The organism is Parabacteroides sp. PFB2-10 (assembly GCF_029893085.1).
Taxonomy (GTDB): Bacteria; Bacteroidota; Bacteroidia; order Bacteroidales; family Tannerellaceae; genus QVMG01.
This window is the reverse complement of record NZ_JARXWI010000007.1, coordinates 115344-173014: the sequence shown is the minus strand read 5'-3', so window position 1 is coordinate 173014 and position 57671 is coordinate 115344. Positions and strand designations below refer to the sequence as shown.

Below are 57671 nucleotides of genomic sequence, written 5' to 3'. Positions count from 1 at the left end.
GGTAGGAGAGGCGCATGCGGAGGTCAATGCCATTGGCTCGGTGCGCGACCAGTCCTTGTTGCAGGAGTCGACCCTTTATGTGAATCTGGAGCCATGTTCCCACTATGGGCGAACCCCGCCTTGTGCCGAGTTGATCATCCAGAAGCGTATACCCCGTGTGGTGATCGGCTGCCTGGATCCCTATCCGGAGGTGTCGGGTAGGGGAGTCCGTATGTTATTGAAGGCCGGTGTTGAGGTAAAAACAGGTGTGTTGGAGAACGAATCCCGCGCACTCAACCATACTTTTATCACTTTCCAAGAGAAGAAACGTCCCTATATCTATTTGAAATGGGCGCAGAGTGCCGATGGTTTTCTGGATCGAAGCCGGGAAGATTATAGCGTGCCGGCCACTGTTTTCTCGCTGCCGTCCACGCGGAGGTTGGTGCATCAGCTGCGTGCGGAGGTCGATGCCATCTTAGTTGGAACGCGCACCGCCCTGTTGGATAACCCTTCGCTTACCTTGCGCCACTGGACAGGGCGTGCTCCGGTACGGGTTGTGATCGACCGTCATTTGAATATTCCATCCCATTATCATCTATTCGACGATTCGGTGCCGACCATCGTCTTTACGGCTCGAACGGCTGCCGCTATGAAAAACACCGAGTTTGTCCTGCTTGATTGGACTCTCCCCCTGCTTCCTCAACTATTATACACCCTGTATGAGCGCCGCTTACACAGCCTGTTGGTAGAAGGCGGAAGCCAACTGTTGACCTCCTTCCTGGAAGCAGGTTTATGGGACGAGGCACGCATCGAAACCGCTCCGTTTTGCCTGGGCACGGGAGTGAAAGCGCCGCTCATCACCTCTTCCTCCTCCCCTTATTATCAACAAGCGCTTCAGTCAATAGAAACAAACACAATCTGCCGGTATATTAAAAAGTAGTCTTGTTTGGTTTCTTAACGAATGTTAAATCATCCGTTTTCGTCAGAATCCCCAATTTACGATTTGTAATTTCGGCGGGACTTTGCGCGCAAAAAGGCGGGAGTATTTTTGCAAACTCCCGGGAGAAACACTTTTTAACGTATGGATTTGTAAGTAAAATGGTCGTTTTGCTTACAATCGCCATTTTAACATTTCGGAATGTGTAGTGCGAAAATGAACATTGTCCATAGGAGCAACAGGCGGTATTGGTTTTTTGTGTATGTTTGTCTGGTAGTATATAGAGAAAGAAGTAGAACACCAAAAATAGAAAGCAATGGAAAAATCGTATGGAAATTTAGTGGCAGGATTGTTTGTGGCTATTGGTATTATCGCCTTGGGCCTCTCGTTGAAGTCTGGTATTAAAGGCTTTATTCAGAAAGAACGGGTTGTGTCTGTGAAGGGACTTGCTGAAAAGGAGGTGCCGGCCGACAGGGTTATCTGGCCTTTGACTTATAAGGAGATAGGCGATAACCTCTCTGTATTGTATAATAATATGGAGAAGAAAAACAATACGATTATCAGCTTCCTGAAGGCAAACGGTATCGAGGAGGGTGAGATCACAGTTGCTGCTCCGGAAATTATCGATATGCAGGCAGAAAGGTATGGCAACAATCAGGTACCCTATCGCTATAATGTGACTTCGGTATTGACTGTTACCTCTTCCAAAGTTGACTTGGTGCGCAAGTTGATGACCTCTCAAAGTGATCTGTTGAAGGAGGGGATCGCTATTAGCGGAGGTGATTATCGCTATACGACCCAGTTCCTTTTCACAAAACTGAATGAGGTCAAACCGGGTATGATAGAGGAGGCGACGAAGAACGCGCGGGCAACGGCGCAAAAATTTGCGGAAGACTCGGATAGTAAATTAGGTAAGATACGGTCGGCTTCGCAGGGGCAGTTCTCGATCAGCGACCGCGATGCCAATACCCCTTACATCAAAAACATACGGGTAGTCACTACTATCGACTATTATCTGAATGACTGATCGACCGGTTATCTGATAACTTATACATAAAAGGCTGCCTCAATATATGATTTGAGGCAGCCTTTTTTATGATTTTCAAAATATCATTTTAACTACAGACTCAGCGCTTTGCGGATTGCATCCACATAGTCTAATTTCTCCCAGGTAAAGAGTTCCACGCGGCGGATAATGGGTTCCGGTAGATAACGGGAGGTGAATACCTTCGTTCTGGTTACCGGTTGGCGTCCCATATGCCCGTAGGCGGCTGTTTCTAAGTAGATCGGATTGCGCAGTTGCAGGCGTTCTTCGATGGCTTTCGGGCGCATATCGAATATCTCCTGAATCAACGAGGCGATCTCGCCGTCGGTCATATTCACCTTCGCACGTCCGTAGGTGTTGACAAAGATATTCATCGGCTGCGCTACGCCAATAGCATAAGATACCTGTACCAGCATCTCATCGGCCACACCGGCGGCCACCATATTCTTGGCAATGTGACGGGCAGCATAAGCAGCCGAACGGTCGACCTTCGAAGGGTCTTTGCCCGAGAAAGCGCCGCCGCCGTGAGAGGCTTTTCCGCCATAGGTGTCGACAATGATCTTACGGCCGGTCAGTCCGGTATCACCATGCGGGCCACCGATCACAAACTTGCCGGTCGGGTTCACATAATACTTGATTGAATCGTTGAACAACGCCTGTACATGTTCCGGATATAATGCCTTTACACGCGGTACGAGAATGGCTTTCACATCTTCTTCGATCTGCTGTTGCATCGCTTTGTCGGCCTCTTCCTGCGACATATCGAGGGCTTCCACAAACTCATCATGCTGCGTAGACACCACGATGGTATCGATGCGAAGCGGCGTGCCGTTGTCGCTGTACTCGATTGTCACCTGTGCCTTGGCGTCGGGACGCAGATAGGGCATCAGTTCCGGTGTTTTCTTACGGATATCAGCCAGCTCTTTCAATAGGCTGTGTGAGAGGTCTAATGCCAGAGGCATATAGTTTTCCGTTTCAACAGTTGCGTATCCAAACATCATTCCCTGGTCGCCCGCACCCTGATCCATTGGATCTTCGCGCTCGACACCCCGGTTGATGTCACCGCTTTGTTCGTGAATGGCCGACAATACACCGCATGACTTAGCTTCAAACTGGTACTCACTTTTGGTGTAACCAATTTGTTCGATTACCGAACGTACTACATCTTGCACATCCACATATGCGCTTGATTTTACTTCTCCTGCCACTACAACCTGTCCGGTCGTTACAAGTGTTTCGCAAGCTACTTTCGAGTTCTCGTCATATGCCAGGAACTCATCAAGCAAAGCATCCGATATCTGATCGGCTACTTTATCGGGGTGTCCTTCAGACACCGATTCGGAGGTAAATAAATAACTCATTACTCTATAAATTATTAGTTTAGTAATGAATTGACCAAAGGAGGGAAACGATTGCCGAACGGCAGAAACAGTGAGGGGCTTGTTTTAGCATTTTTTCCTGTGGTTGCAAGCAATACAAATCTATCCACGTCAATTCTGAGCGCAAAGATACAAAAAAAAGGGATCATTCAAGTGATCCCTTTTGGAAAGATATAATTTTGACTGCGTAATCCGTAGCTCAATTCATCCGTTAATTCGTTTTCTCTACTATTTCCTCGATAGCTAAACGCCGGTATTCGGAGGGTGAGAGCTTGTAGTGCTCCCGGAAGTTGCGGTAGAAGGTGACTTTAGAACCGAAACCCGAGAGGAAGGCTATTTCGTCGATTGTCAGGTTCTCTTCGCTTGTCAATAACTGGCGGGCATACCTGATTCGGAGCCGGTTGATATATTCATTAAAAGAACAATCGGTATTCTCCCTCACAGCATCATAGAGGTATTTCTCGTTGGTGCCCAAGAGGGTGGCGATCTTTTTGCGGTTGATATCCGTCTGTTTGAAAAGCTGTTCGCTTTCCATCAACTCTTTCAGGGAAAGATAGAGTTTAGCGCTTTTAGAACTTTCAGTATCGGGCTGCGATGCCAGGATAGTCAGTTCCTTTTCTTCTACCTTGGAGACGAGGAAATCCTGATTCTTTATTTGCAGGTAGAGTTCGCGGTTCTTCATTTTGAGCTTGCGCGAATAGAGGTATATCAGCGTACCGATGATGATCAGTAAAATGCAGGCTGTGATCAATCCGACAAGGGTGATGCGCAGGTTCGTGATGGAGGCCTTTTTGCGTTCCAATTCGAGGTTTTGCTCGTTTAATTTGTCTTGCCGGTAGCTTTCGTATTTATAGCGTTGTTCTATTTTGTTTATCTCCGTCTGCCGATTGCGCTTTTGCAATGAGTCGTTGACCGCGCTCCATTTCTGCAATGAATTGTATGCCGCCCGGTAGTTCCCCTCAGCCTCATAGACCTTGCCCAAAACCTTCAATGCAACATCAAACGTATGGTTCGGCCCAATGTGTTTGTCGATCAATGCGACCGTTTGCAGAGACAATTGCTTTGCCCGGTTGAGGTCTCCTCGTTTCAGGTAGTTCTCAGCCAGGTGGCTATACAGGAAGATCTCTATTCGCGGATTGCCGGTAGCTTGTGCCATCTCGATGGACTTTTGAAAATAGCGATTTGCCTCTTGGTAGTCTCCCTGGTTTTCATACCAGTCGCCTATATTTGCATAGATGTGATACAGACGTTCCTGCTTTTTCTTGTCGACAGGTGGTACTTCTAACAGGTGGGCTGCCGCCTGGAAAGAGGCCAGTTTCTTTGGTGAATCGATGCCGTAGAGGCTGGCTTTGTTGTTGAAAACCGTAGCCATCTGCATGGTGTCGCCTATCTGTTGAAAGAGGGTGTAGGCATGGGCATAGGCTGTTTCAGCGGCCAGGCTGTCTTTTGCATTTTTGCTGGCGTCGGCTACATGGAGAGAGAAGCCGGCCTCCGGCATAATCATATTCGTCTCTTGCGCATACTCAACCGCTTCCGAAGCATATTGCTTCATCATCAGATAGTCGTTTATATAGAAATAGGCGTTGCAGATATCCTCGTAGAGCCTGAACATGGCGCCGGTGTTGTTTAAATCTTTTTGCAGGGAGAGTGCCAACAGGTAGTTGTCGAGTGCCTGGTAGTAAACCCCCGATTTATAAAAAGCAAGCCCCGTCTTGTGAGCGTTTACGGCTATGCTGTCGATCCGCAGGGAGTCTTGTCGCGAGGTGTTGTTTTGCGCAGAGGCTTTTGACGCCAATAAGAGGGCAAATAGCGTCATAAGAAGTGTAAGTTTGTTAGATGTGTTCATTATTTGAATTAGTCTGTTTTCATGAATGATCCGTGGAGAAAGAGTTAGCTTAATGGAAGAGTAAACCAGGCAACAGATCCTTTCTTCTCTTGTGATTCGATTCCGATGGAGCCGCCTAAGTCTTCCATAATGTTTTTACTGATGCTCAACCCCAAGCCAACTCCCTGCTCAAAATTATCTACTTTATAGAAGTTGTGGAATACTTTTTCAATATGTTCTTCCGCAATGCCGATGCCGGTATCGACCACTTCAAAGCGCAATCTGTTATCGCCGGTCACCTCGTATTGCATACGGACGCTTCCTTTTTCTGTGAATTTGAAGGCGTTGTTCAATAGGTTGTAAATAACCTGTTTGACATGTCCCCGGTCGGAATGAATCAATAGAGGAGGAGCGTCCGAAGGAAAGATCAGTTCTACATCCGAAGGTATAACGTGTGACTTCTCCTTATAAATATCTTTGCACAGCTCTTTCAGGTCGAACACCTGCTTCGTATACGGCAGTTCTTTGGTCTCTAAGTAGGAGAAATCCAGCAAATCGCTTACCAGTTGCAGCAACACCTCGTTGTTTTTATTGATATGCTGTACCAATTCGCCTGTTTCCGGGTTGTCGTACATCTCGCCCAGGATATTCGAAAAACCGACAATAGCATTCAAGGGCGTGCGTATTTCGTGGCTCATATTGGCCAGGAAGGCTGCTTTCAATCGGTCGGCCTCTTTGACCTGCAATAATTCCATCTCTTTTTCCTGCTGTTCGGTCACATTCACCATATAGCAAACAATGCGTGCCGGTTTGCCTTCCGCATTGTATTTATAGGTTCGGATATTGCAATTATACCATAATATCTCCCCTTTATGTATGCGCCGGAAGATGGTGGTAAAGCTGTCGATCTCGCCCTCTATCAGGCGTTGGAAACCATCGATGGCGACCTTCTCGTAGTCGTCGGGGTGGATGGAATCTATAAACGGATTCTTCAAGCCGCCTTCGCTATTGTTAAAAGCGTCGATCTGTTCTAAATAGTCGGGGTTGTCATCTATTCCGAAATCCACACGCAGGCTTCCGCTTTCCAGATCAAACTCCCAGAGGAAAGCGTTGCCTGTATCGACTGCAATCTGTAGTTTTGCCAGGTTCGACTGTATCTGTTCGTTCTTCAGGTGATTTTCCGTAACGTCGGTTACCAGAAACAGGTAGCCCTGCAATTCGCCTTCACCATCTTTGAGCGGGGTACATTTCGCATTGATGTATTTCGTGGTTCGCTTTTCTTCCCACTGATAAAAACCTTTCTCCTGTGCCACATCGAAACGATAGATCATGGTCATATCGGCCTCTTCGCCCCGGCGTGCCTTCTCTTTAGCCTCCTGCGGGATATTGGGGTTTTCGAACATATTTGTGCCCAGTGCCTTTTCCTTCGTGATTCCGAATATATCCATATCGGCCGGGTTGATATCGAGTAGCAATCCCTCTTTGTCGTACACCTCGATACCCATCGGCATCTTCTCGAAAATAAGTTGAAATTTGGCTTCACTCTTAAGCGCTTCAAAAGAGGATTTCCGGAGCTCTTCCTTCGAACGGATCTGTTCGATAACAAAAGAGAACAAACCGGAGAAGAGGCGCAGGTTTTCGATATCCAGATCACTCCATTCCCGTTTCCTGTTTACACAGTCCATGCCAACAAAGCCATTGATGTTTTTATCATAGTAGGTGGGAATGGCCAATTGCGATCCGATATGCAGCTCTTCCATCAGTTTTCGTTCCGCTTCCGCTTCCGCAGGCAATACCGACGAGTCATATACACAGATAGGTCGGTCTTCTTTTATCTTTTCCAGCCACCAGGGAAGCTCATTTTTCGATAAACGATTGTAAAACATCTCCGGCATTTTTCCGGTCTCTTCGGTATGTACCTCCTGAATAAAACTCATTAATTTTGCCTCACCCGTAAAGAAACCGATAAAAACCCGGTCGACTGAGAAAAAGTCTTTTATGATCGACAGGGAATTGTGAATCGAATCCGCGTGGTTTGATTGTAATAAGGTCAGTACAGACGACAACGCTTTGCGTAAAGCGATCGTATTCGCCAAAATAACATCATTGTAATATTCAGGCATTTTTTCACTGTTTAAGGGCTCGTTTGGGGTCATAATTGTATGCAGGTTAATAAACTCATATTCGCAAAGATAATAAGAGCCATTGAATATTAAGAATACTTTACCGATAAAATCATAGGATAAGCGCATTTAAAATCATGAAACAGGAAACGAACCCAAAATAGCAAAATGATATTTCGGCAGGAGTTTTTTTGCAAAAAGGCAGGGGTTTGCGAACAAACTCCCGGGAGTTAGTATTTGTTAACAATTGAAGTGTAAGCAATCCACCCCTATTTTAACTAAAAACAACCCCCTTCTGCTTACACTTCGGTTTTTGAAAAGAAGTCATTTGCTGCCAAAAAAAATGGATGAAGCTTATATGCGTTTACGCTGGATAAACAAATATCACTATATTTGTAAGGGCTGTTAAAGCCTTATTACTCATCATTAAAATTTATTTATTATGAAAAAGAATCTGTTATTCATGTTGTTACTTATCGCTTTGCCGATTTCTTTGTTTGCGCAGAATAATGATCCGCAGCGCAGGATCGGAGTGCATGATCCGGTTATGATCAAAGAGGGAGGCACCTATTATCTGTTTACGACCGGGAATGGGGTGAGTGTGTTTTCCTCCCCGGATATGAAAGAGTGGAAACGGGAAAAACCGGTATTCGAAAAGGCACCCGACTGGACGCTGGAGGCGGTGAAGGGATTCCGCGGGCACTTCTGGGCGCCGGACATCAGCTATCACAACGGCCTGTTTCATCTCTATTATTCCATCTCGGCTTTTGGCAAGAATACCTCCTGCCTGGGCTTGGTGACCAATAAAACGCTTGATCCGCAAAGCCCCGACTTTAAATGGGTCGATCAGGGGCCGGTGATTTGTTCGACACCGGGTGTTGACAACTGGAATGCCATCGATGCCAATCTTATTTATGGCGAAGACGGGAAGCCCTATCTGTTTTGGGGCTCTTTCTGGGACGGACTTCAGATTATTCGCTTGACCGACGACCTGAAAAAACCCTATCCGGGCGAAAAACCCCGTACAATCGCCTCTCGCAAGAGCGACCGCCGGTCGGAAAACCCACCCTCCATCGACAATAATCCGGTTGATGCGGGCGGCAATGCGATTGAAGCGCCTTTTGTGTATAAAAAAGGAGATTATTATTATTTCTTTGCCTCCATCGACTATTGCTGCAAGGGGGTTGAGAGTACCTATAAAATGATTTACGGTCGCTCTAAGAATGTGAGCGGTCCTTATTACGATAAGGAGGGGAAAGATATGCTGCTTGGCGGCGGCACCATCATTATGGCAGGCGATAAAGACTGGCATGGTGTGGGACATAACGCGGTTGTAGGTTGGAATAATGAAGATTTCCTGGTGTTCCATGGCTATGATGCCAATGATAATGGGCATTCTAAACTGCGGATATTCCGTCTGTTGTGGGACGATGCCCAATGGCCTGTTGTAGGAGAGGCGGTCTATTGATTATTTAGGAACAGATAGATCCTGTTTCAATAAATTTCCGTAAGTTTGTCTGCTCTTTTTAGAAAGAACTGTTTGTTTAAATATTACAATATGGAAAAGAACGATTTGCTTGAAATGGTGAGAACCAAGGCCCAGGGATGGCTCAGTAAAAGTTACGACGAGGAAACACGTACACAGGTTCAGGCCATGCTTGATAATGAAGACTCTACGGAATTAATCGAAAGTTTTTATAAGGATCTGGAATTTGGAACCGGTGGGCTCCGCGGCATTATGGGCGTGGGGTCGAACCGGATGAATATCTATACCGTAGGCGCTGCAACGCAAGGATTATCCAACTATCTGAAGAGTGAATTCGCTCATCTGGAACAGATAAAGGTGGTAATCGGACACGATTGCCGTAACAACAGCCGCTTGTTCGCGGAGATCTCTGCCGATATCTTCTCGGCCAACGGCATCAAGGTTTATCTTTTCGAAGACCTGCGCCCGACACCGGAGATGTCGTATGCGATCCGCAAATTGGGATGCCAGAGTGGTATTATCCTGACTGCATCGCATAATCCGAAGGAATACAACGGATACAAAGCCTATTGGGACGATGGGGCACAGATGATTGCTCCGCACGACCGCAATACGATTGCTGAGGTGAATAAGATTCGCAATGCTTCGGAGATTAAATTCAAAGGGAACAAGGAATTGATCGAGGTGCTCGGTGAAGAGATCGATGAGCAATATGTGCATGCATTGACCTCTATCTCTCTTTCGCCCGAAGCGATTGCCCGTCATAAGGATATGAAGATCGTCTACACGCCGATCCATGGAACAGGTGTGAAACTGGTGCCGGCAGTGATGAAAGCGTTTGGTTTTACCAATATCATTCATGTGCCTGAGCAGGATGTGGTGAGTGGTGATTTCCCGACGGTGATCTCTCCGAATCCGGAGGAACCGGCAGCTCTCTCCATGGCGGTAGAGAAGGCGAAAGAGACCGATGCCGACCTGGTATTGGCGACCGACCCGGATGGCGACCGTGTAGGCGCTGCGATCAAAAACGATGAGGGCGAATGGGTATTGGTTAATGGTAACCAGACCTGTATGATCTACCTCTATTACCTGATCACCCGCTGGAAAGAGCTGGGCAAGGTAGAAGGAAAGGAATACATTGTTAAAACCATCGTAACGACGGAGACGATCCGCACGATTGCCGAAAAGAATGGCGTGGAGATGTATGATGTCTATACCGGATTCAAATGGATCGCTGATGTGATGCGTAAAAATGAAGGCAAGAAAACGTATATCGGCGGTGGCGAAGAGAGCTACGGCTTCCTGGCGGAAGACTTTGTGCGCGATAAGGATGCCATTTCGGCCTGTGCCCTGTTGGCAGAGATCGCTGCCTGGGCCAAAGACCAGGGCGTTACGCTTTACCAATTATTGCAGAACATCTATGCCGAGTATGGCTATTCCAAAGAGCTGGGTATCTCTGTCGTGAAAAAAGGGAAGAGCGGTGCGGAAGAGATCGAAGCCATGATGAAACGTTTCCGGGAAAACCCGTTGACGGAGATCGCCGGCTCGAAAGTCAGCCTCTTTAATGATTTCGGTACGTTGAAAAGCTATAGCTACGCGGATAACGAAACGTTGACATTGGATATGCCGACGACCTCGAATGTGTTGCAGTATTTCACCGAAGACGGAACGAAAGTATCTATCCGTCCTTCCGGAACCGAACCGAAGATTAAGTTCTATTGCGAAGTGCATGCAAAAATCAATAGTATAGAAGATATCCCGCAAGCAGAAAAAGATGCCAACGAAAAGATCGAACAGATCAAGGCTTCACTGGGGATCTGATAAATAAAAAAAGGACTTTAAGGGTTGACCTTAAAGTCCTTTTAGTTTCTTGACAGTTTCAACTTAAGAGACGGTCTTGTCCCTTAAGAACTTTAAAGACCACCAACCACTACTCAAAAGACTGCTTTCGCCACCTGGTAGACACTTTCGGTGGCTAAGAAAGAATAAAAATGCAGGCAGGGCACGCCATGGGCGATCAGGTCTCTGCATTGTTCGATGCACCATTCCACACCAACGGCTTTGGCTTCCTCGTCTGTTTTGCATTTGCGCAATTCCGTCGCGAAAGGTTCGGGGATATCTGCCCGGAACACTTTGGGCAGTATGGTCAGCTGATTGCGTAACACTACCGGTTTGATGCCGGGAATGATTGGTACGTTGACGCCTTCTGCCCGGCAACGATCAACAAACTCATAATATTTGGCATTGTCGAAAAACATCTGGGTAACCAGATACTCCGCACCATTCTTCACCTTCTCTTTCAGGTAATGGATATCGGAATCCATATTGGGCGCCTCTTCATGTTTCTCGGGATAGCAGGCCATGCCGTAGGAATAGGGCGTTTCGTTGGCTTCAAAGAGGGTGCCGTCGACCGCTATGCCCCGGTTGAAGTCGTTTACCTGTTTCTGAAGATCGGTCGCGTAGTCGTGATACTCCGCCGGATTCAGGTTGGGATCCAATGTTTTCGTGTCGCCCCGCAGCAACAACAGGTTGTAGACACCCAGGAAGTTGAGGTCGATCAAGGCGTATTCTGTTTCATCTTTGCTGAATCCTTTGCAGATTATATGCGGCACAGCCGGAATACCATAGCGGTTCTGAATGGCAGAGGCAATAGCTACCGAACCGGGACGTTTGCGGATATTCGCGCGTTCGAAGCGTCCGTCGGGCAGGGTTTTGTAGATTGGCTCGCTGTGGTGCGACGTGATATTGATATATTGCGGGTCGAATTCCCAAAGCTTGTCGATCACACTATATACTTTCTTGATACTGTTTCCTTTCAACGGAGGAAGCAGCTCAAAGGAGAAAGCTGTTCCTTTATGATTGTTGATTAAATCAATGACTTTGGATTCTGCCCTGTTCTCTTTCATGATGGTAATAATTTGCCAGCAAAAGTAACCAATTTACCCCGAAATAGCTTACTTTTGCCTTGACAATCTAATTTACGATGATTATGGAAAATATTAATTGGTCAGACCTTTCATTCGGTTATATGAAAACCGATTACAATGTGAGATGTTATTACCGGGATGGGAAATGGGGCGAGTTGGAAGTTTCTTCTTCCGAGATCATTAACATCCACATGGCAGCTACCTGCCTTCACTATGGACAAGAGGCTTTTGAAGGCTTGAAAGCTTTTAAGGGTAAAGACGGAAAGACGCGTGTTTTCCGCATGGATGAAAACGGGAAACGCATGCAGTCTTCCAGCCAGGGCATTAAGATGGCTGAGCTTCCGTTGGATAAATTCCAAGAGGCAGTCCGTAAAGTAATTAAATTGAATGAGCGGTTTGTGCCCCCTTACGGGAGCGGCGCTTCGCTGTATATCCGTCCGCTGTTGATCGGATTGGGTGCGCAGGTGGGTGTGAAACCGGCAAACGAGTATATGTTTCTTGTTTTTGTTACGCCGGTGGGTCCATACTTCAAGACAGGTTTCCAGCCTTCCAAGGTGTGCATGATGCGCGGATACGACCGGGCAGCGCCATACGGAACAGGAACCATCAAGGTAGGTGGTAACTATGCCGCCAGCCTGGCAGCCGGTGAACTGGCCAAAGAAAAGGGCTATGCCGCGGTGCTTTACCTGGATCCGAAAGAAAAGAAATACCTCGACGAGTGTGGTCCTGCTAACTTCTTTGCTATTAAAGGCAATAGTTATATCACGCCGAAGTCGAATTCCATCCTTCCTTCGATCACCAATAAGAGCCTGATGCAACTGGCGGAAGACATGGGTATGACCATCGAGCGCCGTCCGGTAGCGTTTGAAGAACTGGCTACTTTTGAAGAGGCAGCGGAATGTGGCACGGCAGCGGTTATTACGCCGCTTTCACAAGTCGACGACCTGGATGAAGGTAAGTCATATATATTCACGACTGACAACAAACCGGGGCCGGTATGTACGAAACTGTATAAGAAACTGACGGGAATTCAATGCGGTGACGAACCGGATCCATACGGATGGGTAGAGATTATCGAATAAAGATTCCAATCACTACAAATAGAAGACGCGGAGAACAGATGAGCCTAACCAACTCACTTTCTCCGCGTTTGTTTTATCTATCCATTATCAATTATCCATTATCAATTATTCCAAAGTATTCCAACGCCTTCTGTATGCCGTCGTTCTCGACCGTATCTGTCACGTAGTCGGCCATGGCTTTCACCTCTTCTTCGGCATTTCCCATAGCGATACCTAACGGCACATGTTGCAACATCTCCACATCGTTGCCGCCATCGCCAAAAGCCATCGAGTCTTCCAATGCAATTCCGAAGTGTTCGAGCATCTTGTCGATACCTACTGCCTTGCTATTTCCGCGTGGAACAACATCCGAAAACATGGGATTCCAACGGGTCGCTTCCGCATGAGGCATGACCGACATAATACGTTCCTGCTGTTCTTTCTGAAAAAAGGCAATCACCTGATAAACGGTTTCGTCGGCTACTTCCCGCAAAGGGCGCAACGGAACGTCTGAAAACTTCAATAGCTCGAAGATCTCCTCCACTGTTTGGTTTGCATAATTCATCCAGATGGCGTTCTCCTGTACCAGGGCAGAAGGGAAATTCTCCACTTTTTCCTGATAATCGAGCAGGGCTTCAATATCTTCCTTCGGGATTCCTCGACGGTAGATCACCTCATCCTTACCTTTCAGGCAATAACTTCCGTTCATGGTGATATAGCCGTCGAACTCCATATCGCCCAAGTTGTTGATCGCCCGCATGTGGCGTCCTGTCGCAATGAATACTTTGATGCCTTTCGCGCGCAACGCACTGATGGCTTCCCGCGCCGAGGCGGGTACTTTATGTGTTTGAAAACTGACGAGTGTCCCGTCAATATCAAAAAAAATCGCTTGAACCATGGCGCATTGATCAGAACTTATATCCTACCGTCAGCGAAAGTTGTGTGCGGTTGGTTTTCAGCGTAAGCGGCTGTGCTTTGATCAATTTAGTCGGATTATCCCTCTCGTCGTAGAGAATGATATTGGAGAAAGCGTATGCATCTTCTTTGTAAGTCGTAGCTACGCAGGCCATATCCATATAAAACTGCGGCGTAAAGCGATAACCGAACCCGACAGAGAAGCTGTCTCTTCCTTTATCGATTGTATAATGAGGCAACGTTCCTACCGTAAAGATCTCTACATCGCCGTCTTTCAGTTTGTCTTTCATCGGCGAATTGGTGAAAGTTCCACCGGCGCGCACATAGAACTGCGGGGTGATACGGGCTTCTGCACCGATGCGCAGCGTACCGCCTGCCTTGAAATTGTCACGAATATCTTGGTTCTCGTAACGGTAATCAGCCGATTCGCCGTATGAGTTGTACAATTTCATATTCCGGTAGTTGGTCATTTCGTAGTCTACACTCAATAAACCATACCTGCCCAGAATGAAGGCCGCGCTAAACAGCCATTTGTCCGGCGTGCGCAGTTGGTAATCGGTATAAGCCCCTTTGGGGGAATTGTCGGAGATAACATCGCCATTCGGAAAGTCATTGTTAGTCAAAGCCGATCCGGCTTCTCCATAATAGACATCGGTCATTTTATACCAGATAGGCGAGTTATAAGCAACTCCCAAGCGCAAAAAGTCCCAGGGTCTCAGGATAGCACCCAGATTGATGCCGTATCCGCTTCCGTCGGTGTTCAGTCCGTTGTCTAAGTAGAAGTCGTTGCCAGCGGCTGTAAAGTATTCATCGTAGAATGCCTTCAGTTGGTAGTTGATATCTGTTACGTTCAATGTGGCACCAAACAGGAATGTTTCGGCGAAATTCAATCCGAAAGAGATATTGTATTGGTCGATCGAACCGGATTCCCTCACGTTATAGCGTGCCTGATTAATACCGAAGGGATACCATCCATTTCCGTTGTCTTCGCCAAACATGCTTCCGTAGGTCTGATTGCCGGCGCCATCTTTGCCTGTATCGATGATAAGTCCTCCCTGAAAACCTAATACCGACAACCAGTCGTTCAGGTCGTCGTATGCATAGTCCCCGCTGATCGCATCAAAGGGCAGTCCATACGCCCGTTCGCCAATGTAGTCGGAGAGTGAGGTGTCGAGGCCTTTTCCGCTTCGCGCATAATAGTGGCGGTTGAAATTCTTAAGCCGGTTGTAGGAAAATCCTGCATTCCAGCTCACCAGCCCTTCGTCTCTTCCTGTCGGGAAGTAGGCCACATAGGCGATATTGTTGAAATTGACTTTCGTCCGGTTCTTGCTATCGGTCTCTCCGAGCCAGTCGGTTTTCGCATTGGTCATGGAGAGGTTAAGGGTTGTAACCACCTCCGAACTCTTGTAGACTGCCAGCCCGGCCGGGTTGCTGCTCATAGCGGAGATGTCTCCACCCAGCGCCCCGAAGGCGCCACCCATGCTCATATAGCGGGCTGTTCCCTGCATATCTGTTTGCCCGAACTTATAAGCATCCAACATACTTTGTGAAAAAGCAACGCTGCCACAAAGGGTCAGCGCTGCTATTAGTAGACTTATTTTTTTCATCCTTTTGTTTTTTTATTCAACTTCCATCTTCACTTATCAACACAGAACGACTGATTTACCGACGTCCGCCACCGGAACGTCCACCACCGCCGCTGCTGCTTGCACCGCTTGAGCGACTGCTTCCGCCACCACTGCTTCCCGAATTGAATGATCCGCTGGATGAACTACGGGAGGTAGAGGGTGCTGTATAGGTACTTCTTTGTTGAGAAGAATTCGAGTTGGTGTTCGAACGGTTGTATGTGCTGCTGCTTCTGCCGGTTGACGGAGCTGTTGTCGACTGCCGGGTGGTCGTCGAGCTTGAACGGCTTGTCGATACCCGTGTGCGGCTGTCGCTCGATGAAGCGGCGGCATTGCTTTGTCTGCTTACAGATGTGTTGCTCTGGCGTGTTGCCTGGCTACTGCTCTGACGTGTTGTTGTACCGGTATTGCTGGTGCCTACCCGTGTACTTTCGGTGGCTCTGTTGCCGGCACCTGTTACGCCTTCGCGGGTGGTCCGTCCGGTTGTGCCAACACTTTCCCGTGTCGCTGTCGTTGCCCGGTTGTTATCACCACGCAATGAGGTCGCATTCTGACGTCCTGTGCGGGATGCCGACGAACTGGCTGTTCCTGTCCGGTCGGTGGAGCGAGAGGCTGTTCCTCTTGAATAAGAGGCGCGTCCGTTGCTGTAATGGTTGCGATTGGATGTGTAGTAGTTAGTGTAATAATGGTTGTGTCCCCAACCACCATAGTAACCACCGTAATAGCTACCGTAGTAACCGCCATAATATCCTCCATACCAGGGGCTATACCAGGGATCATACCATCCGGCATAATAGCCTCCCCAGCCCCAACTCAATCCCCAATGCCAATGAGGTCTGTGATACCAGGATGAATAATACCAGGGGTTTCCAAACCCACCATAATACCAGGGATCCCAATAGTTGTATCCCCAGCCTCCCCAGCTATTGCCAACATTGATGTTGAAGCTTACATTCGCTCCTCCGTCGGAATAGTCGGTGTCGTAGCCATAGCCATAGTAGCCGTCGCTCAGGTAAAGGTCTACCTGATCGGCTCCGACAATGGATATCTTACTGGGTGAATGATAGCGGATGATCCGTTCGGTATATTCCGTATCGGAACGACGTTCCTGCGGCGTAACCACCGGGTCGTCTTCGTAAGGAAGCTCATCTTCATAATAATAATCTTCCTCCATATCCGCATTGGAATAGCGGCGGTTGTATTCATCTACATCACGCTCCCCGCTTTTGCTTTCAGGAGCTGCTGTGGTGGCTGCTACATATACAATTTCTTCTTTCGGCTGCACAATCTCCTTCGCTTCAACTTCAGCTTTTTTAGTCTTTTTGTTTTTGGAAGAGAAATATACATCGTCGAAGAATTCTCCCTGAGCCGACGCACTGAAGGCCATCAGGAGCATTACTAATAATGACGTTAATTTCATGGGTTTCATATTCTTTTCTCCTCTATTAATAAGTTAATCTTTTTAGTTAATCCTTTGACTTGTGAATCCTCTATTGGTTTAATAATTTCCAAAGAGTGCGTTCCTCTCTTTTCTCTATTATACAAATATAGTGAAAATTCATGGGATCTCTTCTATATTATATATACTTTAACCAAATCGGGCTAATACGCATCTCTTTTTATATGTGATGCAAAAAATGGGGCAAAAGCTGCATATGTATCCGCTGTCTGCCATTTTGCCGGTTCCCGTTTGTGTCGGAAAATTGGGGAAAACTGAAAAGCAAGGTGTAAGCAATAGGGGCGTTTTTTGACATTAATAGGGTGGTTGTCGTGACTATTCGGTTTGTTAAAAAATGTTTCTCCCGGGAGTTTGTAAAAATACTCCTTGCATTTCGGCGAAATTCTCCTGCCGAAATATCAAAATGCTATTTCGAACTTCTTCTCAAAAAAGGGGCTTTCGGTGTTTCGGAAGGAGACGGTAGGTGACAAAGTGGCAGTAGGAACGGTTTTGGATGGGTGGTCATTCCGTATGGGATCCTATAAAAAACATACGGAAAGATATTCACATATCTTTCCGTACGGAAAATGAATTGGCTGCCTGAAACCAGGCAGCAAACAACTTATTTTATTAACTCTAAAATCACTGCAAATCTAAAACAAATATATTTAGCATCCAACGAATCCTTTCCGTTTAACAAATAAAGCGCATTGCGAAACCGTTACCCGTTAATTTGTTATCTTTGTCCCTTCATTGGTTTATTATTTAAGGTAAAAAGAACATGAATAAAGCATTACACCAATTGGGCGAGTATGCGCTGTTGATGCGGAAGAGTATCACGATTCCGGACAGATGGAGTATGTTTTTCAAGCAATTAATCAAAGAGATTTATAAGCTCGGAGTCGATTCGCTCTGGATTGTGATTATCATCTCCGTGTTTATCGGTAGTGTTATTGCCATCCAGATATCCCTGAATATCGACTCGCCATTGATTCCGCGATTCACCATCGGTTATATGACCCGTGAGATTATCCTGTTGGAGTTTTCCTCTTCCATTATGTGTCTGATACTCGCCGGGAAGGTGGGTAGTAATATTGCTTCGGAGATCGGCACGATGCGGGTGACCGAACAGGTGGATGCCATGGAGATTATGGGCGTCAATTCGGCGAACTATATGATACTGCCCAAGATTGTTGGATTGATGATGTTTATTCCGGTGCTTGTGATTTTCAGTATGTTTACCGGTATTCTGGGGGGAGTGGCGGCCAGTAGTCTGATCGATGGGATGTCGCTTACCGACTTCGAGTATGGATTGCAATACTGGTATGTGCCGTTCTACGTCTGGTACTCCATTATCAAATCTGTTATCTATGCCTTTATCATTGCTTCGATCTCCTCCTATTTCGGCTATTATGTGAAAGGAGGCGCGTTGGAAGTAGGGAAGGCAAGTACCAATGCGGTGGTGACAAGTAGTGTGATGATTCTGTTGGCCGACGTTATATTAACCCAATTATTGTTGACATAGTATGGTTGAAGTAAAACATTTGGTGAAATCATTCGAGGGACGCACGGTATTGAACGATATCAATGCTCTGTTTGAAAACGGAAAGACAAACCTGATCATCGGCCGAAGCGGATCGGGAAAAACGGTGTTGATGAAGAATATCATCGGGTTGATGCGTCCTGATGCGGGTGAAATCCTTTACGACGGACGCGATCTGACTACCATGTCAAAGAAAGAACTCAACCATTTGCGTCGTGAAATGGGTATGCTTTTCCAGGGATCCGCCCTGTTCGACAGTATGTCGGTACTCGAAAATGTGATGTTCCCACTCAATATGTTCTCCAATGATTCATTGAAAGAGCGGCGCAACCGGGCGATGTTTTGCCTCGAACGGGTGAACCTGCGTGACGCGGAGGATCTGTATCCTTCGGAGATCAGCGGAGGCATGATGAAACGTGTGGCGATTGCCCGCGCCATTGCCCTGCAGCCGGAGTATCTTTTCTGCGACGAACCCAACTCGGGACTCGACCCGAAAACCTCGCTGTTGATTGATGAACTCATCCATGATATTACGATCGAATACAATATGACCACCATTATCAATACGCATGATATGAATTCGGTGATCAATATCGGCGACAATATCATCTTTATCCAGGAGGGCGAAAAAGAGTGGCAGGGCACAAAAGATGATGTAATGACCTCCCGGAACAAAGCGCTCAATGACTTTATCTTTGCTTCCGACCTCTTCCGTAAGGTAAAAGAGGTGGAGATGAACATCGAGGAAGGTTGATATTTCTTTTTGTAACTATAACGATCGTATGATGAAAACACCATTTCTCCTATTATTCTTATCAGTAATAGGCGCGTTAAACGCGCAGGTAAACTACAAAATCGACAGGGATATCTCCTATATAACAGAGGCGGAAACCGACAGTTATCGTCGGGAACGTTGTGTGTTGGATGTCTATTATCCGGAAGGGATAACCGATTTTCCGACAATTGTATGGTTTCATGGGGGCGGACTGACCGGCGGATCGAAAGATATTCCGCGGGAGCTGAAGGAACAGAGGTGTGCTGTGGTTACGGTGAACTACCGGCTTAGCCCTCGGGCGACTGCGCCGGCTTATATCCTGGATGCTGCCGAAGCATTGGCATGGGCATTCAAACATATCGAAAAATATGGTGGGACAGCGGAGAAAATCTATGTCTCCGGTCATTCGGCGGGTGGCTATCTGGCTCTGATGCTTGCCCTAGATAAAAGTTATCTGGCTGCTCACGAGGTGGATGCCGATAGGGTGGCCGCCTGGATTCCCCTGAGCGGGCAAACGGTGACGCATTATACGATCCGCAAGGAGATGGGATTAAAAGACGGTATACCGGTTATCGAGCAATATGCTCCCCTTTCTCATGCGCGTCCGGATACGCCTCCCATTATTCTTATCACTGGCGGAAGATACCTGGAAATGTCGGCACGTTACGAAGAAAATGCGCTATTGGACGCGGTGCTTCGCGGGGTAGGGAATAAGAATGTCTCCCTGTATGAGTTGGAAGGGTGTGATCATGGCACGATGTGTGGCCCCGGTTGTCTTATGATGGTCGATTATATCCGAAAGAAAGAGCGGCGGTAATTGTTGCTTAATAGATAAAAAAGAAGCGGGGCTCTCTGTTGATTCAGAGAGCCCCGCTTTATTTTTGCCTCACCGGGAGGGTGAGTCCTATCGGTTTATTTGTTGTAAACGCTCCAGTCTACGTTGTGCATATCGCCGCTCTTGGCCAGTTCTTCGTGGAAAGCGAAGCAGCAGTGGAGGTTCTGAGGCGTATGTCCCTTGATACCCATCTCTAAGTATTCGCGCAACAAGGGTTTGTAGTCGGGGTGCACACAGTTGTCGATGATGGCATTCGCACGTTGGATTGGCGATTTGCCACGCAGGTCGGCTACGCCATACTCGGTAATAATGATCTTTACGGAGTGTTCGCTGTGGTCCATGTGGGATACCATTGGCACAAAAGCGCTGATCTTGCCCTCTTTCGCGGTGGAAGGAGTGGTGAAGATCGACAGCATACCGGCGCGGGTAAAGTCGCCTGAACCACCGATACCGTTCATCATACGGGTACCCGATACGTGAGTTGAGTTGATGTTTCCGAAGATATCAGCTTCCAAGGCGGTATTGATTGTTACCAATCCCAGGCGGCGAGCCACTTCCGGGTTGTTGGATATCTCTTGCGGACGAAGCAACAGTTTGTCTTTAAAGAAGTCGAGATTGCCGTAAATATCTTCTATCACTTCGTTGCTAACGCTCAGTGAACAACCGCTGGCAAACTTAACACGGCCCTCTTTCATCAATTTGATCACCGCGTCCTGGATTACCTCTGTATATACATTGAAGGCAGGAATATCTTTGTTTTCGCCCATACAACCCAACACGGCGTTGGCTACGTTGCCCACACCGCTCTGCAATGGAACGAATCCCTCGGGCAGACGGCCGGCTTTCATCTCTTCCACTAAGAAGTTAGCTACGTTGCGTCCGATAGCCATCGTTACGTCATCGATCGGAGCAAACGGGCTGCCTTCGTTCGGTTGGTTGGTTTCAACCACCACGATCTTCGAAGGATCTACTTTGATATAGGGAGTTCCCACGCGGTCTGAAGGCGTGTAAACAGGAATTTCTTTACGGTAAGGAGGATCGGCCGGCTCATAGATGTCGTGCATGCCGCGGATTTCCTTCGGATGTTGTTTGTTTAGCTCCACAATAACCACTTTGGCCATGTTACAAACTGTCGGGGCAATACCTACACCACAGGTAGGAATGATTTCGCCCTCTTCGGTTACATCGGCTGCTTCCACAATGGCAACGTCTACTTTTCCCAGGAAGCCATAACGAAGCATCTGTGCCAATTCCGACAAATGCAAGTCGTAATATTGCGTGTCACGGGCATTCAATAGTGCGCGTAAGTCTTTGTTTGATTGATAAGGAGTGCGGAATTTGATCGCTTTAGCACGTGCTAACGTGCCGTCTAAGGAATCCCCTGTAGATGCGCCGGTGAACATGCCGATCTGAAAAGGATTGCCTTTCGCGTGTTCCTCTTCCGCTCTTTTGGCAATAGCCGCAGGTACTACTTTCGGACATCCGGCCGGAGTAAAACCGCCAAATCCCACATTGTCATCGTGTTTAACGAGTAAGGCAGCCTCTTCCGCTGTCATAAATTTTAACGCCATGATATATAGTTATTTAATAGGTAATAATTTCCTTACGCTTTTAAGGCGCAAAGGTAAGAAAAAACTACTGCTTATGTGTGCAAAAGATAGGTTAAAAAAAGCAACTCTAATACTTACGGTTCAATATTTCGGAGTAAAGAACGGCTTTTCGCAGGGCTTCCGGTTCATGAAACTCTTCGGAAGTAACCAAAGGGGTATAAATCTCTTCTGCGAAAATGGGTGAATCGTTCTCTCCTTGCAGGCGGATCATCCGTTCGATTTCGGTTTCTCCTGTCAGGAATGGTTGCTCGGTTCGGGTGGAAGTTGTTTTTGTTTTGGGCGATGGCTGAGCGGTTTTCTTTGTCCTTGCCGGCTGAGGTTTGGGTTGCGCCTCTTCTTCAGGGTTTAAAATAATCTCCCAGAAGCTACGGTCGGAGGCTGTCTCCGGCGTAACAATATCACGGGGAGGCTGCATTTTCTTCGCCTCTTCTTCCGCTTTTTTCTTCTTGCCGGAATTGATAACGCTGATCACACCGGCCACGCCGATAAGGATTATGTAAAGCCAATCGCCAATATTCTCCATAACTTTGATTATTTTTGCAGTCTGAAAACAGATGCGCAATTACAAAATGGTCACTACTAAGTCCTCCAAAGATACATATAAAAATGAAACGGAACCAAGTGAACCGGCAGAAAAGAAAATAAGGGTAACTTCACAGCCACCCTTATTCGATTTAACCAAAACCTTAACTATGAAAAAATTTACGTTTTTCGTATGCAAATATATCTAAATGTTTTAGGATTTGCAAATTTTTGTGTGCGAAAAGGCTGGAAAAGTGAAAGTTTTATAATTTATTAATAAATTCAGATGAGAAATCAAGACGCCGGGACTGACTTAAAATCAGTTGCCGGAAACCAAGAACGAAAATTGTTCATTGAAACCTACGGGTGTCAGATGAATGTGGCCGACAGTGAAGTAGTTGCTTCCGTCATGTCAATGGACGGATATCAGTTGACTGAAAAGCTGGAAGAGGCCGATGCTATTTTTGTCAATACCTGTTCTGTTCGCGACAACGCGGAACAACGGGTGTATGGCCGCCTTCAATACTTCCAATCGTTGAAGCGCAAGAAGAAAAACCTGATCGTAGGTGTTCTGGGCTGTATGGCCGAACGGGTCAGGGAGCAGCTGATCGACGAATGCGGAGTCGACCTTGTAGTGGGTCCCGACTCCTACCTGGATCTACCCAACCTGATCGGGGCTGTGGAGAAGGGCGAGAAAGCGATCAATGTCGAATTGTCGACCCAGGAAACTTACCGGGATGTTATTCCATTGAAGGTAAGCGGAGTGCGCATATCCGGTTTTATCTCCATTATGCGCGGATGTAATAATTTCTGTACCTATTGCATTGTGCCTTATACCCGTGGGCGGGAACGTAGCCGCGACGTGGAGAGTATTCTCAACGAGGTGCGCGATATGCGCGATAAGAACTTCAAGGAGGTGACCCTTTTGGGGCAGAATGTAAATTCCTATCTCTTCGAAAGGGATGGCGAAGAGATCACCTTTCCGAAACTGCTCGAACTGGTGGCTCGCGAAGCACCCGGCATGCGGATACGCTTCACCACGTCCCACCCCAAGGATATGAGCGATGAAACCCTATATGTGATTGCCCGTAATCCGAATATATGTAAACATATCCACCTGCCTGCCCAATCGGGTAGCTCGCGCATCCTGCAGGTGATGAACCGCAAATACACCCGCGAATGGTACCTGGAGCGTATTGCTGCTATCAAACGCATACTGCCCGACTGCGCCATCTCTACCGACCTTTTTTGCGGATTCCATTCCGAAACGGAAGAAGACTACGAACAGACGCTTTCGCTTATGCGCGAAGTAGGCTACGACAGCGCCTTTCTGTTTAAATACTCCGAACGCCCCGGCACCTATGCCGCCAAGCACTTGGAAGATGATATCCCGGAAGAGGTGAAGATACGCCGCCTGCAGGGCATGATCGACCTGCAAAACCAGCTCTCCGACGAAAGCAATCAACGCGATATCGGCAAAACGTTCGACGTATTGATCGAAGGCTTTTCCAAACGTTCGCGCGAGCAACTTTTCGGCCGCACGGAACAAAACAAAGTGGTTATTTTCGATAAAAGAAACTATCGTGTGGGGCAGCTGGTTCCCGTTCGCATCACCCACGCCTCGTCGGCTACACTTTTCGGTGAGCCGGTAGAGGACTAAAAATGCAAAAACGAATTTGACATTTTGTCAAAACCGCGGGAGAATTTTGTCAAAAACCCGGGACTTTGAAGACAAACTCCCGGGAGTTAGTATTTGTTAACATTTGAAGTGTAAGCAAAAGAGGGGCAAATCGTCCAAAATCGACCCTTTTTGCTTACACTTCGTTTTTTTATTTTTGGACGGAAAATGGGTGTTTTTGTTGCCAAGGAGATACCAATGGCATACAATATACGCCGCCCTTCCCCGTTCCTATTAATATTATATATGTATATAAACGAATGAACACATCATTATGAAACTCAGAATATTGCTATCGGGATGTTTTTTTCTGGCATTAGCCGGTTGTACGTTTGCCTCTTCTTCCTCTCGTTACGCTTCGGCCGATCCTGTTGTGATCCATCGCTTCGATAAGGCTTTGTATCGCTTATTGGAAGAGGAGAATGCCGCCGCCGGGGAAGCAGCCTTGAAAGAGGCCTATCCGCAGATGTTGGAGATTACGGGAAAAGCCGTTCTGAATATGAAAAGTGCAGATATGCCCGGTTTTTTCGATCGTCTACTCAATTATTATTCGGAACCGACCCTGAAGAGCCTGTATCGCCAGGCGCTGCAAACGTATGAAAACACGACGGAGATCGAAGAGCAACTGGGTAGCGGTTTTGCCTGTTTGCAAGAACTCTTGCCGACACTTCCTGTTCCGGAGGTCTATATGCATGTTTCGGGCTTTGGACAGAATGTCGTGGTGGGTGAAAACCTTTTGTCTATTTCCATCGATAAGTATATGGGAGAATATTTTGCCTTGTATGAGGACTTCTTCTATGACTATCAACGGCGGAAGATGACCCCCGACTATATTGTGCCGGATTATCTGGCGGGATGGCTGATGAGTGAGTTCCCTTTCAAAGGAAATGAAAATGTGCTATTGGAACGGATGATCTATGAGGGGAAGATAAAATATTTAGTGAGCTTAGCCGTTCCGTCGATGGATCAGGCTCAGCTACTGGGCTATACGGAGGAAGATCATCACTGGATCAAACAACATGAGGGAACGGTTTGGCGTACGATTATCGAACGAAAGCACCTGTACACGCCGGATCATATCACCACCGGTCAATATTTTGAATCCCGCCCTTCTACGTTTATCTCCGACAATGCCCCGGGCAGCTTAGGGTCGTTCTTAGGTTGGCAGATTGTTGCCCGATATATGAAAGAGACCAAAGCGACCCCCGCAGCGCTGATGCAAACCACAGATGCTCAGGCTATTCTGTCGGGTGCGAAATACAAGCCCTGAAGCAAAACGGCGTCTCAGAAAAGATTTCCACCCTCGTTTTTGCAGATAAAAATAAATTCCCTACCTTTGCACCGCAAAATAAGGCCGGTCGGGTAGCTCAGCTGGATAGAGCAACAGCCTTCTAAGCTGTGGGTCATGGGTTCGAATCCCATCCTGATCACCATTTTCAATTAAGCAGTTATCTTTCGGGGTAGCTGCTTTTTTTGTTTTTATCTGTAATCTTTTATTGACTTTTACGTAGTACTTACCTTCATTTTTTCTTAAGATGATGAGCACTTGCCATGTAAGAAAAAAAAGAACAGTTATATTTGTAGTAAATCATAACCTATGGAATTAATACTCATACAAAGTAAGATATATGAAATCAGAGGTCAGCGGGTAATGCTGGATTATGATCTGGCAGAAATGTATCGGGTGGAAACGAGAATATTGAATCAAGCGGTTAAACGTAATATGAGGCGATTCCCGTCAGATTTCATGTTTCGGTTGTCTATGGAAGAATGGGAAGATATGTTGTCACAATTTGTGATGACATACCCAAGTAAGAGGCCTAAAAAAGCTATGCCTTATGCCTTCACGGAACAGGGGGTGGCTATGTTGTCAGGGCTTCTTAATAGTGAAATAGCTATAGATATGAACATCAGAATTATGCGTGCTTTTGTCGCGATGCGCAATGTGCTCACTTTCGCCAAAGAAGAAAATGTATTACCAGCTCTAATCGATCGCATCAAAGCCTTGGAAGAAGTCAGCGAAGAAACATTAGCTGCCATAAACGACCTATCGGAAGATACACAAAAAGAGTTTGATGATATTTATATTGCATTGACCGAACTGGCTGCAAAACATAAGCAAGTGAATAAGCCACGCAATCCGATCGGGTTCAGAAAGCCGGAGAACTAACCATTCACAGTTTAAATTACAGCCTCACAAAAAGAGCAGTTAAACACAAGGTTTGACTGCTCTTTTTATATAGAACCTTTTGGGATTACCCGTATTCTTGCGAAGTAATCCTCTTTAACGACTTTTATCAATATTCATAACCGGAGTGAGTCCTTCGGAAGGAACATAGATGATTTGTGGCAGGCTGCCTTTGTCGGCCAGTTTTTCAAGTGTGCGAATGAAGAGGTATTGGTTGTAGGTGCTGGTCAGGGTGCCGTTCTCAATTTTCATAGCTTCGGCCATACCTCTTGCTCTTTCGACTTCCGCTTCCGCGTTTAGCTTTTCGGCCTCCAATTTGGCTTTTGCTTCTTCAATCAGAATCTTCCTGTTTTGTTCCGCTCTTGCCATCTCTGCCTTACCGCTCATTTCCTGTTGCCATACGTTGTATTGGGGTATTCCCCACATTAAGCCGCCAATGACGATACATACAAATAGGGAAACTGCTACTGAAATGCCAAATGTTTTCATATTGTTTCTTTTTATGGATTTGTTTCACTACAAAGAAAAGAAATTTTCTTAGAAGTTGTTTTGATTTTTATTGGAGCTTATTTAGTCTTGTTTTTATCTTTGTTTGCCCATAAAGTGGGAAAGTGTAAAGACAACTTATATAGAAAACATAATGACAATCATGAAACAATTCTTGTTTATAGGAATTTTCCTATTGCTATTATCGGCCTGCGGTGGAAACAAACCGGCTGTGGAAGAGGAAGTCTATCTGTTCTCGTATTTCAAAGGAAATGGGGAAGACGGGCTTCATCTGGCTTACAGTGAGGATGGGCTGATATGGCGTACGTTGAAAAATGATGCCTCTTTTCTGACACCTATGGTTGGAAAGGATAAATTGATGCGTGATCCGAGTATTGTGCAGGATGACGAAGGGGTGTTCCATATGGTATGGACCTCCGGTTGGTGGGATCAGGGCATTGGGTATGCTTCGTCCGAAGATCTGGTGAATTGGTCTGAGCAGCGTAATATTCCTGTAATGGAGTCGTTTGAAGGGACACGCAATAGCTGGGCACCAGAATTGTACTACGATAAAGCAGATAAGACTTTCTATATCTTCTGGTCATCCACTGTGCCGGGTATGTTTCCCGAGATCGCGACATCGGATAGTGAGAAGGGGTTGAATCACCGTCAGTTTTATGTGATGACCAAAGATTTTCAAACATTTAGCGAGACAAAGGTCTTCTTCAATCCGGATTTCAGCGTCATAGACGGAGCCATTTTAGAAAAGGGCGGAACCTATTACCTGTTTGTTAAGAATGAGAATTCCAATCCTCCGGAAAAGAATATCCGGGTGACGACAAACCGAAAACCCTATGATTTCCCGACTGCCGTTTCTGATCCGATCACAGGTGACTACTGGGCAGAAGGGGCTTCGCCGCTGCAGGTGGGCGATTATATCTATGTCTATTTCGACAAATATACCCAGCGTAAGTATGGAGCCGTCCGTTCTCAAGACGGGGTGGCGTGGGAGGATGTCTCTGATCAGATTGTGTTTCCGGAAGGAACCCGCCACGGAACTGCGTTTGCTGTGAAGAAGCGTGTTTTGGATTCTTTATTGAATATGACTCAATAGCCGTTTGACAGGATCTCCTTCAAAGATCATATCATACGAACCGGTAAAGCAACAGATGACTTTACCGGTTTTTTTGTATCCATATATATGTATATTGAATATTCGCGTTTCAGAGAGATTCCCTTATTTGTTGAATATTTCTTTCGCGCAGTTGTATATTTTAGTCAGAAATTTACGATTTAATACTTTAAGTATCGGTTGGTTAATATTTGATGGGGATTGTCGAAAAAAAGTTGCAAATAATAAGTGAATAATTACTTTTGCGTACGAACCGTATCTGTCGTGTTTGAACCTTTCTGTGACAAGAAGAATGAATTCAGGTGTGTATTTCTGAGGCGTCCCCTCCCACATCATTAGGTTGATTTGTCATGAAAACATCTTGCTTAAAAGAAGAAAAAGTCAGAGTGAAAAAACAAAAATGCGTAAACTGTTATGAAGTATCAATTAAATCATTTTTCAGACGAAACTATCCATTGTGGTTTCGAGGACATATTGAATGGGAAAGTGCGATTAGCTCCCTTTTACGGAGATCCGGACAATGACTGGATTAATATGATGGCATATCTGGAGAAAGTCTATCATATGACACAATCCAGTAAGCATCCTCTTTATATGATGGCTTCCTCATCGCTTTTCAGGATTATTGAAAACAGACCGATGAGTGCGGCCTTTCTTGACTGCGGAAATATTGAAGTGAGAGTAGTCGGAGAAAATGATTATTTCATCAAAGAGCAATTGAAGAGTATACTCCCGATCGCATACAAAGAACGTTACGCCTGCGAAGACGCGGATATACCTGACTTTAAGCAGGTGTCTGACAGTCCGCACGAGTGTACGGTAGTAGCCACCTGCCCGGGACGTGACGGGCAACCTACGGTTCTTGCAACCATTCGCTTAGACTTTAATCCGCAAATCAGCGAATTGGAGATTACCCGCTTTTTTACCTTTGATCATCCGATACGAAAAGATTCTGCCGAGTTTTGCCGTTTCGCCTTTCATCCTGTTTTTGATCTATGGGTGAACAGCACAAACCCGCAGGTTCGTCATCGGGCAACCCTTATTCGTGGCCTGTTAATGCGTTTTATGTTTATGAAAGGCTTCCTGAAACATGTTGATAATATACAGAACAGGGATATCCTTTGCACCATGACAAAGAATATTGTCCTTTTTGTGAAGCGGATTAGCGGCTTTTCCTTAGTTCCGATAGAGGGGGCTAAAGTGAATCCCGACAGTGACTACTTCAGGCAGGAGAGTGAAAAATATCCGAAATATTTTATTCCTAAACTAATGGGGGCATACTATTTTGGTTTTGATATTCAAAATGCATTTATGGTATTGCCAAAAGATATGGTTGTTACATGCAAACAAAAGAAAGCATACATACACAAAGTTGGAGAGAGACCATTTGCGATGGCGGCGTATGGAGCCTGAGTCGCTTATTTGATGAACGAAAACATCACCGGACGTTCTACCCCGGGCGTCCGGTCATTATGGCTTCCACAGGGTGGAGCGATGGGCGCATTGGCCGCTTTACCGACGATGCTACTGGGCGGGAAATGATCCGCTTGCAGGATGAATCCGGGGAGACGTATGTGATTGCTGCTGCGTTATATCGAACAAATATAGTTGAGCAGACCTTCAAAAAGCTAATAGAGTCGTTGAAAGACGATGGGGAGGATCCGGTCAATCGATACATTCATGAGGAGTATGCGTTGTATCAGCAGGATGCCCGGCATTATGGACTGGAAGTTCTTTTTTTTGATGAAGTAGGAGAGGGGGATGGGCACTTTCGTCCGCGTGTTTTAATTAAACTGCCCTCTATTCCCATTTGGAAACTGGCGATTACCTTAAGTAACGGACATTTAATCAATAACCGGAAACAGACTTTCGACTGGTATCATATTCGTTTGAATATATTTAACCATCAACATATTACCGTAGCCGGAGCCAGTGTGGCCTCGCAAGCGGCTCTTTACACCACCCGGCTGATCAAGCCTTTTCTCCTGACACTGGCGGATCCCAAAGGACCCAATGCCAGCAATTTGAACCGGACGCAATACACGCTGTTCGATTTGTTGGAAGATCCTGACACCCATCAGGAGGTATCCAAAGCCATTGCCCTGGCGCGAAGTATTCATGGGCAGGATCCTTTTCAGCTTATTCATATCTACCCGGAAGGCATTACCGAAGAGAATCTGGAAGCTTTTCTGCTGGGCGAATCGGATAAGGTGGGAACGACGCCACGGACATCCCTGTTGATAGAGGCTATCGATCATTTTCCTACGAAGCGCTTATTGCTTGAGAAGGCACGCGATTGGGATATCCCTACGATCCAGTTGGCGGATGTGGGCTCTCGCGGGATCAACGGGTTTAACAGCCCGGGCGATAAGAAGCGGAAGATCCGTTTGCTTTATGGCCTGAGTGATAAAGAGGTGGCGAAAGCGTTTGCTGATCCGAGTCCGGAGACCTTTATGCAGACCGCTATGCTGGCGAGCGGTATCACCAATACGCTGGCTGAGCCTGTGGCTTTTAAGTTTCTGAAACAACAGGATGGGAATCCTTTCCGCTCTGTGCCTCAAACAGGTGAGGTAGCAGGCGCTTCCGGTGTGATGGCAGCTCGTAATGCGGCTCGCTTTGTGGTTGAGCAATACGAGGATCCGGCGGCTCGCTTCGATGGTCGCCAGCAGGTGTTCGATGTGCGAACAGGTAAGGGCATCCGGCGTTACCGAAATTCATGGATCAATGAAATACTGAACCGGGTTATAAAAAGGATCTTCCGGAAGAAGTCACTCACCTAATTCCAGGTAACACCAGATCGGATAATGGTCGGAGTATTTAACGTGATCGACTGTGCAGTTGTAGGAAGTCATAGTAGGCGAATGCAGGATATTGTCGATCCGGAAAAGGAAAAAATTCTGGTTGTAGGTGCTTCCCATGCCACGCCCGGAGGCAACAAAGGCATCTTTCAGGTTACCCTGGATGATCCGGTGGGCATACGAAAGGGGTGTGTCGTTGAAATCGCCACAGACCAGGATGTAGTCGGCTTCGGCCTTTTCGATCTCTTCAGCAATTTTTCGCGCCTGTTGGGCACGCTGCAGGAAAGCCGGTCCCAGTTTCCGGGAGAAGGTGCCGCGTATCTCATTCAATTTTTCTGTGTCGAACGATTTGATCAGACCTGAATATTGCGATTTATCCTTTTGCGTAAGCTTAAACGATTCCAGGTGGTTGTTGATCACTACCATCTTTTTTCCATTCACATCCAATTCATGATAGGCAGAACCATTGTTGTCGCTCTCGTAATCGATCGGGCGCGATCGGCGGATAGGATATTTGGAAAATAGGGCATTGCCTGTGTTCGGGCGTTGTTTGTTGAATGCAACTACTGCCCGGTAGGGATACATGGCCAGGGCTTTATGAAGAATATCTGCCGTTAATCTGTTTTTGCCCGAGGCGGCTACATTGTATTCCTGCAGACAAACGATATCGGCATCGGATTGGGCGATGTATTCTATGATGCGGTTGGGTGATTCGGTTGTATGCGGTTTGCCGGCGAAGTTCATGACGTTATAGGAGAGTACCTTGATCGTGTTTTCCCGGGGAACTTCCGTTTTGTTATGAAAAGGGAAATAGCGGGTGATAGGTCCCCAGCAGATAAGGAAACAGGCAAGCACCATAAGGAGCGGTTTCCAATCGCGTGTGAAGAGCCAATAGAGGGCATAAAAGAGATTCAATATAAACAGGATAGGGAAGCCTAAGCCCAGATAGGCCATAAACAGACTCTTCTCCGGCGAAACCTTATCGGAAAAGGCAGCAAGCAGGAATAAGATCAAAAGCAGGATATTCGCAGCCATAAACAGGTAGCGAAGCAGGATGCGAAGCGATTTCATACACTATTTCTTACTGGCGTCAAACAATTTCTTTTTTTCATCAGCAGAAAGACTTTCATAGCCGGAGCGTTTCAGTTTGTCGAGGATCGCATCAAGGTCGTTGGCCTCCTGATTTTTACGCGCGTTGTAGTCGTATTTGGATTCGGTACGCTTGTAGGTCACCTTCATCTTGGTTTTCCGTTTCCCCAGGTTGGCAAACCAGTCCATCAGCCGATTGATGGGGGCTGTCATATCTTTCCCTTTTGCATATTGAGAAGCAAACAAGATGCCCAACAGGGCGCCTCCAATATGTGCGATATGTCCTCCGGCATTGGTCGAGGTAATGGCCAACAGGTCGAGGATAAGCGAGAACAAAGCCAGCCAGATCAATTTGACACGTCCGATAAGCAATAGTTGTATTTCGTAGTCTTTGCGGTAGAACGAGACGGCAAAGACAATGGCCATAACCGAGGCAGAGGCTCCCATAAGAAAACTGTTATTTGCCATCGGGCGAAAATAGGGGAATATATTGTAAGCCAATAGGAAGAACAAAGCTCCGGCAATACCGCCCAACAGATACATGCCGCCCAGCTGGCGCTCGTTAAAGAACTGAAGGAAGATAACCCCGAACCAGTAAAGCCACAGCATATTGAAAAGAATATGCAGGAAGTCGTAATGGGTGAACATATAGGTGAACACCGTCCAGGGTCTGATCAATAACAAGCCGTAGGAGGATGGCATCTGCAGGTAGTTTAACAAGGAACTACCGTCGATATTAAACAACATAAAGAAAATAACGGCCAGGCGAATCACCAGGAAAAGGCCGACATTGATATAAATCAGTTTCATCAGGATATTACCTGAACGAAACATCTGTTTCATCTTAGTAAAAATATCGTCCATTGCTTCTGTCTTTCTTTTTCCAGTAACGAATCATAAAGAATCCGAATATCATACCACCCAAATGAGCGAAGTGAGCCACATTGTCGCCGCCGAAATTGCCAATACCGAGGAACAATTCAATCACCCCATAACCAATAACAAACCATTTGGCTTTGATAGGGATAGGCACAAACATAATATAAAGAGGAATATTAGGGAACAGCATACCAAATGCCAACAGAATGCCAAATACGGAACCGGAAGCGCCTATGGTCACGAAGAGGTTCAGAAAATCGGCTTTTGCGATAAGACGCACCCCGTTCAGATTGATTATCTCCTGACTGCTGAACAGGACATCGCGCAGGTTGATAAACCAGACTAATTCCTGTACAAGGCCAGCCCCGAGACCTGTCACCAGATAAAAGATGATAAATCGTTTGGTTCCCCATACATTTTCCAATACCCGTCCAAACATATAAACGGCAAACATATTGAAAAAGACATGTGATATGGAGCTGGTATCATGCATAAACATGTAGGTAACGATTTGCCAGATCCCGAAATCCTTGGCGCCGGGGAAATGGAGACCTAATATTTGAATCAGATCAATGCCTACTTTTGGCAGCGTGATACTGGCCAGCCAAAGGAGCAGATTGATAATGATCAAATTTTTAGTAACAGGAGGAATCGAGCTTAAAAAGCCGGAACTATTTTGGTTCATAATGGATTTTCGCATTGATTTGTACACAAAGGTAAAGTTTTTTGATATTTTTTGACTGAAAAGGGCATAAAACATAGTGTCAGAGCAAAAAAAAGAGTTATTTTTTTTGTGGAATATTAAAATAATGATACATTTGATGCCAACTTGAAAACTATAAGATTTGTTTAATATATTAACTATCAAACCATCATGAACAAAACAGAATTTATCAATGCTGTATCCGAAAAAGCAGGATTAAGCAAAGTGGATGCAAAAAAAGCAGTAGAAGCATTTGTTGAAACAGTTTCCAATGAATTGAAAGCCGGAGGTAAAGTTGCCCTTTTAGGTTTTGGCTCTTTCTCAGTAACAGAAAAAGCTGCACGCAAAGGTGTTAACCCAAAAACTAAACAGCCTATCAATATTCCTGCTCGCAAAACAGTTAAGTTTAAAGCCGGATCAGAATTGAGCGACATTGTAAAGTAACAATAGATACTTTGAAAATGGAAAGGATACAATGAAAATTGTATCCTTTTTTTGTACCTTTGCGCGCAAATAAACCGAATAAGAACACTTTATCTTATTAATATGGTCATCGAACAACAGATATCCGCCTCCATCAAGGCCGGAATAAACGCATTATACGCAGTGGAGGCTACCGATAGCCAGGTGCAACTTCAGAAGACGAAAAAAGAATTCAAAGGACATCTTACCCTGGTAGTCTTTCCTTTTTTAAAGGCATCGCGCAAATCACCCGAGCAGACAGCGCAGGAAATAGGCGCCTACCTATTGGAAAACGAACCGGCCATTGCCGATTTCAATGTGATCAAAGGCTTCCTTAACCTGACGATCGCCCCGGGAAGCTGGATCTCTCTGTTGAACACGGTACACAATCAGCCGGCCTACGGCATAGAACAGGCAACCGAAACATCTCCTTTAGTGATGGTGGAGTATTCTTCTCCCAACACAAACAAACCGCTCCACCTGGGCCATATCCGTAATAACCTCTTAGGTTTCAGCCTGGCTGAAATACTGAAAGCGAACGGAAACCGGGTAGTGAAAACCAATATTGTCAACGATCGTGGTATCCATATCTGCAAATCCATGCTGGCCTGGCAGAAATGGGGCAACGGCGCTACGCCGGAGTCTACCGGAAAGAAAGGCGATCACCTGATTGGCGACTTCTATGTATTATTCGATAAACACTACAAGCAAGAACTGAAAGAGCTGGAAGCCTCCGGTATGACCACCAAAGAGGCGGAAGCTGCCTCTACACTGATGGCCGAAGCCCGTGAGATGTTGCGCCAATGGGAAGCCGGCGATACCGAGATATATGCCCTTTGGGAAACTATGAACAGCTGGGTCTATGCCGGATTCGATGAAACTTATAAGATGATGGGTGTCGATTTCGATAAGATCTATTACGAATCACAAACCTACCTGGAAGGAAAAGGCGAAGTGCTTCGCGGCGAAAAAGAAGGAGTATTCTACCGACGTGAAGACGATTCGATATGGGCCGACCTGACCGGTGAAGGCTTGGACGAGAAATTATTGTTGCGTGCCGACGGCACTTCAGTATATATGACGCAGGATATTGGTACCGCCAAACTGCGTTTCGACGACTATCCCATCGATAAGATGATCTATGTGGTAGGCAACGAGCAGAATTACCATTTCCAGGTGCTCTCCATCCTGCTCGATAAACTGGGCTATGGCTTTGGCAAAGGCCTGGTTCATTTCTCTTACGGTATGGTAGAACTGCCCGAAGGCAAGATGAAAAGCCGGGAAGGAACCGTTGTTGACGCCGATGATCTGATGGCGGAGATGATCCAGACCGCCCGGGAGATCTCCCAGGAATTAGGGAAGTTCGATGAGATGACCAAAGAAGAGGCCGATCATATTGCCCGCATTGTTGGCCTGGGCGCCCTGAAATACTTTATATTGAAGGTGGATCCGCGCAAGAATATGACCTTCAATCCGAAAGAATCGATCGATTTCAACGGAAATACCGGCGCCTTTATCCAATATACCTACGCCCGTATCCGCTCGGTATTGCGCAAAGCCGAAGAACAAGGCATAGCCATTCCGGAAACTCTTTCACTCACCACGCCGTTGGCAGAGAAAGAAGAAGGGCTGATCCAACTGATTGCCTCGTTTGCCTCTATCGTGAAGCAGGCGGGAGAGGAATATAGTCCGGCTTTGATTGCCAACTATGTGTACGACCTGGTGAAAGAATACAACCAGTTCTACCACGATTTCTCTATCCTTCGTGAAGAAAACATCGAAAGCAAAGCGTTGCGTCTGGCTCTGTCGGCCAATGTGGCGAAGATTGTGAAGGCCGGTATGGCCCTGTTGGGCATTGAAGTCCCTGAACGGATGTAATGGCATGAGGCAGTAAGCCTCATGCGGTAGTTAAAGTAGTCAAAGAAGTTATCAGTCGCTTCGCTCCTTAGAAGTCAACATTATCTTAACGGCTTCCTTGATGGAAGTTAATCCGAAATCATCCGGATGGATCTCTTCCGGTCGAAGAATAAGAATCTCTGCCGCGTCATCATTTGGCGCGGCAGTTTCGTATGTGTCCACTTCACAAGCAAAGAAAAGATCCATGGTCGGCACGGTCAGGCCGGAATACAAATACTCATTCGGCAAAGAAAAAAGATATTGGCAGGACGAAACATCCAGGTTGGTCTCCTCTTTCACCTCCCGACGGGCGGCCTCTTCCGCCGTTTCGTTGAGGTCGGTAAAGCCTCCGGGCAGATCCAATGTGCCTTTGGCAGGCTCTTTCCCGCGACGAACGATCAGGTATTCCCCCGCTTTGTTACGGATAAAGCAGGCAACAGCCGCGGACGGGTTGATATAGTAAATATACCCACACAATCCGCAGCTTTTTGATTTCTCATTGCGCACAGCAAATCCTTTGCTTCCGCATTTCGGACAATAAATAAAAAGGTCTAAGGGATGGCTCATGCCTCCACCCCTTTTGTTTCCCAGCCTAACGCGCTGGCGCCAAGCACAGCGGCGTCACTCTCTTTCAGTTGCGAGAACAATAGTTTTGTCTTACCCGAAAATACCTTCAATACATTCTTTTCCATCGCTTCCCGGATCGGATTCATGATCAGGTCGCCGGCTTTTGTCAGCCCGCCAAAGAGAATGATGGCTTCCGGACTGGAGAAAGCAACAAAGTCGGCAAAGGCTTCGCCCAGCATCTGTCCGGTCGATTGGAAGATCTCCAGCGCAATCTTATCGCCTTTCATGGCGGCATCGAATACATCTTTCGAGGTGATCTCGTCCGGATCGAGTTCGCGCAGGATGCTCTCATCGTTCCGGATCTCCAGGTATTCGCGTGCGGTACGTGCCACACCGGTGGCTGAGGTATAGGTCTCCAGGCAACCATGACGTCCGCAACCACATAGGCGTCCGTTGTGACGGCGCACAATCACATGTCCCAGTTCGCCGGCAAACCCGTCGTGTCCGTACACTAAGTTGCCACCTGTCACAATACCGCTACCCACGCCGGTGCCTAAGGTAATCACAATAAAGTCTTTCATGCCGCGAGCCGCTCCGTAGGTCATTTCACCAATGGCAGCCGCGTTGGCGTCGTTGGTCAAGGTGACGGGAATGCCTCCCAACGCATCGCTGATCAGTTGCGCCAAGGGAATTGTTCCCTTCCAGGGCAGATTGGGAGCAAATTCGATGCATCCGGTGAAGTAGTTGCCGTTAGGCGCCCCGACACCAATGCCTTTTATCTTGTCTTTACCGCCAGCCTGGGCAATTACCAGGTTGAGACCTTGCGCCAGCTCAGCGACATAATCATTCACATCACTGTATTTGCCGGTCTTAATCGATCCGCTGTACAGGATCGTTCCTCTGGCGTCGACTACGCCAAACACGGTATTGGTACCACCGATATCAATACCTATTACATACGTTTTTTCCATGATTGTCTATTTTAGATGAATAATGAAGTTTCTGTTTTGCAAATATAAAAACATCAACGAATCGGAAGCACTTCTATCCAATAATCATCCGGATCGTTGATGAAATAGAGTCCCATTTCGTGGTTTTCGAAACACACCCAGCCATTTTCTTTATGAAAAGCGCGGATCTCGTCGTAATTGCCATCGACACGAAAGCAAAGGTGGCTCTCGTTATCCCCCAATTCGTACGGTTCATGACGATCTCTCAACCAGGTCAGTTCCAATAGAAAACCTGTTTGTTTGTCGCCCATATACACCAATATAAACGAACCGTCGTCGGCTACTTTCCGGTGATGTTCGCTCAGTCCCAATGCTTTTTGATAGAAAGCGATGCTTTTCTCCAAGTCGATCACATTGATATTGAAATGATCGAAACGTGCTTTTATCTCCATATTATTATATGTATTAATTAAAATTCAACAAATTGTCCTTTCTCTTTCCAGCATACGCAGGGTGTCTCCTTTTCGCGGGCATAGTGACAAAACGAAGGAAGCGCCTGATAGGATTCTGCAAAATGCATAGGAGCAAACAGGTCGACATGAATCCGGTCGATGAATTGCTCCGCCCCCAAGGCATAATCATCTCCCAAACGCGGATCAACCGGAAACATCGCCAGGTCGAGATGCGTTGTTGTTTGCTGCAAAAGCGCCACCTCGTTCAGGTAGTCACGCTCCATCACAGCTATCTCTTCCGGAGTCGATTCCGCTTTCCAATGCCAGTTGTTCAGATCGCCCGCATGGAAAATCTCTTTTCCTTCCGCGCGAATCAGGAAAGAGATGCCCGCGTCGGTCGACCCGAATGCCTTGATCGAGAGCTTTTCGTCTTCATACGATTCGCCTTTCAACAGGTAAACCGCCTCTTCCTCTCCGGCTTTTCGATGATGCAGGATGTCGCGCGAGAAGATATAGGTGATGTTCTCTTTCTTTTTTTTCCAGGCGAGTATCTCTTTGTTGAAATGATCGGGGTGTGCATGCGACGAGAGTATATAAAGCGGGCTTTCTCGTTTCAATAGCTCATCATGTACATAGCCATGATGCGGATGAAATCCCGTATCTTTATAGTAATCAATCAGGATCGCGAAATCGGCAGCTTCAATCACAAAGCCACTGTGAAAGACATAAATCAATTTCATAACGTACAAATATACGCAATTCCCCTGAAAACGAACTCTTCCGGTATAAACTATTTATGCCTCCTCCGATGACACCAACAACTGCGCAGTCCGCTGCCGGTAGGTGCGCTGGGTGACCTGTGCCGACCGACCGGCGCGGAACATAAAGACAGGTATCGCATCCGCGGGAATATGCAAATGATGGTCGGCAATCGCTTTGGCTTTCTTTAATTTTTTAATATCCGACGGTTTAAAGGCCGCCTCTCCTTCCAAATGCGTACGCAAGGTGAGTAGGGGCAGGGCGGCAAGCGGTTGAAGGGCATATCCTTCCCGCTCCAGTTCGCACCATACCCGTTCGATGGCACGACCAGCACGCACGATAGTTGTTTCCGAAAACGACCGGACACACACCAGGCCGATGCCACCGCTCATCACTACGCTCATCGCGCCAAAGAGAGGCATTGCCAATCCGGCGCCGAAATAGCGAGCCACCCGCATGACCGACCATTTGCGCATCGACCGCATATAGATATCTCCCATAAGCCCCGCCTGCAGGTTCTTGAGCGGCATGCCGGTGCGAAACTCATCCGGCACCACTTCCTGTCCCCGCTTGTCTTTCGGGATCGCTTTGAAATGAAGGATTTTCATCAGGTATTCATGCAGATCCTGCCGGGCGACGCGCACCATATCCGCCAGGTAAACCGTATGAGCCAGCGGGCGACGCCATGCCTTTTCCTCATTATATAATAAGAATGTATCGGCTTCCTGAGAAGTGGTAGCCACCATCTTTTCCCAGATGCCTTTGTCGATCTGACTGGTGGAAAACATACGCCGGTTGGTGCATCGGTTGAGGATGGCTTTTTCGATGGATTCATTCTGTGGCTTGCCGCTCATGGCGAAATGAATATGCGCCACCTCATCGCGCCCTTCTCCGTAAGGAAATAACTCAACCGTTGCTTCGAGGCCTTTCACTTCGGCCATATAAACCATGTTCTGCAGGGCTGCACCGCAGGCAATCAGTGAAGCCACCTGCTGCACATTGAAAAAAGAGTCGTCCGCCCCGCGGTTGATAAATAAGGTGATGCAATCCTCGCCGATAGCGAACCGCCACGGCTGTACATTATCGCCCGAAGGAGCCATAATGCCGAAGCGCACGATTTCCAACAATACATCGTTCGCAATAGCCTGGTCGCGAATGGCTTTTTCTGTTTTTTTTACGGGTGAATCAGACGCTATGTTTTCCATATGTTATTTCCTGTTTAGTTGATAAATGGTTTTCTCTTTCGCAATAATACTTATTTTGTTCCTGAAAAACCCCAGCCCATCCGAAGAAATATTCCTCTGAGCGATTGTTTTTTACGATCGAACAACTGGCGTGTATTTGTGTCTATTGATATATTGTAATAATTGAAGATAAAAAGGGTATGCCCACAGGCGTTGAACTCCTAATAACCCCCAGTGAAGAGAGCGAAGCGAACGACTGGGGGGTGAGCGAATGTAGAAACAAACCAACGCCGAAAGGTGTTGAATTAAACAATTGAACCCTTTTCGGGTTCATGAGATGTTAGATCCTTTTATGCATACCCCCAGTCGTTCGCTCTGCTCTCTTCACTGGGGGTTATTAGGAATTAAATCCCTTTCGGGATTTTCCTGAAACATCTTCAAATTCTTTCCTTTTTGAAGAAATCAGTAACTCACCCCCTCTCTTGTGGAGAACCGGAGGTCGCTTAGCGATAGCGTAAAGCAAAGGGGCAGGGGGAGAGGTGATCTCTTTTCTCGAATTGTTAAAAACTCGATTGTAAGCAAAACGCCTGTTTTACTTACAAATCCATACGTTAAAAAGTGTTTCTCCCGGGAGTTTGTCTTCGAAGTCCCGCTTTTTTACGCGCAAAGTCCCTCGGAAATTACAAATCGTAAATTGGGGGTTTTGTCAAAAACAGGCAAATTAACATATATTCACATTGTTGTAAGGTCTCTGAATCAGGATTCAGGCAGATGGAGTTTTTCCCATTTTTATTCTCACCCGCATGAAATTTTTTTTTTCTTAGGGTCGAAAAATCATGAGAATTTCTTGTCCTCCCTTCGTCCATTCTCCGCTTTATTGCGGTACTTTCTTGTTTTTTTAAGAAAAAGATGTACTTTTGACAGAAAGCAGCACACGCAGATACTATAGAATTGATGTCCGCCGAAAACCACACGCAACAGATGACGGCTTTGGAAGATTTGTTTAAAAGCCTTTATTTCCCTCTCAGAGCATATGCCTTTCGTTTTATATGCAACAAAGAGATGGCGGAAGATATCGTGCAGGATGTTTTTTTTGAGCTTTGGTCGCGGCGTGATACGATACGTCTCGAAGATAAAAACGCCGTTAAATCCTATCTGTTTAAGTCTGCATACAATCGTTCGATCAACCTTTTAAAGTCAGGGGTTCTGTATAATAATGCTCCTCTTGAAGAAACCAATGAAACGCAAATCATAGATAGTTATCTGTCGCAACACCTGCGCAACCAGGAACATTCTCTATTATTGAAAGAGCTGGAAGATGAGATCGCGGGATATGTAGAAAGTCTCCCTCCCCAGTGTAAAAACATCTTTCTCATGAGCCGCACCTATGGCCTGAAAAACAAAGAGATTGCCGAGCAATTGGGGATCAGCGTCAAGGCCGTTGAAAAGCAAATTAGTAAAGCTATCTCCGGATTAAGAGAACACTTAGACAAAAAAGACCTTTTGTTTCTTTGTTGGCTCTTTTCAATCTATTTTTGAAATAAACGAAAAAAATAGCTGTATCCCGGGTAGGGTAAGGCTCTTTTTTTTTGTATTATATATATGATGGAGAAAGAAACAAACAACAACATAGTAGATCCGCACGATCTGATAATCTGTTATCTGGATGGTGTAGCCTCTTTGGAAGAAAAGAAAGAATTGTTGCAGTGGTTGCAATCATCGGATGAAAACAAGAATGACTTCATAGAAATACGTGATTTATGGCTTGCCTGTGATTCGGCTGTGGGTCATCATGTCGAGATGGATATTGCCTTGGAACGCCTGCGAAGCAGGGTATTCTCTGCCGAACAAAACCGGGTCTCGCGTAAACGTTTTCGCATCTCATGGCAACACGTGGCTGCTGCTTTCCTTGTGTTATTGAGTATCGGCTATGGCATATATGGCCAGCGGACGGTCGTTGAGACTGTTCGGGAAATTGTTATTCAAAATCAGCTTATTACAGCTAAAGGAAGTAAGGGGCAATTCATATTGCCTGACGGTTCGATTGTCTGGTTGAATTCCGGGAGCAAATTGATCTATCCTGAACAGTTTGAGGAGGGGTGTCGATTGGTGACACTGGAGGGAGAAGCCTATTTCCAGGTGACAGAAGATAAAAGTAGGCCTTTTATTGTGCAGGCAAAAGATGTCGAGATAGAAGTGTTGGGTACTTCCTTTAATATATCCAACCATGCGGCGTTGAACACGGTTGAGACCGTATTGATAACAGGAAGCATCGAGGCCAATATAAATGCTACGGGCGAAACATTCTTGTTGAAACCGAACGAATTGCTCACCTACGAAAAAGAGACAGGAGAAGCAATCACAGAGATCACCTCGGCGCAGTATCATATCGATTGGATCAAAGATCGATTAATCTTCGACAACGATCGTCTTTCCGATATTATCACCAGTTTGGAGGGGTGGTATGCTGTCCGGATCGATTGTCCAAAATATTTCTCAGAGAAGCAACGGTTATCCTTCACCGTACGAGGAGAAAACCTGGAGGAGATTTTGCTTGCCATGAGTCTGATCATCCCTATAAAATATACGATCAATGAGAATCAGGTTAAAATAGACCCTTTAAAAAACTAATACTCACAATTAACAGAGATTTATTCACCTTAAAATTTAATACATATGGCATAAAACAAACACTACAAAAAAAGAATAGACGGATGTGAGACATCCGCCTATCTATCAAGACTTAAATTAATACAAAAATGATCACAACTCCCGCCAGAGATCCTGTGATCTATGTTTAACATTAAATCCACGTAAAAGTATGAATAATTTTTATGGGAAAAGGCATTTTATGCCTATTCTTAACAGAAAAACACATCGCATTATGAAAATGACCATCGTGATGTTAACCTTTGCTTTGTTTCATGTGGCAGCTATGGAGAGTAACGCCCAGAGCGCGAAAGTGAACCTGAATGTCACGGATGCAAGTATCAAAGAGGTTCTCAGAGAAATCGAGAATGTAAGCGAATACACATTCTTCTACAACGACCAGGCATTGGATTTGGGAAGAAAAGTAAGTGTGAATGCCCGTGACAAAGAGATTACGGACATCATTTATGAAATTTTACCTAATTGTACGTACCGGATAGAAAACAAGAATATCATTCTTATCCCCATGTCTGATCAACCGGCTCGTCCTCAGCAGGGCAGATCTGTTTCCGGTGTTATTACCGATGAGGCAGGTGAACCATTGATTGGTGCTTCTGTCCAGGTGAAAGGAAAAGCCATAGGGACTGTGACCGATTATGAGGGTAAGTTTACACTGAATGTCGAGAACAAAGACATGTTGGAAGTATCCTATATCGGTTACATCACGCAGACGGTGGCTGTCGGAAACAAAACGACGTTTAACTTTGTACTGCTTGAAGATGTGATCGGCATGGAAGAGGTGGTCGTTATCGGTTACGGTACGATCAAAACCGCCGACGTTACCAGCTCGGTGGTTTCCGTGAAACCGGATAATTTTACACAAGGAAGCGTGCGTGACGTTGGTCAGTTGATTCAGGGGAAAGTGGCCGGGTTGATCATCAACACCACCAGTGGTAACCCCTCCGGTAGCTCCTCTATCCGTCTGAGAGGAAATACTACCTTAAATGGTACCAGCACCAATCCGTTGATTCTGATCGATGGTGTTCCAGGTGACTTTAATACGGTTTCACCCGAAGATATCGAATCGGTCGATGTATTGAAAGACGGATCGGCTGCGGCTATCTATGGTACACGCGGAACAAATGGTGTGATCATCATTACTACTAAAAGAGCGAATGCCGACGTGCGGAGCCGCTTGGATTATTCAGGATATATCAGTACGCAGGGGATCCGGAAAAAGACAGAAGTGCTTGACGCGGACGATTATCACAGACTGATATCGGAAGGTGTACTCGGCGCATCGCATGATTACGGCGGAAACACCAATTGGTTTGATGAAATATCAAGAACACCGCTGATCCACAATCATGATTTGACAATCAGAGGTGGAAGCCAGCAAACAAATTATTTAGCTTCTATTAATTACAACAATTCGGAAGGTATTTTTAAGAAATCATACCGTGAAAGATTCAGCATTCGTGGTGATATGAATCACAAAATGTTCGATGGCAAATTGTTGTTAAATCTTGGTATCGTATCGCGTAATGATAACTCCAGTTCTTTCAGTAGTGGCATCTATCGAATGGTCAATCAATACCATCCTACTATACCTCTGAAAGACGAGAATGGTAAGTGGTATGAAGCGGGTATATTTGAGGTTGAAAACCCTGTTTCCCGCATTATGGAACAGGATAATGACAGTCATTCCCAACTTACTCGTATCAACGGTACTATTACGTTTAAGCCTATTGATGGGTTGAATCTGCAGGCACTTGTCTCTTATTCTAAATACAATTCGCAAGGCGGTTCTTATGAAACCAGCAATCATATCTCAACCGTTCGGAACGGTCGAAATGGTGTTGCAAATCTTAATGCCAACCAAAGTATAGACAGGCTGGTGAACTTAACAGCTGAATACAAAAAAAGTATCAAAGATCATATCTTCACCCTGTTGGTAGGGTATAGCTATGAAGAGACCGATTATAGAAGTCAATCGATGAATAACTCTGATTTTGCAACAGATATATTTGGTCAGTATAATATCGGTTTGGCTGAAGCCGGCAAAAAAGGAACTACCTTCTGGGGTATGGGTAGCAGTAGGAGTCTGACTAACCTGATTGGTTTTTTTGGTCGTGTGAATTACAATTACAAGAATCGCTACCTGTTGATGGCCAGTTTGCGTCGTGAGGGTGCCAGTCAATTGTATGGTGCACAAAAACCATGGGGGACTTTCCCGGCTATTTCCGTTGGTTGGCGATTGAAGGAAGAATCATTCCTGAGAGATGTGTCATTTATTAATGACTTGAAACTGCGTGCAGGGTATGGTGTGACTGGAACACAGCCTAACAGTTCGTTCCTGGGTGTGGCGACATTCCGATACTCCGGAGCTGCTTTCATTGATGGAAAATGGATCCAAACACTCGTCCCCGGACGTAATCCGAACCCACACTTAAGATGGGAAGAAAAACATGAAACGAATGTTGGTGTCGACTTTGCTTTCCTGAGAGGGCGTTTGTCGGGTAGCGTTGACTACTATGTTCGGGTAATCGACGGATTGTTGTATGACTATACCGTACCGGTTCCTCCCAACTTGGTGAATACGACTCGTGCCAATGTGGGTGAAATGAAAAATGAAGGGGTGGAAGTATTGATCCGCACAATTCCGGTAAAAACTAAAGATCTGGAATGGAGTTCCGACCTGAATTTCTCTACCAATAAAAATAAATTGGTTACGCTTTCCAATGACCTGTATGAACCACAGAATTCGTATATCACCGCAGGTGATGCGCAGATACCTATCTATGGGCCTACCCATCGCTTGGATATTGGTGGCGAAATCGGTAATTTCTGGGGATATAAAGTGATTGATATTGACAACGACGGTAAATGGATTTATGAAAGTCCCGAAACAGGAGAAGCTGTGGCTTATGATGACTTCGCCAAGGTAGATGAAAATAAAATGATTTTAGGAAACGGACTTCCTAAGTTTTATTTAAGCTGGAACAATTCATTGCGTTATAAGAATTTCGACTTTGCCGTAACTATGCGTGGTGCTTTCGGATATGAGATCTTGAACTTCGAACGGATGTATTATGAAAATCCTAAAACACATTCACAGTACAACCGTTTGAAAACGGCATACGACCCGATATTCGGTAAGGCTGTGTTAAACAAAACTTTGGACTTAGAGTATAACTCCTACTATATTGAGAAGGGTGATCACTGGAAGATCGACAACATCACACTGGGGTATACATTCAACACCAAAAATTGGAAATACATCAACAGATTCAGAATCTATGCATCATCACTGAATACTTTTGTGTTCACCAAATACAAAGGTACCGACCCTGAAGTGAGTGCAAGTGGCCTTGCTCCCGGAAATGACAGCCGGGATAAATATCCGACGGTAAGAACGTTTACGTTTGGTCTTAATGTTACTTTTTAAATTTTAATACGGAAAGAATATGAAACTATATAAATGTAAAAATTGGCTGATACTCTTGTTGGTCGCAGTAGTAAGCGGCGGATGTACAGAATTGTACGATACAAGTTATAGTGAAATAATTGCGGATCAGTTTGAACCAACCGAAAAAGATATTCCTGCTCTTGTTGGTTCTGCTTACACGCAATTGCGTGCCTCTATGCTCGATTTTGATGGCGTTTGGCGTTATCAGGAAATTACTGCCGACCAGGTGGTTATTCCTGCCCGCCCTAATGGCTGGGTAGATGGAGGTTTGTACAAACGTGCTCACGAACATACCTGGACAGCAAGCGAAGGCTGGACTCGTGGTCTTTGGACACGTATATATCAAGGGATTACTAATTGTAACCGCTTGATCTATCAAATAGAATCCGGCTTCATCCCTATCAAGGATCAGGAACTCTACAAATCAATGATTGCCGAGTTTAGGGTAACACGTGCCTGTTATTATTATCTGTTGTGTGATCTTTTTGGAAACGTTCCTATTTCAACCAAGTTTGATATTCCGGATGGCTTCTTACCCGAGCAATCAACCAGAAAACAGGTCTATGACTTCATCTTGGCAGAAATCACCGAATCTCTTCCTTTGTTGTCAAGCAAGCGCAATCAGAGTACTTATGCACGCTTTAACGAATGGGCAGCCCGTACCTTGATGGCGAAAATGTATCTGAATGCAGAAGTCTACACCGGCACGGCAGAATGGGAAAAGTGTATTCAGCAATGTGATCTGATTATCAACTCGGGTGTTGGCTATCAATTGGAAACTAATCAGAAAAGTGTTTTTGTGGCTAAGAACGAGAACTCGCCTGAGATTATTCTGGGTCTGGCTGTGGATCCTAAATACACTACCGGATGGAATGCGTTCGACCACCATATGCAAACATTGCCCGCCGGTCTGCAGTATAAATACGACATCACCATGGAACCTTGGGGAGGTATGTGTGCTATTCCGCAGTTTATCGACACATTCGATCCGGATGATAAACGATACACAGACAACTTTATTTATGGGCCACAGTACACGAAAGGTGGGGCACCTATCTTAATTACAGTGGGAAGTGCAGAGTATAAAGGCAAGCAGATGGATTTTATCAATGAGGTAAATAGCATTGCTCAGTCGGAACAACACCAGGGTATTCGTTTTATCAAGTATGATATTGCTCCCAATACGTCCAACTGTCTGGAAAATGACTTTGTTCTTTTCCGTTATGCCGATGTATTGATGATGAAAGCCGAATGTCTTTTGCGTACAGGCAAAGCCGATGAGGCTGCTGCGATTGTGACTCAAGTACGTCAAAGAGCTTTCACTGGTGCCCCTGAAAAGGCTGTTGTTACAGGCGCGCAGCTTTTGGAAGGCAGTGTATACGATTATGGTGTAAGAGATAACCGGGAAACTCCGGCGAATACGTTTGAAGGTGGCGCTGACATACAATATGGTCGCTTCCTCGACGAATTGGCTTGGGAGTTCAATCAGGAAGGTCGTCGCCGTCAGGATTTGATCCGTTTTGGCATATTTTCAAAGAAGTCATGGTTCTCGCATTCTCCGAATGGTGATTACCGGGCACTTTTCCCAATTCCTCAAAGGGAAATGGATGCTAACGCGAATTTGAAACAGAATCCGGGTTATTAAAAGATAGAAAACACACAGATGCTTATGGCATCTGTGTGTTTTGTTAATTATTTTTTTGTTGATTTGTAATGTGTTTTTTGAACCACTCTCAGATAGAATAAAATAATCAATCTTTTAAAAAAACAATTATTATGTCATTCAAACAATTTGCGCTTATTCCTGTGATTATTGGTATCCTGGCTTTTGGTATCCAGGTGTTAGATCAACTGCTTTCTCCGGCTATGCCTCCGGCAGGAAATGTTGGATTTAGCTGGATTTGTTTTCAGTCTTGGGCTGTTTATTTCTTTTCCGGCTGTACACTGAAAGGCGGAATTAAAGCTTTTATCTCCTATGGATTGGGGATTATTGTTTCTATTTTGATTATTACATTGGGAGGTATTATGACACCGGCTTTAGGCTTTTTTGCTGTTCCCCTGGCTGTGGGAGTAGTAGCCTGCGCAGCCATTTTCCTGGAACGCAATGAATGGACCTCCTGCATTCCGGCTCTTTTTATCGGATCCGGAGCCTTTTTTGCTTTTATGAATTATATTCCCGGAGCAACATTTAGTATAGCCGCTTTCACCATTATGGTGTATTGTTTTGTCGGATTGTTTTTCGGCTTTATAACCATATTGCTTCGTTCCAAGTATGAAAAGAAAATAAAAGAATCAGAAAAATAACTATTTTTGTTTCTATTATTGCTCTTATGGACGTATTTTCAGCCCCGTATGGCATACAACCTTCGGTACGGACAGGAAATATACGCCATGGGATCATTTCCGGATATAAAGAAGGAGAAACCTTCCCTGCCGGGTAATAGGTTGGAAAAGTAATGAGTATAAACCAGATAATATATTGAGTCTAATAAAATATAAAAGTGAGAAAATGAAATTTTGCAGATTATTATTATTTTTTTTATTGTGCTCGGGGATGTTGAATGCCCAGGGCTATGAAAAAACATCTTCCGGAGTAAAAGCGACCGTTAATGGCACGGATGTAGAGATCCAATTCTACAACCCGTCCACTGTCCGGATAATGAAAGCACCCACCGGGTGGAGTTATAAAAAAGAAAGCTTGTCGGTGATCGAAAAACCGCAGGCGGTGGAATTAAAAGTTTCGCAATCCGGCCAGGCTGTTTGGATGAGGAGCCAGACTATGATCGTTGGTCTCAACCTGAAATCTGGTGAGATCATGTTCACAGATGCGAAAGGAAAAGATCTATTGAAAGAAAAAGGCGCTCCCAGATTCACCGACTTCAACGATGCCGGCGTGAAAACATTTAGTGTATATCAAGCTTTTCAGCTTGATGCCACGGAAGCTATTTACGGTCTTGGCCAGTTACAGAATGGGAAAATGTCGCAACGCGGCATCACCAAACGCCTTGTGCAAGGAAACGTAGAAGACGTTGTTACTTTCATCCAGTCGGTCAAGGGTTATGGCCTGTTCTGGGATAACTATTCTCCTACCGTTTTTGCGGATAATGCAGAAGGAACCTCTTTCAATTCAGAGGTGGGCGATTTGGTCGACTACTACTTTATGTATGGCGAAAATGCCGACGGCGTTATTGCTCAAATGCGCGCTCTTACCGGCGATGTGCCTATGTTCCCACTCTGGACCTATGGTTTCTTCCAAAGCAAAGAGCGCTATAAGAGTCAGGACGAGACAGTTGGTGTTGTTCGAAAGTATCGCGAATTGGGTGTTCCACTTGATGGTATCATCCAAGACTGGCAGTATTGGGGTAGCAACTACCTGTGGAATGCCATGGAGTTCTTGAATGAAGACTTCTCGAATCCTAAGAAAATGATGAGCGATATCCATGGCATGAATGCTAAAATGGTTATCTCGATTTGGTCTTCCTTCGGACCGCAAACCAAACAGTATCGGGCCATGGCACCGAAGAATATGTTGTTGGATATGGGCACCTGGCCACAGTCGGGACTCAGCAGCTGGCCGCCTAACAGGGAATACCCTTCAGGCGTGAAACCCTACGATGCCTATCACCCGGAAGCACGTGAGATCTATTGGGATCATTTGAATAAAGGGCTCTTCTCACTGGGTATGGACGGCTGGTGGATGGACTCAACAGAACCCGACCACCTGGACTATAAACCCGAAGATATGGATAATCAAACCTATTTAGGTTCATTCCGCAAAGTGCGCAATGCTTATCCATTGATGGCAGTGGGTGGAGTGTACGATCATCAGAGAGCCGTTTCTTCCGATAAGCGGGTATTTATATTGACTCGTTCGGCCTTTGCCGGTCAACAACGCTACGGTGCCAATACATGGACAGGTGACGTGCAGGCAACCTGGAAAGACCTGGCTCGTCAGGTAACAGCCGGCTTGAACTTCTCTCTTTGCGCTATTCCCCACTGGAACAGCGATATCGGTGGGTTCTTCTTGGGAAGCTATCCCCGGAAACTGCAAGACCTGGGATACCATGAACTATATGTTCGCTGGCTGCAATTCGGAACCTTTAATCCGATGATGCGTTCGCATGGTGCCGATGCTCCGCGTGAGATATGGCAATTCGGACAAAAAGGAGAGCGGATATACGATGCGATCGAGAAGTATATTAACCTGCGTTATAGCCTGTTGCCCTATATATATTCTGTTTCATGGGATGTGACTGCTAACCGTTCAAGTATGATGCGTGCGCTCGTTATGGATTTCAAAGACGACAGAAAGACATGGGATATTACCGATCAATATATGTTCGGTCAGTCATTGTTGGTTTGTCCTGTTGTGAACTCGATGTACACCAAGGAAACAGGAAACGGACGCAATGTCGTTAGAACAGCCGATTATTTCGAAGTAAAATCGCGAACTGTTTATTTGCCTAAGGGCACGCAATGGTATGACTTTTGGACAAACGAGAAGTTCTCAGGCGGAAAGACCATCGAACGTGAATCGCCGATAGATATTATTCCTTTGTATGTGAAAGCCGGTTCAATCATTCCGATGGGTCCCCAGGTGCAATATGCCACCGAAAAAGCATGGGATAACCTGGAATTAAGAGTTTATGCCGGAGAAAACGGAAGCTTTGTCCTTTACGAAGACGAATTTGATAATTACAACTACGAAAAGGGCGCTTACACCGAAATACCGATGACATGGCATAATGCGTCACGTACGTTGACTATTGAAGCTCGTAAAGGTTCCTACGAAGGTATGTTGCAAACAAGAAAATTCACTGTTCGCCTTCAGGATGGAACAACGAAGACTGTGGATTATGATGGACAAGAAGTGACTGTGAAGTTTTAATAATCCGCAATATTATGAGTAAAAACAACTGTAAATTTGGTTTAGCAATTTTGTTTTTTGTAGGGATCATGCCTTTTGTGCAGATTCACGCCCAGAGTCGCCCGGTGGTGCAGACCAGCTACACCGCCGACCCGGCACCGTTGGTACATAACGGAACGGTGTACCTGTACACCGGTCATGATGAAGATGAGGCTCCTCCGGGACAAAGTCGCTTCCTGATGAAAGAATGGTTGCTTTATAGCAGCACGGATATGGTCAACTGGACAGACCATGGTGCGGTGGCTTCCCTGAAAGATTTCGCTTGGGTGAAAAATCCGGAAAACGGAGCCTGGGCCTCTCAGTGTATTGAACATAAAGGCAAGTTTTACTTCTATTGCTCTACGCCGGGTGGCACGGGCATGGGGGTATTGGTGGCCGATTCTCCTTTCGGTCCCTTCAAAGATCCGATTGGCAAGCCATTGATTAAGAATAGTCACGAAGATATCGACCCATCCGTTTATGTCGACGACGACGGACAGGCTTATATCTATTGGGGAAATCCTAACCTTTGGTATGCGAAGCTGAACGATGACATGATCTCTATTTCCGGTGATATCATCAAAGACCCATTGGTACGGAAGACAAAGGGGCAACCCGATCCGTATCATTACCAGGAAGGTCCCTGGACCTATAAACGGGGTGACCACTATTATATGGCCTATGCCAGCACCTGTTGTCCTGAAGGTATAGGCTATGCTATGGGGCCGACCGCCATTGGTCCCTGGGAGTTTAAAGGATATATCATGCCGCCCGATCGCAGAGCGACAGGGAATCATCCGGGCATTATCGATTATAAAGGGAAAAGTTATGTGTTCGGGTTTAACTTCTGGTTGAATTTCCAAGTAACCGATAAGCACCACGAACGCCGTTCGGTTTGCGTTTCGGAGATAACGTACAATCCGGATGGCACCATACAGGAGCTTCCCTGGTGGGAAGAAGGCAAGCCTGTTGACCCGGTAGGGACACTGAATCCTTATAAGCGCACGGAAGCAGAAACCATTTCCTGGAGCGAAGGGCTTAAAACAAAGCGGAACACTCAAACCGGGATGTATGTGACTTCTGTTCATAACAACGATTATATCCGGCTGCAGGCCGTCGATTTCAAAAAGGGCGCCAAGTCTTTTGAAGTCAGTGCGGCTGCGGTGCGCGGAGGAAAAATAGAGATCCGCTTAGATGCTGTCGACGGTACATTGTTGGGAGTGTGTGATATAACCCAAAGCGGAAGTCAGGATGCCTGGAAAACCTTTACCACAAAAGTAAAAAAGGAAAAAGGCGTACACGATCTCTATTTTGTCTTTAAAGGAGGCGAAGGCGAATTATTTAATCTGGACTATTGGAAGTTTAAATGATTTATTGACTTTTTCCTGTTGATTTAAGAATAAGGGGCGTTGTTAAGCCCAATTTTATTGAAATAACTACCTCAAAAGCTCCTTGCCCAAACAGGCAAGGAGCTTTTTTTGTTAAAATACAAAGTGTAAGCAAAAGCCCTACTTTTCCTTACGATATGATACGTTAAAAAATGTTTCTCCCGGGAGTTTGCCAAAATACTCCTGCGTTTTTGCGCGCAAAGTCGGGCGGAAATTACAATTTGTTATTTGGCTATATCGGAGGTATAGGGTTAATTTAACTTTGGTTAACGCAAAAGAAAGGAGAGTAACCACTGTAAGGACAGAAAACAGAAGGGGAATATTCCGAATCGAGTAAAGAATAAATCAAGTTAATAAAAGAGTGAATAGAAATAATATTATCTTTTTTTTGTTGGGATATGAAAATTTGTATATTTTTGCGCCGTTAAGTGTATTTCTTATTTAAAAAAATATGAATTTATTATATTAAGATGAGTATTTTTTTACAGTATAGGGAAAATACCGAAGCTGAATTATTGTAAGAAAATGGCATGGATAGTTGTTTTTGTGTGAATAGAAGTGTGTTAATCGTTTTTCACGTTTTAGTTTAAGACTTACCCTAAACAACCAGGGAATAATAAATGAGAATTACTAAAAGAGTTGCTTTGTTTATCGGAGTAGGACTTGCCTGTATGTTTTATGCTGCGGGACAGTCTTCGCATTCTACCCGTCTGGATCTGTTTTCCGGCGTGGAGTTGAATTACCGAAACATACACCATAACAACCGGATCTACGATCTGTTGATCAATCTGACTCCGGGTCTTAAGTGGCATCTGAAAAACGACTGGATGGTAGCTGCCCAAGGTTATATCCCTGTCTACAATCAGTATGGCGATCACTATAAAAAGGTGCGTCTGAACATGGCGGTTCTTTCCAAGGAGGTCTATGGACACAATCAGTTTTTCAAATTTAGCGGTGGCTTGTTCAGCCATGAGCGTTATGGCTTAGATGTGAAATGGATGTTTCCTGCCACTTCCTGGTTGGCATTTGATGCGCAAGTAGGGCTGACTGGTTTCTGCTCTATGGCGGTTGACTGGGAAAGTAGTCGGATGGAAAGACTTACCGGCTGGTTGGGAACGAAAGTGTATCTGGAAAAATACAATACCGAATTCCGCTTGCGTGGAGGCCGCTATATCTATGAAGATTGGGGGGTGACGGGTGAATGTATGCGTCATTTCAAACATTGCACAGTGGGCTTGTATGCGCAATACAGCGATAAGGGCAAAGAGAATGGTGGTTTCAAAATCATTATGATGATCCCTCCCTACCGGCGAAAAACAAAAACAGTCAATTTCCGCCCGGCGTCTCATTTTCGTTTGACGAATAACTTCCAGGCGGATCCGTATATGATCAGAAGTTATCATACCGATCCGGAAGAAAATGAACGGGAAGGCTCTTTCAACCGCGAAAAACTGACATGGGGGAGCAACCGAATGGAGCCTGATTTCAAGGAAGGAGGTATGCCATGAAACGCATAATATGGGGTATATTATGTTGCTTTCTTTGTAGTCTGCATAGTCTGACGGCACAGCAATATACCGGTATGACCGGATTGATTCATACACCGTCGGCCGAAATGAACGAGGCAGGAACCGCCCGGATGGGTGCTCATTTCCTGAACGAAGCCTTTTCGCCGGCCGTATTGGATTATCCTACCGGATGCTATTACTTGAATATCACCCCTTTCTCCTGGATCGAACTGGCCTATACCTGCACGCTGATGAAAGGCGAAGCAGCGGCGGGCTACGAGCAGAAGGTGGGTTACACCCATCAGGATCGTTATTTTTCCATGAAATTGCGTCCCCTGAAAGAGGGAAAATGGTGGCCCGCTATCGCCCTTGGAACGAATGACCCGTATGGCACTACCGGAGCGACAAGGGGGAGCCTCTTTTTCTCCAATTTCTATGTAGCTGCCAGCAAGCACCTGCATTGGAAAGGACACGAATTGGCCGCTCACGTTTCATGGCGGGAATTCAGGAGAAGCTATAATGCCAAGTGGGAGGGGTTGACAGGAGGTATTACCTATCGGCCTGCATTCGCTTCGAACCTGCGATTAATCGTTGAGTATTCGGGAGACGATGTAAATCTTGGCGTAGACGTTTTGTTATGGAAACATTTTTTATTGCAAATTTCTCTCCAACAAGGAAAACATTTATCGGGGGGAGTTTGTTATCAATTAAATCTGTTCTAATATAATACTCACCAAATAAAAAAATGTGATGAAATTAATTGAAAAAGGAAAGTGGTTTTTATTTGTGGCAACTGTAGCTTTGTTTGCCACAGCATGTGACAAAGATGATCCCAATTATGATGATGTGACTCCTCCGGCAGTGGAGGTAACTCACAGTCTTAGCGGCCGTGTAACGGCTATGAGTGGAGATGGCCTGGTGGCTACAGTTACCATGGGTACAGAGACAAAAACAACAGCAGCCGACGGTACCTTCTTGTTTGAGAATGTAAAGGCAGGCACGTATGCGTTGAAAGCTGAAGCTACAGGGAAAAAATCAAAAGAAGGTAGTGTAACCATTTCCGGAGGAGAAAAAAGTGATAACCAGGTATGGAGTGTTACCCTGAACAATGTGGGAACATCCGTAAAGGTTAACGACGACGGTTCGGCTCAAGGAAGTGTCGTTTCTGAAACAACTAAAGGCAACGAAGCCGCTAAGGTAGATGTGGAAATTGAAGCTCCTGCAGGTGCTGTACCAGCCGGAAAAACAATCATTACCACTCCGCTTTATTCATTGCAGGATGTGACCAAAGCAACAGAGTCTGTTCTGTTGATCGGTACAGATCTTACTTGTTCTGATCCGGCTGTTACCCTGGCGAAGCCTATTCAGATGATCTATGACCTGGAGCCGGAAGTGGCTGCAGCCGTTAAGGTGCAGAAACAGGTTGGAGGCCAATGGGTAGCTGCTGCTTTTTCTGTAGACGGTGGTAAAGTGACGGTAACTGTTGATCAGTTCACCTCTTATATTGTGTTTTTCGATGTAGACATAACCTCTTCTACCTCTTCAGAACCTTTGTCTTTCAGTCCAAACAACTGGGATAACCTGTTTGGAAGTAAAGAGATGGCAGTTGCCACAACCTCTTACAGCTTTAAGATCGGGACTGAAATCTCCTCTACATCTGCTGCAAACCGGACTACTGCTTATCTGAAAGAGATTCTGGCACGCCGCGCTGGCGCCGGTTATATGACTGCTACGGGTCATTATAACATGAATGTTACTCTGCCGATAGGAACTGCTTTGACAGTAAGCGGACAGCAATCTGTTCGGACCCTGAAAGCTTCAGCTTTGGGACAAAGTGCTTCTGGTAAGCAATATGGAAATGTAACGGTTAGCGCAAATACATACAATCGCAACCATACCGGAGGAAGCAACTAAGCGAAAGACTATACATCAGTAGCGCTGACGAAGCCTACTCTTTACTATAAGAATTCCCTTGTTTATCTATATCTTACATCATTGAATGTAAGAAAAGGTAAACAAGGGGATTCTTTTTTACCAAAGCCTTAATTGGGTTTTATTCTTTCACCTCCATCTCCATAATATAATCATTCATATAATAGCCGTTGCCGATGTGATGGTCGCGGGTGTCGGCGATGTGGAATCCCAAGTGCTCGTAGAAGCCGATGGCCGGGTTCTCGCGGTTGACGTAAAGCATGACTTTGAAGGGAGTAGGGAGGAAGCCTCTCAGGTAGGCGATGCCCTGTTCGATCATATAGCGGCCCACGCCTGTGCCCTGCGTTTGGGGGAGCGCATATATCTTTTGGAAGATGTATGTGTCGGGCTCTTTTTGCTCCAAAGAGAAATAGGCGCAAGGCTCATCGTCGGCATATACGATGAAGTAGGTATGCCCCAGTTCGGTCATTTGTTTTGTGATACTTTCCGGGGCATACATAGCGTCGAACATGTATTCAAGTTGTTCGGGGGTGAGTATACTTCCGTATGTGGCTCCCCATACCTGGGAGGCCAGACGGTTAATTAAAAGATTGTCTTTTATTTCGGCAGTACGGATTGAGAACATGATTGTGATGATTTTGACCAACAAAAGTAGGAATAATTACGAGGATAATATATGAAAACGTTTAACTTTGTAGGCATTTCGCTTGCCTTAAAGCGTCATAGATGAAGAATACACAAATTAAAATAGATTCGAAATGGATACAAAGATTCAGGAACTGACCGAAAAAATCTACCGTGAAGGTGTTGAAAAGGGTAATGAAGAAGCAAAACGTATTGTAGACGATGCGAATGCGCAGAAAGCGGCTATTCTCAAGGAAGCGAATGAAGAAGCAAAGCGTATTGTGGGAGAGGCGGAAAAGAAATCCGCCGAATTAAAAAAGAATACCGAAGCGGAGTTGAAGCTGTTTGCCAATCAGGCTGTAGAGGCTTTGAAGAGTGAGGTGACCAATCTGATCACCGGCGAGATTACCCAGGCAAACGTGAAAGCTGCCGTGACCGACACAGGATTTATGCAGAAAGTAATTCTGGAGATGACCCGCGAATGGGTGAAGACCGGAGACCTGACGATTCAAACGGCGGAAGCCAAAGAATTGACTGCCTATTTCGAATCGAACGCCAAAGAATTATTGAACAAACAGGTAAAAATAGAAAAGGTAAGCGGGAAACCCGCCTCTTTCACGATCCTTCCGGCAGACGGATCCTACAAGGTGACTTTCGGCGAGGAGGAGTTTGTTACTTTCTTTAAAGAATTCTTACGCCCGCAACTGATTGAAATGCTGTTCTGATTATGAGTAAATATTATTACTTAATAGCAGGATTGCCCAATATTTCATTAGACGATCATAAAGTTCCTTTCACTGTCGACGAGTTTTATGCGGAGATAAAAGGGATGTTGTCGGCTGGTGACGCAAAGTTGGTGAGTCTGTTTTTCCTGAAGTTCGACAACAACAACCTTCTTAATTTTCTGTTACATCCGGAAAAGGAGTGGGACGAGAGAGGGCGTTTCTCCAAATCGGAATACAAGGAGGTGTTGGATGCGATTGCTGAAGAGGAAAAGATTCCGGCCAATCCATTGCCTTCGTATATGATCTCCCTTTTGGAAACCTATCAGGCAGAACATGAGAAAGGAACGGAAGAATCCAAAAACATATCCTGGGAAGACCGTCTGGCCGGCTTGTATTATGAGTATGCTATGAAAAACAGCAACTCGTTCGTAGCCGACTGGTATGAATTGAACCTCAATATAAATAATGTACTGACAGCAATCACGGCCCGAAAATTCGATTTGGATAAGGCGCGCTATATTGTTGGTAATAATGAGATCGCGGAGACCCTGCGTACCTCGAACGCACGTGATTTTGGTTTGGGCGACTCGGTAGAGTATCTGCCCCAGTTGCAGCGCATAACGGAAGAGTCCGACCTGTTACTTCGTGAGAAAAAGCTGGATCAGCTGAAGTGGGAGTGGCTCGAAGAACAGATTTTCTTTAAGACATTTGATATTGAAACGGTAATAGCCTATTTGTTGAAACTGGAGATGATGGAGCGCTGGACTTCACTCGATAAGGCAAAAGGCGAGAAAACCTTCCGTGACCTGGTAGGCACGATGAAGAAAGGAAGTGATAGTGCATTGGAAGAATTTAAAAGAAACAATACAAAATAAATTATGGCTACGAAAGGAATAGTAAAAGGAATCGTATCCAACCTGGTGACAGTCGAGGTCGAGGGTCCGGTTTCCCAGAATGAAATTTGTTACATTTCCGTCGACGGTGTGAAGCTGATGTCGGAGGTGATCAAAGTGATCGGTAATAATGCTTTCGTTCAGGTGTTTGAAAGCACGCGTGGAATGCGTGTAGGCGATGAGGCTGAGTTTGAAGGCCACATGCTTGAGGTAACACTTGGGCCGGGTATGCTTTCCCGCAACTACGACGGGTTGCAGAACGACCTGGACAAGATGGACGGCGTGTTCCTGAAGCGCGGGGATTATACCTACGCGTTGGATGACGACAA

Annotated in this window: 47 protein-coding genes, 1 tRNA gene and 1 pseudogene (2 of these 49 cut by a window edge); 30 read left to right on the top strand and 19 right to left on the bottom strand. The window is 45.7% G+C overall.

The window, feature by feature from the left end; translation table 11 throughout:
- Together ribD and M2137_RS08400 are read left to right on the top strand one after the other, a co-directional pair.
- A protein-coding gene (ribD, locus tag M2137_RS08405) for a bifunctional diaminohydroxyphosphoribosylaminopyrimidine deaminase/5-amino-6-(5-phosphoribosylamino)uracil reductase RibD (RefSeq protein ID WP_280765999.1) crosses the window boundary here: on the top strand, positions 1-919 show its 3' portion. The gene continues 140 nt to the left of window position 1, outside the view; the window shows 919 of its 1059 coding nt (coding positions 141-1059); its start codon lies off the left edge, out of view; its stop codon occupies positions 917-919.
- A 313-nt stretch (positions 920-1232) separates the two neighbouring features.
- Positions 1233-1943 (top strand): SIMPL domain-containing protein, encoded by a 711-nt coding sequence (locus M2137_RS08400; protein ID WP_280765998.1) that lies wholly within the window; start codon positions 1233-1235, stop codon positions 1941-1943.
- A gap of 92 nt (positions 1944-2035) precedes the next feature.
- Here the strand turns inward: M2137_RS08400 and metK are convergent, their stop codons facing one another.
- The 3 genes from metK to M2137_RS08385 form a co-directional block, all read right to left on the bottom strand.
- Positions 2036-3322 carry a methionine adenosyltransferase gene (gene metK / locus M2137_RS08395; protein WP_280765997.1) on the bottom strand — a complete coding sequence of 429 codons (1287 nt, stop codon included), beginning with the start codon at positions 3320-3322 and terminating at the stop codon, positions 2036-2038.
- A 229-nt stretch (positions 3323-3551) separates the two neighbouring features.
- The gene (locus M2137_RS08390; RefSeq protein ID WP_280765996.1) at positions 3552-5186 is read right to left on the bottom strand and encodes an AraC family transcriptional regulator; all 1635 of its coding nucleotides are present in this window, start codon (positions 5184-5186) and stop codon (positions 3552-3554) included.
- 44 nt (positions 5187-5230) lie between these two features.
- Entirely contained in the window at positions 5231-7288 is a 2058-nt protein-coding gene (locus tag M2137_RS08385; protein WP_280765995.1) for an ATP-binding protein, read from the bottom strand.
- Positions 7289-7730: 442 nt separating this feature from the next.
- Between M2137_RS08385 and M2137_RS08380 the strand changes: the two genes are divergently transcribed.
- Together M2137_RS08380 and M2137_RS08375 are read left to right on the top strand one after the other, a co-directional pair.
- Positions 7731-8756, top strand: a complete 1026-nt coding sequence (locus M2137_RS08380; RefSeq protein WP_280765994.1) for a family 43 glycosylhydrolase — start codon at positions 7731-7733, stop codon at positions 8754-8756.
- Positions 8757-8846: 90 nt separating this feature from the next.
- Complete coding sequence (locus tag M2137_RS08375) at positions 8847-10595, top strand: phospho-sugar mutase (protein ID WP_280765993.1); 1749 nt, start codon at positions 8847-8849, stop codon at positions 10593-10595.
- A 113-nt stretch (positions 10596-10708) separates the two neighbouring features.
- Here M2137_RS08375 and M2137_RS08370 read toward each other — a convergent pair whose 3' ends face one another.
- Complete coding sequence (locus tag M2137_RS08370) at positions 10709-11680, bottom strand: methylenetetrahydrofolate reductase (protein ID WP_280765992.1); 972 nt, start codon at positions 11678-11680, stop codon at positions 10709-10711.
- Positions 11681-11763: 83 nt separating this feature from the next.
- Here M2137_RS08370 and M2137_RS08365 point away from each other — a divergent pair, with 83 nt between their 5' ends.
- The gene (locus M2137_RS08365; protein WP_280765991.1) at positions 11764-12783 is read left to right on the top strand and encodes a branched-chain amino acid aminotransferase; all 1020 of its coding nucleotides are present in this window, start codon (positions 11764-11766) and stop codon (positions 12781-12783) included.
- A 91-nt stretch (positions 12784-12874) separates the two neighbouring features.
- Here M2137_RS08365 and M2137_RS08360 read toward each other — a convergent pair whose 3' ends face one another.
- The 3 genes from M2137_RS08360 to M2137_RS08350 are packed head-to-tail and all read right to left on the bottom strand — an operon-like array spanning position 12875 to position 16731.
- Complete coding sequence (locus M2137_RS08360; protein WP_280765990.1) at positions 12875-13660, bottom strand: Cof-type HAD-IIB family hydrolase; 786 nt, start codon at positions 13658-13660, stop codon at positions 12875-12877.
- A gap of 10 nt (positions 13661-13670) precedes the next feature.
- A complete protein-coding gene (locus M2137_RS08355) occupies positions 13671-15284 on the bottom strand; it encodes an outer membrane protein transport protein (protein WP_280765989.1) in 1614 nt (537 codons plus the stop codon).
- 55 nt (positions 15285-15339) lie between these two features.
- The gene (locus M2137_RS08350) at positions 15340-16731 is read right to left on the bottom strand and encodes a hypothetical protein (protein WP_280765988.1); all 1392 of its coding nucleotides are present in this window, start codon (positions 16729-16731) and stop codon (positions 15340-15342) included.
- 790 nt (positions 16732-17521) lie between these two features.
- Here M2137_RS08350 and M2137_RS08345 point away from each other — a divergent pair.
- From M2137_RS08345 to M2137_RS08335, 3 genes are read left to right on the top strand one after another with little or no spacing between them, the layout of a single operon-like run.
- Complete coding sequence (locus M2137_RS08345; RefSeq protein WP_280765987.1) at positions 17522-18265, top strand: ABC transporter permease; 744 nt, start codon at positions 17522-17524, stop codon at positions 18263-18265.
- Between the two features lies 1 nt (position 18266).
- Positions 18267-19037 carry an ABC transporter ATP-binding protein gene (locus tag M2137_RS08340; protein ID WP_280765986.1) on the top strand — a complete coding sequence of 257 codons (771 nt, stop codon included), beginning with the start codon at positions 18267-18269 and terminating at the stop codon, positions 19035-19037.
- Between the two features lie 31 nt (positions 19038-19068).
- A complete protein-coding gene (locus M2137_RS08335; RefSeq protein ID WP_280766030.1) occupies positions 19069-19875 on the top strand; it encodes an alpha/beta hydrolase in 807 nt (268 codons plus the stop codon).
- A 95-nt stretch (positions 19876-19970) separates the two neighbouring features.
- On the opposite strand, the gene M2137_RS08330 is transcribed toward M2137_RS08335, so the two are convergent.
- Positions 19971-21464, bottom strand: coding sequence for an acetyl-CoA hydrolase/transferase family protein (locus tag M2137_RS08330; RefSeq protein WP_280765985.1), 1494 nt, complete (start codon positions 21462-21464; stop codon positions 19971-19973).
- Positions 21465-21570: 106 nt separating this feature from the next.
- Positions 21571-22026: a hypothetical protein gene (locus M2137_RS08325; protein ID WP_280765984.1), complete on the bottom strand. Its 456-nt coding sequence runs from the start codon at positions 22024-22026 to the stop codon at positions 21571-21573.
- A 285-nt stretch (positions 22027-22311) separates the two neighbouring features.
- Here M2137_RS08325 and miaB point away from each other — a divergent pair, with 285 nt between their 5' ends.
- The 4 genes from miaB to M2137_RS08305 all read left to right on the top strand — a co-directional run bounded on the left by miaB (position 22312) and on the right by M2137_RS08305 (position 25873).
- Positions 22312-23685, top strand: coding sequence for a tRNA (N6-isopentenyl adenosine(37)-C2)-methylthiotransferase MiaB (gene miaB, locus M2137_RS08320; protein ID WP_280765983.1), 1374 nt, complete (start codon positions 22312-22314; stop codon positions 23683-23685).
- Between the two features lie 292 nt (positions 23686-23977).
- Positions 23978-24973 (top strand): gliding motility protein GldB, encoded by a 996-nt coding sequence (locus M2137_RS08315; protein ID WP_280765982.1) that lies wholly within the window; start codon positions 23978-23980, stop codon positions 24971-24973.
- An 86-nt stretch (positions 24974-25059) separates the two neighbouring features.
- Positions 25060-25136, top strand: a tRNA-Arg gene (locus M2137_RS08310).
- 164 nt (positions 25137-25300) lie between these two features.
- The gene (locus M2137_RS08305; RefSeq protein WP_280765981.1) at positions 25301-25873 is read left to right on the top strand and encodes an ORF6N domain-containing protein; all 573 of its coding nucleotides are present in this window, start codon (positions 25301-25303) and stop codon (positions 25871-25873) included.
- Between the two features lie 114 nt (positions 25874-25987).
- Here the strand turns inward: M2137_RS08305 and M2137_RS08300 are convergent, their stop codons facing one another.
- Positions 25988-26380 (bottom strand): hypothetical protein, encoded by a 393-nt coding sequence (locus tag M2137_RS08300; RefSeq protein ID WP_280765980.1) that lies wholly within the window; start codon positions 26378-26380, stop codon positions 25988-25990.
- Positions 26381-26540: 160 nt separating this feature from the next.
- Between M2137_RS08300 and M2137_RS08295 the strand changes: the two are divergent.
- The 3 genes and pseudogenes from M2137_RS08295 to M2137_RS08285 all read left to right on the top strand — a co-directional run.
- Positions 26541-27476: pseudogene (locus tag M2137_RS08295) on the top strand (glycoside hydrolase family 43 protein); the annotation flags it as partial.
- A 447-nt stretch (positions 27477-27923) separates the two neighbouring features.
- Positions 27924-28922 carry a hypothetical protein gene (locus tag M2137_RS08290; protein WP_280765978.1) on the top strand — a complete coding sequence of 333 codons (999 nt, stop codon included), beginning with the start codon at positions 27924-27926 and terminating at the stop codon, positions 28920-28922.
- A complete protein-coding gene (locus tag M2137_RS08285) occupies positions 28850-30289 on the top strand; it encodes a hypothetical protein (RefSeq protein ID WP_280765977.1) in 1440 nt (479 codons plus the stop codon). Before M2137_RS08290 ends, M2137_RS08285 begins: the two co-directional genes overlap by 73 nt.
- Here M2137_RS08285 and M2137_RS08280 read toward each other — a convergent pair.
- From M2137_RS08280 to M2137_RS08270, 3 genes are read right to left on the bottom strand one after another with little or no spacing between them, the layout of a single operon-like run.
- Positions 30278-31378, bottom strand: coding sequence for an endonuclease/exonuclease/phosphatase family protein (locus M2137_RS08280; protein WP_280765976.1), 1101 nt, complete (start codon positions 31376-31378; stop codon positions 30278-30280). The two genes, M2137_RS08285 and M2137_RS08280, sit on opposite strands and share 12 nt — an antisense overlap.
- A gap of 3 nt (positions 31379-31381) precedes the next feature.
- The gene (locus M2137_RS08275) at positions 31382-32260 is read right to left on the bottom strand and encodes a rhomboid family intramembrane serine protease (protein WP_280765975.1); all 879 of its coding nucleotides are present in this window, start codon (positions 32258-32260) and stop codon (positions 31382-31384) included.
- Positions 32241-32963, bottom strand: coding sequence for a rhomboid family intramembrane serine protease (locus tag M2137_RS08270; RefSeq protein ID WP_280766029.1), 723 nt, complete (start codon positions 32961-32963; stop codon positions 32241-32243). The genes M2137_RS08275 and M2137_RS08270 overlap by 20 nt, the downstream gene beginning before the upstream one ends.
- A gap of 186 nt (positions 32964-33149) precedes the next feature.
- On the opposite strand from M2137_RS08270, the gene M2137_RS08265 reads away from it, so the two are divergent.
- Together M2137_RS08265 and argS are read left to right on the top strand one after the other, a co-directional pair.
- A complete protein-coding gene (locus M2137_RS08265) occupies positions 33150-33422 on the top strand; it encodes an HU family DNA-binding protein (protein WP_280765974.1) in 273 nt (90 codons plus the stop codon).
- 102 nt (positions 33423-33524) lie between these two features.
- Positions 33525-35318, top strand: a complete 1794-nt coding sequence (gene argS, locus M2137_RS08260) for an arginine--tRNA ligase (protein ID WP_280765973.1) — start codon at positions 33525-33527, stop codon at positions 35316-35318.
- 51 nt (positions 35319-35369) lie between these two features.
- On the opposite strand, the gene M2137_RS08255 is transcribed toward argS, so the two are convergent.
- The 5 genes from M2137_RS08255 to M2137_RS08235 are packed head-to-tail and all read right to left on the bottom strand — an operon-like array spanning position 35370 to position 39269.
- A complete protein-coding gene (locus tag M2137_RS08255; protein ID WP_280765972.1) occupies positions 35370-35903 on the bottom strand; it encodes an NUDIX domain-containing protein in 534 nt (177 codons plus the stop codon).
- The gene (locus M2137_RS08250; protein ID WP_280765971.1) at positions 35900-36874 is read right to left on the bottom strand and encodes an ROK family protein; all 975 of its coding nucleotides are present in this window, start codon (positions 36872-36874) and stop codon (positions 35900-35902) included. The genes M2137_RS08255 and M2137_RS08250 overlap by 4 nt, the downstream gene beginning before the upstream one ends.
- A 53-nt stretch (positions 36875-36927) precedes the next feature.
- Entirely contained in the window at positions 36928-37305 is a 378-nt protein-coding gene (locus M2137_RS08245) for a VOC family protein (RefSeq protein WP_280765970.1), read from the bottom strand.
- A gap of 17 nt (positions 37306-37322) precedes the next feature.
- Positions 37323-38045, bottom strand: a complete 723-nt coding sequence (locus tag M2137_RS08240) for an MBL fold metallo-hydrolase (RefSeq protein WP_280765969.1) — start codon at positions 38043-38045, stop codon at positions 37323-37325.
- A 54-nt stretch (positions 38046-38099) separates the two neighbouring features.
- Positions 38100-39269 carry a hypothetical protein gene (locus M2137_RS08235; RefSeq protein WP_280765968.1) on the bottom strand — a complete coding sequence of 390 codons (1170 nt, stop codon included), beginning with the start codon at positions 39267-39269 and terminating at the stop codon, positions 38100-38102.
- A gap of 960 nt (positions 39270-40229) precedes the next feature.
- Between M2137_RS08235 and M2137_RS08230 the strand changes: the two genes are divergently transcribed.
- The 10 genes from M2137_RS08230 to M2137_RS08185 all read left to right on the top strand — a co-directional run bounded on the left by M2137_RS08230 (position 40230) and on the right by M2137_RS08185 (position 55082).
- Positions 40230-40787, top strand: coding sequence for an RNA polymerase sigma-70 factor (locus M2137_RS08230; protein WP_280765967.1), 558 nt, complete (start codon positions 40230-40232; stop codon positions 40785-40787).
- Positions 40788-40850: 63 nt separating this feature from the next.
- Positions 40851-41879: a FecR domain-containing protein gene (locus tag M2137_RS08225; protein WP_280765966.1), complete on the top strand. Its 1029-nt coding sequence runs from the start codon at positions 40851-40853 to the stop codon at positions 41877-41879.
- 253 nt (positions 41880-42132) lie between these two features.
- A complete protein-coding gene (locus M2137_RS08220) occupies positions 42133-45345 on the top strand; it encodes a TonB-dependent receptor (protein ID WP_280765965.1) in 3213 nt (1070 codons plus the stop codon).
- 19 nt (positions 45346-45364) lie between these two features.
- Entirely contained in the window at positions 45365-47011 is a 1647-nt protein-coding gene (locus M2137_RS08215; protein ID WP_280765964.1) for a RagB/SusD family nutrient uptake outer membrane protein, read from the top strand.
- Between the two features lie 131 nt (positions 47012-47142).
- On the top strand, positions 47143-47670 hold the full coding sequence (locus M2137_RS08210) for a DUF1097 domain-containing protein (RefSeq protein WP_280765963.1): 528 nt from the start codon (positions 47143-47145) through the stop codon (positions 47668-47670).
- 205 nt (positions 47671-47875) lie between these two features.
- Positions 47876-50254 carry a TIM-barrel domain-containing protein gene (locus tag M2137_RS08205; protein WP_280765962.1) on the top strand — a complete coding sequence of 793 codons (2379 nt, stop codon included), beginning with the start codon at positions 47876-47878 and terminating at the stop codon, positions 50252-50254.
- A 68-nt stretch (positions 50255-50322) separates the two neighbouring features.
- Positions 50323-51642: a glycoside hydrolase family 43 protein gene (locus tag M2137_RS08200; protein ID WP_280766028.1), complete on the top strand. Its 1320-nt coding sequence runs from the start codon at positions 50323-50325 to the stop codon at positions 51640-51642.
- A gap of 638 nt (positions 51643-52280) precedes the next feature.
- Positions 52281-53168, top strand: a complete 888-nt coding sequence (locus M2137_RS08195; RefSeq protein WP_280765961.1) for a YjbH domain-containing protein — start codon at positions 52281-52283, stop codon at positions 53166-53168.
- Positions 53165-53890, top strand: a complete 726-nt coding sequence (locus M2137_RS08190; protein ID WP_280765960.1) for a YjbH domain-containing protein — start codon at positions 53165-53167, stop codon at positions 53888-53890. Before M2137_RS08195 ends, M2137_RS08190 begins: the two co-directional genes overlap by 4 nt.
- Before the next feature lie 28 nt (positions 53891-53918).
- Positions 53919-55082: a carboxypeptidase-like regulatory domain-containing protein gene (locus M2137_RS08185; RefSeq protein ID WP_280765959.1), complete on the top strand. Its 1164-nt coding sequence runs from the start codon at positions 53919-53921 to the stop codon at positions 55080-55082.
- A gap of 139 nt (positions 55083-55221) precedes the next feature.
- Here M2137_RS08185 and M2137_RS08180 read toward each other — a convergent pair whose 3' ends face one another.
- On the bottom strand, positions 55222-55725 hold the full coding sequence (locus M2137_RS08180) for a GNAT family N-acetyltransferase (RefSeq protein ID WP_280765958.1): 504 nt from the start codon (positions 55723-55725) through the stop codon (positions 55222-55224).
- A gap of 133 nt (positions 55726-55858) precedes the next feature.
- Here M2137_RS08180 and M2137_RS08175 point away from each other — a divergent pair, with 133 nt between their 5' ends.
- The 3 genes in view from M2137_RS08175 to M2137_RS08165 are tightly spaced (at most 3 nt apart) and all read left to right on the top strand, a layout consistent with a single transcriptional unit that may run on beyond the window.
- Positions 55859-56449 (top strand): hypothetical protein, encoded by a 591-nt coding sequence (locus tag M2137_RS08175; protein WP_280765957.1) that lies wholly within the window; start codon positions 55859-55861, stop codon positions 56447-56449.
- 2 nt (positions 56450-56451) lie between these two features.
- A complete protein-coding gene (locus M2137_RS08170; protein ID WP_280765956.1) occupies positions 56452-57324 on the top strand; it encodes a DUF2764 family protein in 873 nt (290 codons plus the stop codon).
- A 3-nt stretch (positions 57325-57327) separates the two neighbouring features.
- Positions 57328-57671 carry the beginning of a V-type ATP synthase subunit A gene (locus M2137_RS08165; protein WP_280765955.1) on the top strand. The gene runs 1414 nt beyond the window's last position, so only the first 344 of its 1758 coding nucleotides appear in the window; it begins with the start codon at positions 57328-57330; the stop codon falls past the right edge of the window.

Bases quoted from the DNA above. Each gene is read 5' to 3' on its own strand.
- M2137_RS08355 (WP_280765989.1), bottom strand. From the start codon at position 15,284: ATGAAAAAAATAAGTCTACTAATAGCAGCGCTGACCCTTTGTGGCAGC.
- M2137_RS08370 (WP_280765992.1), bottom strand. From the start codon at position 11,680: ATGAAAGAGAACAGGGCAGAATCCAAAGTCATTGATTTAATCAACAAT.
- M2137_RS08250 (WP_280765971.1), bottom strand. From the start codon at position 36,874: ATGGAAAAAACGTATGTAATAGGTATTGATATCGGTGGTACCAATACC.
- M2137_RS08365 (WP_280765991.1), top strand. From the start codon at position 11,764: ATGGAAAATATTAATTGGTCAGACCTTTCATTCGGTTATATGAAAACC.
- M2137_RS08400 (WP_280765998.1), top strand. From the start codon at position 1,233: ATGGAAAAATCGTATGGAAATTTAGTGGCAGGATTGTTTGTGGCTATT.
- M2137_RS08175 (WP_280765957.1), top strand. From the start codon at position 55,859: ATGGATACAAAGATTCAGGAACTGACCGAAAAAATCTACCGTGAAGGT.
- M2137_RS08305 (WP_280765981.1), top strand. From the start codon at position 25,301: ATGGAATTAATACTCATACAAAGTAAGATATATGAAATCAGAGGTCAG.
- M2137_RS08195 (WP_280765961.1), top strand. From the start codon at position 52,281: ATGAGAATTACTAAAAGAGTTGCTTTGTTTATCGGAGTAGGACTTGCC.
- M2137_RS08200 (WP_280766028.1), top strand. From the start codon at position 50,323: ATGCCTTTTGTGCAGATTCACGCCCAGAGTCGCCCGGTGGTGCAGACC.
- M2137_RS08385 (WP_280765995.1), bottom strand. From the start codon at position 7,288: ATGCCTGAATATTACAATGATGTTATTTTGGCGAATACGATCGCTTTA.
- argS (WP_280765973.1), top strand. From the start codon at position 33,525: ATGGTCATCGAACAACAGATATCCGCCTCCATCAAGGCCGGAATAAAC.
- M2137_RS08280 (WP_280765976.1), bottom strand. From the start codon at position 31,378: ATGAAATCGCTTCGCATCCTGCTTCGCTACCTGTTTATGGCTGCGAAT.
- M2137_RS08240 (WP_280765969.1), bottom strand. From the start codon at position 38,045: ATGAAATTGATTTATGTCTTTCACAGTGGCTTTGTGATTGAAGCTGCC.
- metK (WP_280765997.1), bottom strand. From the start codon at position 3,322: ATGAGTTATTTATTTACCTCCGAATCGGTGTCTGAAGGACACCCCGAT.
- M2137_RS08340 (WP_280765986.1), top strand. From the start codon at position 18,267: ATGGTTGAAGTAAAACATTTGGTGAAATCATTCGAGGGACGCACGGTA.
- M2137_RS08390 (WP_280765996.1), bottom strand. From the start codon at position 5,186: ATGAACACATCTAACAAACTTACACTTCTTATGACGCTATTTGCCCTC.
- M2137_RS08360 (WP_280765990.1), bottom strand. From the start codon at position 13,660: ATGGTTCAAGCGATTTTTTTTGATATTGACGGGACACTCGTCAGTTTT.
- M2137_RS08220 (WP_280765965.1), top strand. From the start codon at position 42,133: ATGAAAATGACCATCGTGATGTTAACCTTTGCTTTGTTTCATGTGGCA.
- M2137_RS08345 (WP_280765987.1), top strand. From the start codon at position 17,522: ATGAATAAAGCATTACACCAATTGGGCGAGTATGCGCTGTTGATGCGG.
- M2137_RS08205 (WP_280765962.1), top strand. From the start codon at position 47,876: ATGAAATTTTGCAGATTATTATTATTTTTTTTATTGTGCTCGGGGATG.
- M2137_RS08380 (WP_280765994.1), top strand. From the start codon at position 7,731: ATGAAAAAGAATCTGTTATTCATGTTGTTACTTATCGCTTTGCCGATT.
- M2137_RS08185 (WP_280765959.1), top strand. From the start codon at position 53,919: ATGAAATTAATTGAAAAAGGAAAGTGGTTTTTATTTGTGGCAACTGTA.
- M2137_RS08215 (WP_280765964.1), top strand. From the start codon at position 45,365: ATGAAACTATATAAATGTAAAAATTGGCTGATACTCTTGTTGGTCGCA.
- M2137_RS08245 (WP_280765970.1), bottom strand. From the start codon at position 37,305: ATGGAGATAAAAGCACGTTTCGATCATTTCAATATCAATGTGATCGAC.
- M2137_RS08375 (WP_280765993.1), top strand. From the start codon at position 8,847: ATGGAAAAGAACGATTTGCTTGAAATGGTGAGAACCAAGGCCCAGGGA.
- M2137_RS08330 (WP_280765985.1), bottom strand. From the start codon at position 21,464: ATGGCGTTAAAATTTATGACAGCGGAAGAGGCTGCCTTACTCGTTAAA.
- M2137_RS08170 (WP_280765956.1), top strand. From the start codon at position 56,452: ATGAGTAAATATTATTACTTAATAGCAGGATTGCCCAATATTTCATTA.
- M2137_RS08300 (WP_280765980.1), bottom strand. From the start codon at position 26,380: ATGAAAACATTTGGCATTTCAGTAGCAGTTTCCCTATTTGTATGTATC.
- M2137_RS08285 (WP_280765977.1), top strand. From the start codon at position 28,850: ATGCAAACAAAAGAAAGCATACATACACAAAGTTGGAGAGAGACCATT.
- M2137_RS08350 (WP_280765988.1), bottom strand. From the start codon at position 16,731: ATGAAACCCATGAAATTAACGTCATTATTAGTAATGCTCCTGATGGCC.
- M2137_RS08225 (WP_280765966.1), top strand. From the start codon at position 40,851: ATGATGGAGAAAGAAACAAACAACAACATAGTAGATCCGCACGATCTG.
- miaB (WP_280765983.1), top strand. From the start codon at position 22,312: ATGAGAAATCAAGACGCCGGGACTGACTTAAAATCAGTTGCCGGAAAC.
- M2137_RS08230 (WP_280765967.1), top strand. From the start codon at position 40,230: ATGACGGCTTTGGAAGATTTGTTTAAAAGCCTTTATTTCCCTCTCAGA.
- M2137_RS08275 (WP_280765975.1), bottom strand. From the start codon at position 32,260: ATGGACGATATTTTTACTAAGATGAAACAGATGTTTCGTTCAGGTAAT.
- M2137_RS08325 (WP_280765984.1), bottom strand. From the start codon at position 22,026: ATGGAGAATATTGGCGATTGGCTTTACATAATCCTTATCGGCGTGGCC.
- M2137_RS08290 (WP_280765978.1), top strand. From the start codon at position 27,924: ATGAAGTATCAATTAAATCATTTTTCAGACGAAACTATCCATTGTGGT.
- M2137_RS08335 (WP_280766030.1), top strand. From the start codon at position 19,069: ATGAAAACACCATTTCTCCTATTATTCTTATCAGTAATAGGCGCGTTA.
- M2137_RS08315 (WP_280765982.1), top strand. From the start codon at position 23,978: ATGAAACTCAGAATATTGCTATCGGGATGTTTTTTTCTGGCATTAGCC.
- M2137_RS08190 (WP_280765960.1), top strand. From the start codon at position 53,165: ATGAAACGCATAATATGGGGTATATTATGTTGCTTTCTTTGTAGTCTG.
- M2137_RS08265 (WP_280765974.1), top strand. From the start codon at position 33,150: ATGAACAAAACAGAATTTATCAATGCTGTATCCGAAAAAGCAGGATTA.
- M2137_RS08235 (WP_280765968.1), bottom strand. From the start codon at position 39,269: ATGGAAAACATAGCGTCTGATTCACCCGTAAAAAAAACAGAAAAAGCC.
- M2137_RS08180 (WP_280765958.1), bottom strand. From the start codon at position 55,725: ATGTTCTCAATCCGTACTGCCGAAATAAAAGACAATCTTTTAATTAAC.
- M2137_RS08255 (WP_280765972.1), bottom strand. From the start codon at position 35,903: ATGAGCCATCCCTTAGACCTTTTTATTTATTGTCCGAAATGCGGAAGC.
- M2137_RS08210 (WP_280765963.1), top strand. From the start codon at position 47,143: ATGTCATTCAAACAATTTGCGCTTATTCCTGTGATTATTGGTATCCTG.